This window comes from Candidatus Phyllobacterium onerii, assembly GCF_028331445.1.
Classification (GTDB): Bacteria; Pseudomonadota; Alphaproteobacteria; order Rhizobiales; family Rhizobiaceae; genus Phyllobacterium; species Phyllobacterium onerii.
This window is the reverse complement of the sequence record NZ_JAQMHX010000022.1, coordinates 1-45,546: the sequence shown is the minus strand read 5'-3', so window position 1 is coordinate 45,546 and position 45,546 is coordinate 1. Positions and strand designations below refer to the sequence as shown.

General features: G+C 56.0%; 43 protein-coding genes and 6 pseudogenes. 21 read left to right on the top strand and 28 right to left on the bottom strand.

What is annotated here, in order from left to right; translation table 11 throughout:
* From PHA01_RS27355 to PHA01_RS27335, 5 genes are all read left to right on the top strand, one after another.
* A partial coding sequence (locus PHA01_RS27355; protein WP_271899422.1) for an SDR family NAD(P)-dependent oxidoreductase occupies positions 1-362 on the top strand: 362 nt, incomplete at its 5' end.
* Between the two features lie 209 nt (positions 363-571).
* The gene (locus PHA01_RS27350) at positions 572-1,468 is read left to right on the top strand and encodes a DUF72 domain-containing protein (RefSeq protein WP_271899425.1); all 897 of its coding nucleotides are present in this window, start codon (positions 572-574) and stop codon (positions 1,466-1,468) included.
* 450 nt (positions 1,469-1,918) lie between these two features.
* Positions 1,919-2,224, top strand: a complete 306-nt coding sequence (locus tag PHA01_RS27345; RefSeq protein ID WP_271899421.1) for a hypothetical protein — start codon at positions 1,919-1,921, stop codon at positions 2,222-2,224.
* 218 nt (positions 2,225-2,442) lie between these two features.
* Positions 2,443-2,652, top strand: coding sequence for a DUF3606 domain-containing protein (locus PHA01_RS27340; RefSeq protein WP_271899420.1), 210 nt, complete (start codon positions 2,443-2,445; stop codon positions 2,650-2,652).
* 198 nt (positions 2,653-2,850) lie between these two features.
* On the top strand, positions 2,851-3,786 hold the full coding sequence (locus PHA01_RS27335) for a transposase (protein ID WP_271899419.1): 936 nt from the start codon (positions 2,851-2,853) through the stop codon (positions 3,784-3,786).
* Positions 3,787-4,131: 345 nt separating this feature from the next.
* Here PHA01_RS27335 and nadE read toward each other — a convergent pair whose 3' ends face one another.
* From nadE to PHA01_RS27320, 3 genes and pseudogenes are all read right to left on the bottom strand, one after another.
* Positions 4,132-4,953: an ammonia-dependent NAD(+) synthetase gene (gene nadE / locus PHA01_RS27330; RefSeq protein ID WP_271899424.1), complete on the bottom strand. Its 822-nt coding sequence runs from the start codon at positions 4,951-4,953 to the stop codon at positions 4,132-4,134.
* 150 nt (positions 4,954-5,103) lie between these two features.
* Positions 5,104-5,433, bottom strand: a pseudogene (locus tag PHA01_RS27325) (GFA family protein); the annotation flags it as partial.
* A 175-nt stretch (positions 5,434-5,608) separates the two neighbouring features.
* Positions 5,609-6,769 carry a cystathionine beta-lyase gene (locus tag PHA01_RS27320; RefSeq protein WP_271899418.1) on the bottom strand — a complete coding sequence of 387 codons (1,161 nt, stop codon included), beginning with the start codon at positions 6,767-6,769 and terminating at the stop codon, positions 5,609-5,611.
* A gap of 246 nt (positions 6,770-7,015) precedes the next feature.
* Between PHA01_RS27320 and PHA01_RS29290 the strand changes: the two genes are divergently transcribed.
* Positions 7,016-7,354, top strand: a complete 339-nt coding sequence (locus tag PHA01_RS29290) for a DUF6766 family protein (protein WP_334312058.1) — start codon at positions 7,016-7,018, stop codon at positions 7,352-7,354.
* Positions 7,355-7,660: 306 nt separating this feature from the next.
* Here PHA01_RS29290 and PHA01_RS27310 read toward each other — a convergent pair whose 3' ends face one another.
* The 3 genes from PHA01_RS27310 to PHA01_RS27300 form a co-directional block, all read right to left on the bottom strand.
* The gene (locus PHA01_RS27310) at positions 7,661-8,263 is read right to left on the bottom strand and encodes a general stress protein (protein ID WP_271899417.1); all 603 of its coding nucleotides are present in this window, start codon (positions 8,261-8,263) and stop codon (positions 7,661-7,663) included.
* A gap of 457 nt (positions 8,264-8,720) precedes the next feature.
* The gene (locus tag PHA01_RS27305) at positions 8,721-9,764 is read right to left on the bottom strand and encodes an ATP-dependent DNA ligase (protein ID WP_271899416.1); all 1,044 of its coding nucleotides are present in this window, start codon (positions 9,762-9,764) and stop codon (positions 8,721-8,723) included.
* Between the two features lie 33 nt (positions 9,765-9,797).
* Entirely contained in the window at positions 9,798-10,400 is a 603-nt protein-coding gene (locus PHA01_RS27300; RefSeq protein WP_271899415.1) for a flavodoxin family protein, read from the bottom strand.
* Positions 10,401-11,889: 1,489 nt separating this feature from the next.
* On the opposite strand from PHA01_RS27300, the gene PHA01_RS27295 reads away from it, so the two are divergent.
* Entirely contained in the window at positions 11,890-12,222 is a 333-nt protein-coding gene (locus tag PHA01_RS27295; RefSeq protein ID WP_271899423.1) for a hypothetical protein, read from the top strand.
* A 520-nt stretch (positions 12,223-12,742) separates the two neighbouring features.
* On the opposite strand, the gene PHA01_RS27290 is transcribed toward PHA01_RS27295, so the two are convergent.
* On the bottom strand, positions 12,743-13,489 hold the full coding sequence (locus PHA01_RS27290) for a DUF1236 domain-containing protein (protein ID WP_271899414.1): 747 nt from the start codon (positions 13,487-13,489) through the stop codon (positions 12,743-12,745).
* 65 nt (positions 13,490-13,554) lie between these two features.
* A complete protein-coding gene (locus PHA01_RS27285) occupies positions 13,555-13,950 on the bottom strand; it encodes a DUF1236 domain-containing protein (protein WP_271899413.1) in 396 nt (131 codons plus the stop codon).
* Positions 13,951-14,213: 263 nt separating this feature from the next.
* Between PHA01_RS27285 and PHA01_RS27280 the strand changes: the two genes are divergently transcribed.
* From PHA01_RS27280 to PHA01_RS27240, 9 genes are all read left to right on the top strand, one after another.
* The gene (locus tag PHA01_RS27280) at positions 14,214-14,501 is read left to right on the top strand and encodes a DUF1236 domain-containing protein (RefSeq protein ID WP_224514101.1); all 288 of its coding nucleotides are present in this window, start codon (positions 14,214-14,216) and stop codon (positions 14,499-14,501) included.
* 67 nt (positions 14,502-14,568) lie between these two features.
* Positions 14,569-14,847 (top strand): hypothetical protein, encoded by a 279-nt coding sequence (locus PHA01_RS27275; protein WP_271899412.1) that lies wholly within the window; start codon positions 14,569-14,571, stop codon positions 14,845-14,847.
* An 85-nt stretch (positions 14,848-14,932) separates the two neighbouring features.
* A complete protein-coding gene (locus PHA01_RS27270; RefSeq protein WP_271899411.1) occupies positions 14,933-15,571 on the top strand; it encodes a hypothetical protein in 639 nt (212 codons plus the stop codon).
* 51 nt (positions 15,572-15,622) lie between these two features.
* On the top strand, positions 15,623-15,877 hold the full coding sequence (locus PHA01_RS27265; protein ID WP_271899410.1) for a DUF982 domain-containing protein: 255 nt from the start codon (positions 15,623-15,625) through the stop codon (positions 15,875-15,877).
* Positions 15,878-16,237: 360 nt separating this feature from the next.
* Complete coding sequence (locus PHA01_RS27260) at positions 16,238-16,486, top strand: hypothetical protein (protein ID WP_271899409.1); 249 nt, start codon at positions 16,238-16,240, stop codon at positions 16,484-16,486.
* 630 nt (positions 16,487-17,116) lie between these two features.
* Positions 17,117-17,572 (top strand): ATP-dependent DNA ligase, encoded by a 456-nt coding sequence (locus PHA01_RS27255; RefSeq protein WP_271899408.1) that lies wholly within the window; start codon positions 17,117-17,119, stop codon positions 17,570-17,572.
* 73 nt (positions 17,573-17,645) lie between these two features.
* Complete coding sequence (locus PHA01_RS27250; RefSeq protein WP_271899407.1) at positions 17,646-18,404, top strand: ATP dependent DNA ligase; 759 nt, start codon at positions 17,646-17,648, stop codon at positions 18,402-18,404.
* Positions 18,405-19,012: 608 nt separating this feature from the next.
* The gene (locus PHA01_RS27245) at positions 19,013-21,133 is read left to right on the top strand and encodes a bifunctional diguanylate cyclase/phosphodiesterase (RefSeq protein ID WP_271899406.1); all 2,121 of its coding nucleotides are present in this window, start codon (positions 19,013-19,015) and stop codon (positions 21,131-21,133) included.
* A 68-nt stretch (positions 21,134-21,201) separates the two neighbouring features.
* Positions 21,202-21,714 carry an isoprenylcysteine carboxylmethyltransferase family protein gene (locus PHA01_RS27240; protein WP_271899405.1) on the top strand — a complete coding sequence of 171 codons (513 nt, stop codon included), beginning with the start codon at positions 21,202-21,204 and terminating at the stop codon, positions 21,712-21,714.
* Positions 21,715-21,861: 147 nt separating this feature from the next.
* Here PHA01_RS27240 and PHA01_RS27235 read toward each other — a convergent pair whose 3' ends face one another.
* The 5 genes from PHA01_RS27235 to PHA01_RS27215 form a co-directional block, all read right to left on the bottom strand.
* Complete coding sequence (locus PHA01_RS27235; RefSeq protein ID WP_271899404.1) at positions 21,862-22,656, bottom strand: ABC transporter permease; 795 nt, start codon at positions 22,654-22,656, stop codon at positions 21,862-21,864.
* A complete protein-coding gene (locus PHA01_RS27230) occupies positions 22,653-23,834 on the bottom strand; it encodes an ABC transporter permease (protein WP_271899403.1) in 1,182 nt (393 codons plus the stop codon). Before PHA01_RS27230 ends, PHA01_RS27235 begins: the two co-directional genes overlap by 4 nt.
* Entirely contained in the window at positions 23,831-24,898 is a 1,068-nt protein-coding gene (locus PHA01_RS27225; RefSeq protein ID WP_271899402.1) for an ABC transporter ATP-binding protein, read from the bottom strand. Before PHA01_RS27225 ends, PHA01_RS27230 begins: the two co-directional genes overlap by 4 nt.
* 123 nt (positions 24,899-25,021) lie before the next feature.
* Positions 25,022-26,062 (bottom strand): ABC transporter substrate-binding protein, encoded by a 1,041-nt coding sequence (locus tag PHA01_RS27220; protein WP_271899401.1) that lies wholly within the window; start codon positions 26,060-26,062, stop codon positions 25,022-25,024.
* A gap of 101 nt (positions 26,063-26,163) precedes the next feature.
* Positions 26,164-26,712, bottom strand: a complete 549-nt coding sequence (locus PHA01_RS27215; RefSeq protein WP_271899400.1) for a cupin domain-containing protein — start codon at positions 26,710-26,712, stop codon at positions 26,164-26,166.
* 170 nt (positions 26,713-26,882) lie between these two features.
* Between PHA01_RS27215 and hisD the strand changes: the two genes are divergently transcribed.
* The gene (gene hisD, locus PHA01_RS27210) at positions 26,883-28,166 is read left to right on the top strand and encodes a histidinol dehydrogenase (RefSeq protein ID WP_271899399.1); all 1,284 of its coding nucleotides are present in this window, start codon (positions 26,883-26,885) and stop codon (positions 28,164-28,166) included.
* Positions 28,167-28,503: 337 nt separating this feature from the next.
* Here hisD and PHA01_RS27205 read toward each other — a convergent pair.
* The 12 genes and pseudogenes from PHA01_RS27205 to PHA01_RS27150 all read right to left on the bottom strand — a co-directional run.
* Positions 28,504-29,245 (bottom strand): annotated as a pseudogene (locus tag PHA01_RS27205) (molybdopterin-dependent oxidoreductase); the annotation flags it as partial.
* Positions 29,246-29,332: 87 nt separating this feature from the next.
* A pseudogene (locus tag PHA01_RS27200) lies at positions 29,333-29,615 on the bottom strand (chaperone NapD).
* Complete coding sequence (gene napF / locus PHA01_RS27195) at positions 29,608-30,123, bottom strand: ferredoxin-type protein NapF (protein WP_271899398.1); 516 nt, start codon at positions 30,121-30,123, stop codon at positions 29,608-29,610. The pseudogene PHA01_RS27200 and the gene napF overlap by 8 nt, the downstream one beginning before the upstream one ends.
* A 142-nt stretch (positions 30,124-30,265) precedes the next feature.
* Positions 30,266-31,786, bottom strand: a complete 1,521-nt coding sequence (locus tag PHA01_RS27190; protein WP_271899397.1) for a DUF1254 domain-containing protein — start codon at positions 31,784-31,786, stop codon at positions 30,266-30,268.
* Positions 31,787-31,849: 63 nt separating this feature from the next.
* Entirely contained in the window at positions 31,850-33,280 is a 1,431-nt protein-coding gene (locus PHA01_RS27185; protein WP_271899396.1) for a DUF1254 domain-containing protein, read from the bottom strand.
* A gap of 90 nt (positions 33,281-33,370) precedes the next feature.
* On the bottom strand, positions 33,371-34,177 hold the full coding sequence (locus PHA01_RS27180) for a transporter (protein WP_271899395.1): 807 nt from the start codon (positions 34,175-34,177) through the stop codon (positions 33,371-33,373).
* 254 nt (positions 34,178-34,431) lie between these two features.
* Positions 34,432-34,773, bottom strand: a complete 342-nt coding sequence (locus PHA01_RS27175; protein ID WP_271899394.1) for a hypothetical protein — start codon at positions 34,771-34,773, stop codon at positions 34,432-34,434.
* Positions 34,774-34,873: 100 nt separating this feature from the next.
* Positions 34,874-35,978: pseudogene (locus PHA01_RS27170) on the bottom strand (alpha/beta hydrolase); the annotation flags it as partial.
* A gap of 47 nt (positions 35,979-36,025) precedes the next feature.
* A complete protein-coding gene (locus PHA01_RS27165) occupies positions 36,026-36,238 on the bottom strand; it encodes a hypothetical protein (protein ID WP_271899393.1) in 213 nt (70 codons plus the stop codon).
* Positions 36,235-37,041 (bottom strand): DUF2092 domain-containing protein, encoded by an 807-nt coding sequence (locus tag PHA01_RS27160; protein ID WP_271899392.1) that lies wholly within the window; start codon positions 37,039-37,041, stop codon positions 36,235-36,237. Before PHA01_RS27160 ends, PHA01_RS27165 begins: the two co-directional genes overlap by 4 nt.
* A 176-nt stretch (positions 37,042-37,217) precedes the next feature.
* A pseudogene (locus tag PHA01_RS27155) lies at positions 37,218-37,354 on the bottom strand (IS5/IS1182 family transposase); the annotation flags it as partial.
* Between the two features lie 189 nt (positions 37,355-37,543).
* The gene (locus PHA01_RS27150; protein ID WP_271899391.1) at positions 37,544-39,337 is read right to left on the bottom strand and encodes an adenylate cyclase; all 1,794 of its coding nucleotides are present in this window, start codon (positions 39,335-39,337) and stop codon (positions 37,544-37,546) included.
* On the opposite strand from PHA01_RS27150, the gene PHA01_RS27145 reads away from it, so the two are divergent.
* Entirely contained in the window at positions 39,312-39,776 is a 465-nt protein-coding gene (locus PHA01_RS27145; protein ID WP_271899390.1) for a hypothetical protein, read from the top strand. The two genes, PHA01_RS27150 and PHA01_RS27145, sit on opposite strands and share 26 nt — an antisense overlap.
* A 139-nt stretch (positions 39,777-39,915) precedes the next feature.
* Here the strand turns inward: PHA01_RS27145 and PHA01_RS27140 are convergent.
* Positions 39,916-40,703 (bottom strand): annotated as a pseudogene (locus PHA01_RS27140) (hypothetical protein).
* A 242-nt stretch (positions 40,704-40,945) separates the two neighbouring features.
* Positions 40,946-41,191: a hypothetical protein gene (locus PHA01_RS27135; protein ID WP_271899389.1), complete on the bottom strand. Its 246-nt coding sequence runs from the start codon at positions 41,189-41,191 to the stop codon at positions 40,946-40,948.
* A 1,592-nt stretch (positions 41,192-42,783) separates the two neighbouring features.
* Between PHA01_RS27135 and PHA01_RS27125 the strand changes: the two genes are divergently transcribed.
* Together PHA01_RS27125 and PHA01_RS27120 are read left to right on the top strand one after the other, a co-directional pair.
* Positions 42,784-43,083, top strand: a complete 300-nt coding sequence (locus PHA01_RS27125; RefSeq protein ID WP_271899388.1) for a DUF982 domain-containing protein — start codon at positions 42,784-42,786, stop codon at positions 43,081-43,083.
* Positions 43,084-43,450: 367 nt separating this feature from the next.
* The gene (locus PHA01_RS27120; protein WP_271899387.1) at positions 43,451-43,987 is read left to right on the top strand and encodes a cupin; all 537 of its coding nucleotides are present in this window, start codon (positions 43,451-43,453) and stop codon (positions 43,985-43,987) included.
* A 219-nt stretch (positions 43,988-44,206) separates the two neighbouring features.
* Here the strand turns inward: PHA01_RS27120 and PHA01_RS27115 are convergent, their stop codons facing one another.
* Entirely contained in the window at positions 44,207-45,118 is a 912-nt protein-coding gene (locus PHA01_RS27115) for a DUF6328 family protein (RefSeq protein ID WP_271899386.1), read from the bottom strand.
* Between the two features lie 198 nt (positions 45,119-45,316).
* Here PHA01_RS27115 and PHA01_RS27110 point away from each other — a divergent pair.
* Positions 45,317-45,546: hypothetical protein (locus tag PHA01_RS27110; protein WP_271899385.1), on the top strand; the 230-nt coding region annotated here is incomplete at its 3' end.

The following is a 45,546-nucleotide window of genomic DNA, read 5'->3' as shown; positions in this document are numbered from 1 at the left end:
TCATACCAGGCACCTATCAGGCAGTTTATAACGGTACCAAGGCCTTCCTGAACAGTTTTTCCTTCGCCCTGCGTGAAGAGCTTGAGGACACCGGCGTGACGGTCAGCTGCCTTATGCCGGGTGCCACGGACACCCGCTTCTTCGAGCGCGCGCATATGCTTGACACGGCAATAGGCCAGTCCAAGAAGGATGACCCTGCTGATGTCGCGCGGGCCGGATTCGACGCCATGATGGGCAACGAGGGAGACGTCGTCAGTGGCTGGAAGAACAAGCTCCAGTCGGCAATTGCGAACATCACACCGTCTGGAATGCTGGCCGGGCAGCATGCCAAAATAGCAGCACCAGGATCGGCGAAGGAATGATCAACATTGCATGTCATCACAACGACCGATCTTGAGACTGCAGCGATGGGTCGTCGGACAACGTCCGCCAGCTTGCATTGTCCGGGCGGCTACCTGTTTTGGCGTAAGCAGATTTGGTTCGCTAAGGGCGCGTTACGTCTCTCAGCTCGCATTCTGGATTGTGGATTAAAGTTAGTCTGCAGTGGTTACGCGCAGGAGAAATTGCTGCCGTGAGCGATCGTTCCCCCGAAGAGATCCAACAACGACGCGAGCGGCGAGCCGAGCGCAGGCAAAGGCAACGACTGACAAATCTACAACGCGCGGCAAAGATGCACGCAGTTCGTATTTCGAAGGAAGACGTGCTTGAGCCGGTGGCCCCGTCTAATCGTCTGCGGGATGGCGTCCATGTTGGGTGTTCCGGCTGGTACTATTGGCATTGGAAGGGCAAATTTTATCCAGATGACGTGCCATCAAGTCAATGGTTTTCGATTTACGAAAAAAGTTTTGGAACCGTGGAGCTCAATGCACCATTTTATGCCTGGCCAACGGTTGCGACAGTCAGGACTTGGCTGCGCCAGGCGACTGGCGACTTCGTCTACACGATCAAAGTATGCGAACTGATCACTCATGTTAAGCGTTTTGACGGTACCGAACCCTTGATACGCGATTTCGGATACATCGCAGATTTGCTTGGGGAACGAATGGGCTGTTTTCTGTTTCAGCTACCTCCAAGCGTTCGCTACGACCCGGCATTTCTTAAAACCATCTTGCAGCAACTGAATCCACGTCACCGCAACGTCGTTGAATTTCGTCACAAAAGCTGGTGGAACGAGGAAGTCTATGCGGCTTTTCGTGCGGCCGGAGCGATCTTCTGCTCCTGCAGCGGACCGCGACTTCCAGAGGAACTGGTCAAAACCGCCGACGATATCTACGTCCGATTCCACGGAACCACGAATTGGTACCGTCATGACTACAGCGACGACGAATTAGCGAATTGGGCTGCGCGAATCCGCAAGAGCCGCGCCAAAAATGTTTGGGTCTATTTCAACAATGACCGTGACGGTCATGCGATCAAAAACGCAAAAGCGCTTATAGAACTCCTGAAAAGCGATGGTTTGCGCACATAGGGAATGTGAAGAAAAATGGCGAAACGGTGCGGGGATTGCAGCGATCACTATGGGGGTCTTGGGTGGTTCGCGCAGATGTTCATGAAGTAATAGGGCGTCGTTATTCATGGGGCCGTTCCTGGCCAAAGCGTCAATGGCTGTTCGGCGCTGCCAGGCTGGCTGGGTATTTGATCCGGAATCGTCGGCGCACGGTTTCTCGTCGCGGTCGGCGCATGTTTCGAGCGCGTCGAGAGGTGCTCGACTCCCGGCAATGCCCTAGAGTTCACCAGTTACGCGAAGGCGGCCTATTCGGCAGCAGTACTGTCGGCAAAGGTTAACTGAAGGCGGAACCTGTGGAGCGGCAAGTGAGTTAAATCGGGAGCGCGGTCGGGTTGATAGGACGAAGGGTACTGGGGCCGGGAAACCGGGATCCCGGCATTTGTGGATTGAGACGATCATCGAAGGCAGGAAATGCATTTGGTCAAGATATATCTTCCCCTGAATGATCCGGATGGCCGCGCTCTTCCTTCCGAAACGCACGACCGGGTGAAACAGAAGCTGACGGCCAAATTCGGCGGCGTCACCACGTTTTCCAACGCGCCCGCTGAAGGATTGTGGGCGCACGGGGGAAAATTGGAGTTCGACCAGATCATCGTCTTCGAGGTCATGACCAAAAGGCTTTCTCATGACTGGTGGAAAGACTACCGAAAAACTCTCGAATCCGTTTTTCAGCAACACCAGATCATCATCAGCACCCATACGGTCGACATTCTTTGACGGCAATGCAATCTGGCGGGTCTGCGGGAGGCTCGTGTTGCGTGCAAGGGGCCGCGGGCTGTTACGTGCACCAGCGTACAAGTGCGGAACAATCTCTTGCTATGAAAGTTTGAGCCGAGTCGGGAGCTTAGTTCCCTCACGGAGGCACGTCGCGCAAACTCTGATATTCCTTGTTCTGCGGCGAACCTCACCTGGTCAATCTATGGATGGAGGAAGTCATGGCTGATGATAAGACAAAACGTACGACCGACTGGGAAACAGTCGCCGCTGGCAAGAAGTACGAAGTCCAATATCTTATGAAGCCCCTGCATCTGCGGCGCGACGATGCCGAGCAACTGATCGCGAAGTACAATGGCGACGGGGAAAAAATAAAGGCCGAGCTGTCGAAGCGAAAAACGCGTCAGACTTATGCGCACCTCTTGTCTTAGGCTTTTGGGCAGGATCTTCTGCGATAAGCGAGGTGCTGACTGGCACTTCAGTATGCCAGTCAGCGGCGGGGATGGATCGAAGCACCTCAGGTCGTACAGGGACCGGAAATTAGTGTGATCGCCCCGTCTTTTCTATCGGCCTGAACGGATACAGGGGCGTGAGGCCCGCATGACAAGACCAGGTGAGGGAAAAGACAGATGAATGCTATCATTGGAATCGACGTGTCGAAAGACAAGTTTGACGTCTTCTGCTTGACGGGAGAGGAGCACCGTCAGTTCACCAACGACAACAGTGGCCTCGATAATTTCCAAGGCTGGATTGCGGAGAAGGAGATTCTCCTCATCGTATTCGAAGCCTCGGGAATCTATCACCGTCAACTTGAAGCGAGCCTTGCTGCTGCGGCCGTGCGGTATGTCAAAGTCAATCCGTGGCAGGCGCGCAGGTTTGCCGAGGCGACTGGCAGAGTGGCAAAGACCGACAAGGTGGATGCGGAGGTTTTGGCCAGAATGGGAGCTGTCTTGCAGCTTCAACCTCAAGCACCCAAAGCCGAATACCTCAATGTTCTCCGGGAGATGACGACAGCAAGGCGTGGACTGATCAAAGACCGGGTGACGGTCAAAACACGGCTGCAAACAACTACGCAAGCGCTTCTGAAGCGTCATCTCAAGGAACGGTTGATTCAGGTTGAAAAGCATCTGAAGCAACTCGATCAGGCAATCATGGAAATGATCGCTCAGGATGATGAGCTTTTGGCGCGTTTGGAGATCCTCACCAGCATTCCTGGCATATCGGACATCACAGCCTTTTCGATGCTGATCGAGATGCCCGAACTCGGTTCAATGTCCGGAAAGCAAGCCGCATGCCTCGCAGGTTTGGCACCGATCTCAAGGCAGTCAGGACGATGGCAGGGTAAGGAACGCATTCGGGGCGGGCGTCCATTCCTGCGCCGAGCGATGTACATGCCCGCGCTCTGCACGATCCGGCATGACCTGACTCACAAGGCTAAATATCAGCAGTTGATCAAAGCAGGCAAACCCGCAAAAGTGGCTCTCACAGCCATCATGCGCAAGCTTGTAACCATCGCCAACGCTCTGCTGCGTGACGGGAGAAAATGGTCCGAAAATAGGGCTTGATCAACACGGATACTAGTTGGAATATCGGCTAGCTGTTTGCCCTCAAACTGGTATGGCGGATGCACGGTCCTTTCACGCTTTTCGCCCTTGACTGGGAAGTGTTCGTGGCGGCAGTCGTTGTCGTTTTAGCGCTTCTCTGCATTCGTTTCGCCTTTACCTCTTAGCCTACAGACGACGCGCAATGCACATGCTGGCTGACTTGCTCGCCCGCAACGCTTCAGGCCGCTGAATGGTTGGAGGACGGAACCCACACGGTGAAATGTGCCTTTCCATTTTGCATTGCGCTCGTACCATTGAACATTTGTCTCATTCAGTGATCCGTTCCGGAAATGATTTGTCCAGCATTCATGAGACGGTGCTTACAGGCAGGGCGCGTTTGTGTTGCGTGGCTTTATAGGCGCGAACAATGATGTCCCTGGCATTCTCCACGATCAGCTTCCCTTCCAGGAAGTCATCGATCTGGTCGTAGGTGACCCCATACGCATCTTCATCTGGACGCTGTGGCACGAGAGACTCAAGGTCGGCTGTCGGGACCTTGGTAACCAGGTGATCCGGAGCGCCCAGCGTTGCAGCCATGGCGCGAATGCGCCGTTTGATCAATCCTGACAGCGGCAGGATGTCGGCCGCTCCGTCGCCATGCTTGGTGAAGAAGCCCATGACTGCCTCTGCCGCATGATCCGTGCCAATGACGAGGCCGTGGTGAGCCCCAGCAATTGCGTACTGGGCGATCATGCGTTCTCTGGCCTTTATGTTGCCGAGTACGAAATCCTCATGGGCCTCGTCGCGGAACGCGAGATCCCCCCGCTTCAGTGCCATCATCATCGCGTCGACGGCCGGCTTGATGTTGATCGTAAGAACACGGTCCGGTGAAATGGCCGTCAGGGCCATCGATGCCGCATCCTCATCTGCCTGCACGCCGTAGGGCAGACGCACTGCAATGAACTGGGCGTCGTATCCGTTTTCGCGCAGTTGCTCCACGGCACTTTGGGCAAGCATGCCTGCAAGGAGAGAATCGACGCCTCCGCTGATACCAAGGACATAGGTCATTGATCCGGACGATCGCAAATATTCGGCCAGAAACCCAATTCGGTCCTGGGTCTGCGAAACCGGATCGAAGTCTTGGCTCACTCCGAGTGATCGAATGATTTCTTGTTGCCCGGTGCTCATGTTGACTGTCTCCCTTCCTTTCGATCGTTCTCCGCTAGTCTTTCTGGTGTTGGGATTGCCAAATTCGGCGTCTCGGATACGTGTATATTCATCAAACCGCGGGAGATTGTCAGAAAATTCGACCCAGGAAAGTTTCTCTCGCCAATAGCCGTGAGCCGCCGGCTTGAACCCCTCCGGGTTATCGAAGAAGCCGATCGTCAGATATATCTCGTCCTTGATACCCTCATCAAAATATCCGATTGACGATCCGCAGTTCCCGCAAAACGTCCGGGTAACGCCAGATGTCTTCGAGAACCTCTTCATCTCACCCTTGGTTATGCGGAATTGCTGCGGTCTATATCCTACCCAAACAGTAAGCGGGCCGCCGATCGCTTGCCTGCAATCGGCATCATGATCGTAATTGATCCAAAACGGTTCGCCTTCGCATTCCGCTTGTACCCTGCCGCAAAAACAGCTGGCTGTCTCTAGCCTGTCAACCATCTGGTTCCTCCACTGCACGTGCAACAGAGATGGCGGGACTTTGTTCCTTGCAACGCATCAAGGTTCCGAATCTTAGTCTAACGATGAGGAACACACCGGGGCCATGACTTGGTTGCCAGCCAAGGAATTGCGCGCGCTTCCATGCTTGGTCCTGACCGAAGTAAAACCTCAATCGTCACAACGGAACCATAATCCGCAGTGATTGGTGAAGATCAGCAATAAGATCGTCGGGTTCTTCCAGACCGATATTCAACCTGACGATTCGCCCGCTGAAATCTTCCCCGCCGTTTGCAAGATAGGGATAAGTCATCGCCAGCGAGGTGACCCCTCCCCAACTGTAGCCGGCTTTGAACAGCGCCAGTCGATCAACGAAGTCGTCAACGTCCTTCGGACCAAATGTTTTCTTGAACACGATTGAAAAGACACTCGCGGACCCGGTGAAATCGCGTTTCCAGAAGACATGACCCGGCGACGACGGGAGCGCCGGATGAAGCACATTCTGGATCGCCGATTGTTCGGCAAGCCAATTTGCAACCTGCAGTGTCGAACGTTCCAGCCTTTCCAGACGCACGCCGAGCGTTTGCAGACCGCGCAAAGCCAGGCTGGCGTCATCGGGCGAAACCGCCATGCCCAACAGATCCCAGGCAGTACCCACTGACTCATACAAGGCATCGTCTTTCACGGACACGGTGCCCAAAAGAAGATCGCTGTGCCCTCCTACATACTTGGTCAGGGCCTGCATGCTGATATCCACACCATGCGCGAAGGCGTCGAAGAGAACCCCGGCAGAATATGTGTTGTCGAGGGCAACCGGAACACCACGCGCATGAGCGACCCCAACTATGGAGGGAACGTCCTGGACTTCCATCGTGATCGAACCCGGGCTTTCCGTCCACACGAGCGCTGTGTTGTGTCTTATCAACGCGCCGATCCCATCACCAACCAGAGGATCATAGGGCTCAACCTCTATGCCCAGACGCTGCAGTAGCTTTTGGGCCAATTCCCTGTTGGGGCCATAGGCGCTGGCCGGTACCAGGGCATGGCTGCCGGTCTTGCAGAGGGCGAGATAGATCAAGGCGATTGCGGCCTGACCTCCTGGGACCACAAAAGTGCGGTAAGCACCCTCCAGTTCAGCAATCCGTGCACCCAATTCCAGCACGGTAGGCGTTCCATAAAGTCCGTAATTGTAACCGGCCTCGATCTGACGCCAGTTATTGTGCGCTGCTCCCACATTGTCAAAGATCACGGTCGAACCCCGATAGGTCGGGGTGACAAGAGACTGGTACCCGCCGATTGGCTTCTGTTCCGGGTTCAAGAGCCTGGTACGCCAATGCATTCGGAATCCTTCAGAAAATGATATTGCTGTGAACCACCAATGCCAAATCATTCTTGGTCAGAAATGTTCCGAAGCGGAGCTATGTTCCAAGCTGCCCGGCGCAGGTGCCCAACAAAAGAGAGCATTCTCCCATGCGTTTCCTCCAAGACAACGGTGCTCTATTGCTCGCCTTCTTCGCCAGTATGATCGGTATGGCTTACTCAGGGTGGGGCTAGGAAAACCAGGAACAGGCATAATCTCCCTGCCATCGGGTTTGTTGCATACATCACCAGCGAAAATTTCTTCTCGGCGTTGTTTGAAAACTGGGAAAGTGAGTGGCTGATGGCGACTCATGTGGTCCTCGCCGCGTATCTTTTTGCAACGAGGATCGCGGAGTCGCGCGACCCCGATGATAAATCCACGAACGAGGAGCCCCCGTCGCGATCCCGCAGCTGGCTTTACGAACATTCGCTCGGACTGGCGTTAGGTTTGCTTTTCGTTTTGTCTTTTTTGGGCCATTTGTTTGCGAGCCGTTCTGCGTACAATTCCGATGCAGCCGCCCATGGTGAGACTATGCAATCCGCGTTTGCTATTTTGGCGGTTTGAATCCTTCCAAAACTGGCAATCGGAGTTTTTTTCGACGGCGACGCTCGTCGTGTTCTCCAGTTCTCCATCTTTCTGCGCTATCGCGGATCGCCTCAGTCTTGGCCGGCACCACCGGGAGGCAGCCGAGGAACCATTCGGCATATTGAGAATATGTCGCGCAAAGGGACATCGCCATAAGCGCTGGACGACAATCTCGACTTTTTTCTTCTGGCTTTACAACGCGAGGATCTCGCTGAGATGAAGGACGTTGTTTCACTGGTGAAAATAGCCACCCGGGAACCCTCGCCCGAGTGGCCAAGCTGAAGTCTATGGCATCATCTGAGTGGTCTGACGCAAACGATCGCGTTCTTTGAGCACATCTTCTTCTGTGTATGCGGGCAGGGATCCATCGAACCTCTCCCACCCGGCTTCACGATACGAGGCGCGGCGTGTGTCAAGATCGACCGGCGCGTTGGCCTTAAGGATGGCCTGAGCAACTTCGGCCTCACTGTCGTCAACTCGTGCCGAAACCAGTGTGCTTCCGCGGCGAACGCCCTCCGCATAAACGTGCGCATCTTTTTCGTCGACGCCTTCATTTGTCAAAGAACCTATAATGCCGCCTGCAGCGCCACCGGCGGCTGCGCCAGCTACCGCACCTGCCGCGGTGGCGGCGAGCCAACCTGCGGCCACCACGGGACCGATGCCCGGTACGGCGAGCATCCCAAGTCCGGCAAGAAGCCCTCCGGTGCCCCCCACCGCAGCACCGATTCCAGCACCGGTCGCAGCACCCTCCCCGGCGTTGTCGTCGCGCTCGTCGCCGTCGCGACCGACAATACTAATGCGGTCTGAAGCAATGCCGGCATCTTCGAGTGCGCGAACCACGGCTCGGGCATCGGCATGATTGTCGTACAGTCCTGTGATTGTTTGCATTTGCTATCTCCCTTGATTTTCTTACCCAACTATGGGAAGTAGATAACCGTTGGATCAGGTGAAGGTTCCAGCCAACCCGTTGGCGCAATTGCCGTTTTGTCAAGAACGGCGGACTGCATTGGATAGCTCTTAGTCGAATGCACAAGGAGCAAGATCGCTGACACCATTAATCGAACTACGACAGATCTCGTCTGGCCATTTAATCGGCGGCCCCTATCTTAACGGCGGAACTGGTACTGGTCCTGGCTCAGGATGGGGGATAGGCGGATCGTCCGGCAGCGGTGGGGTCGGTTCTGGCTCTGGGGTAGGTATTGGATCACCCATATCAAGGTCTCCTCCTGATGGATACAAACTGCTACAAGCGGCTTGTCAGCCACGCTCCAGGTTCCACTGTCGAATACCTGTTCACCCCGAGGGAGCTTGAGCCACCATAATTCAATGAATCTGGTTCGCTAGACTAGACAAGTTGTTCAACGGTGCATTGATCCGGCCGCTTGTCGGGTCGCCAGCGTATGAGTTTGGTGCCATGGCGAAAGCGATTGCCTGTGATATGGTCGAACCGCACCTCGACGACGAGCTCCGGACGCAGCGGCTCCCACTCACTACTTCGTTTGGTGCTCCAGCGGCTGATGCCACCAGGCGCCATCCCGGTAAAGCCGGGCGGCTCACGCAGTAGCTCCAGCCGCTTGGTTAAAGCCCGGCGTTCGTCGTCCCGAATTGTGGAGGTGAAGCCGACATGATTGAGTTTTCCAACTTTGTCATAAAGGCCAAGAAGCAGAGACCCGACCTCGCGAGACTGGCTTTCATAGCGAAAGCCTCCGACAACACAGTCGGCGGTGCGTAGCCGCTTCACCTTGACCATGACCCGCTGACCCGCCTCGTAGGTTCCCTCAAGCCGTTTCGCTATGACGCCGTCGGAGCCCCCATGGCCAGCTTCGGACAACCATTTCAAGGCTTGCTTCACCTGTCTTGTTGTCGGGGAAAGGACTATATTTTCAAGCGACGCGTCCTTTTCAACCCGACCCAAAAGCTGTTCCAGCAGCTTCCGGCGTTGAGACAGGGGTTGATCCAAAACAGACTTGCCGTCTTCAGAAGCCAGCAAGTCAAACAGCACGAGCTTGGCAGGGGTTTCGTGCGCCAGTTTTCGTATCCGGCTCTCGGCAGGATGAAGTCGCAACTGCAAAGCGTCAAACGCAGGCTGACCGTCAATCTCAACGACAAGCTCACCATCGACGACAAATCTTTCAGATGGCCAATTTCGTAGACAGGTGATCATCTCAGGAAAATAACGCCCCAGGGGCTTGCCGGATTTTGCTCTGAGATCGATCTGGCTGCCTTCCTTGAAAACCAGGCAGCGAAAGCCGTCCCATTTGGGTTCGTATTGCCAATTGACACCTTCAGGCAACTCTTGGGCGGAACGCGCTTCCATGGGCGGCGTATCGAGGGGTAACGCGAAGAGGCAAGCTTTCCCGCTTCCGGATGTCTTTGGGCTCTTCCCCATCTATGAACCTCGGCGTCTTTGAACCAGACCTGGCTATTCACCCGGATAAGGTTGGTTCTTTAACAGGTCAGCAAGATGAGCGGTGTTGCGCGCCAGCATGGCAATCGCATCAGCGACTTGTTTCGGAACCTCTTTCAAGTCAATAAAATCGGTACTGCCCATCGCCTCGCCCACCCAATAGGCAACGGCATTGGGGGCAATGGAAAACCCGACATCGTTCAAGGCCTGGTACAACTCTGCTGAGACATGGTGCGCTCCATCTTCATTACCGACGACTGCAATCGCCGCAACCTTCCCATAAGACGGCATCCTTCCCTTATCATCCGTTTCTTCCAAGAAAGCGTCCATCCGCTCAAGTGCCCGTTTGCAAACACTTGACGGCTGTCCCAACCAGATGGGAGTGCCAAGGATCAAAATATCCGCATCGATGATCTGTTGTCTCAAGTCGGGCCAATCATCGCCGTCACCTTCATCGGACGTTACACCGGGTTTGATGTTCAGTTCAGCCAACCGAACGCTCGACGTGTTGATATCGAGTGCCTTGAAAGCTTCAACGACCAGATCGAGCATCCGTTGGGTAGAAGATTCGCCGCTTGCCTTCAGCGTACAATTTATCGCTAGAACATTCAGGGGCATGTCGTTCCTAATGAGCGTTGCGTGTTCGTCGGACTTAGGACCAAGGAACTGTTGCGCTCGGGAAAAGTTCCACGTGACCGCAATGCGACATCTTGTGCCGACGCCAGTTTTCGCGGTCGATAGGCCTTTGATTGCTCCCTCCTTGGAGCGCGCAATCTCTCTGATGCTGGTTACCTCGCGCCCAACGACGAACCTGTCCTTTCATTGCAAATCATGCACGATTGGTTGCGTGGACATTCACGGCCGACACGGGCCCCGCCTGTCATGCCCGCAGAAGCCCAGCGCCGGGTTCGTTGGATGTCACCAGCATTCTTGTGAGAACTGCAGCGACAATTGCCATCGCAAGTGTATTCATATTCCCATGAAACAATTTTTAGCGAGCTTTTTTCGGAACATTATCAACTTTGCCAGGTTCACGGCTTGTTGGAGAGTGTGACGCTCTTCCGCACGGGATCCGGTGCCGTTACGGTTACCGCGGCGTCGGATCCCACCCCTTGCTAAACCAGAACATTGCAGGTCTCCACTGCCCAGACCCCCAATGCTATCGCACCGACCTGTTCTTACTTTAGCGCTGCGTCATGCCAGCCTGCTATTAATGGTGGTTGGGTAGGATCGCTAAAAGTGGCTTGGTCCGTACATCCACGGAAACGCGCCTTTGAATTTTCATCATTTGTCATGAAACAAGCCTCGAGGTGTCCAGCCTCAACTTTGGCGGTGCAGATTGCCTGGCCAAGACGTTGCGGCTTTCCTACCAGCATTTTGAAACAGGTTCGAGCCCTTGTTCCCGCTCGAAAGGAACAGATCGTTTGCGATCGGGTTGTGTGATAGAGCTCAAGAATGGAAGGAATGGCTATGAGTCCCACGGACAAAGCTTCAGGCACGGGTACCCTGTTTGAGAACGATACCCAAACGCTCGTATCCGACGCACTTGGTCATGCCGGTGACGCATCAAGCGGCGGAGCGCGATTGGCCCACCGGAGGCACTATTGAAGTTTGAAAATGCTTCGTCCATCTCGCTGAGGCTGGAAAATGGTGACGCCTCCGAATAAGTTTGGTAGGACCCGGATCTGATGGGACCGTCAAATTCACGGTTAGAGATTCGTGAGAAGTATAGCATCGTGAAGCGAAGCAGGAATATTCAAGCCCGCATTAGCAAAAGCACGGGACACTCGGACGCTGCCAATCTACAGATCGGGCGGCTTTGCCTCGCCCCGCGTCGGTCGCTCGTCGCCACAGCAGTCGTCTTTCGACATTGGGCTCCGGCCACCTCCCAGGGCACCGATCGTTTGGCCGAAGACACCTCGCCCGCTGATCGCAGGGCCGTATGTCAAACGCCTTATGGGTTCTTCACATTGCAAATGACAGCGGCACCGACAAACCTTGGTCATTTTCGCAGCTTGCAACGCACGTGGTCGAGCCCAAAGCGTCCCCTTGTGATGAGTTCCGAATCGACCGGGTTATTAGCCAACGCCGTCTACCGGAGGTTTTTTTGACCGTTTCGGGTGCCTGCCAGCTCATCGTTTCCACCATTGCATTTTTATTCGCCGCAGTTTCTGCAAAAAGCTGGGCGCTTTCTCCCACATCGGCAAAGCTGGTTGTCACCCTTGTCCTTTATTCTTTGGGAAATCTCATCATGCTGCGATTGGTCCGCGACTTTGGAATGGCGTCGGCGTTTAGTTTATCAGCTGTCATTCAACTTATCGCGGTGAATGTCATCGCGTTGACCGTTTTCGGCGAACGTCTTTCAACGGTCCAGACGGCAGGTATTGTTCTCGCGATCCTGGCAGTCGGCTTGATTACGCTCGGCCCCACGGGAAAATAACTTTGGCCACTGGTTATGGCCAAAATATTTTATTCGAGGTAGGGCGCATGGTGATCTGTGCCGATCATTCCTTCAAAGAAGAATACCGGTTGATGGACCGCAAACCGCTCCATGAGATGCTGGGGGCGCTGATAGACAAAATCCCATCGAAGGTGGGAAATAATTCTGGCGGAGGGTGCTCCCGCCGAGTCCTTTCTACTCAGGGGCAGCAATCATGAGAACTTCACAAACTTTGCTGAGTTTGAGCGCCTCTATCCAGGCCACTCCCGCCTTGCCATGACCCCTTTCGCGCCGATCGTGGGTTATGAAGGTGGACGAGAACACCTGAGGGCGCTTCTAGGTCTTGGCATTTCGCGCTTTGTTCAGGTGCACGACCCGATACAGGAGGCTTACACGAGAATCGCGGCACGGACCGGCCAGCTTGTGAATTGATGTCGGCTGGTTATTCCAACTTGCCACATTGAAAGGTCTTTGAACATCGAAGGGTGGCCCACGGCCACCCCTTTGTACGGCTTAGATCTTAGGCAATTATGACAACGATTTCCAGCGAGTCTGGATCGACAATAACGATCCTGCCGTCGGCCAGCAGAAAATAGCGATAGCCTTCATATCTGGGGACAAGCTTGACAATGCGCGGCGGCAGCGGCTGCAGCTCGACGGTTCGCGGAACGGCCACGCCAACGTTCACTTCAAAGTTCACGTCGCGAACCGGTTTAGCTTTCGTTTCGGTTATGACCTGCCTGATCTGCGTCTTCTGCTCGGCCGTCACATTGACGCTGCCTGTCGTTTCGTTCGAAGTCTGGCTCGAGGACTTGGCCGTATCATCGCCAGACGCTGGCTTACTGGTCTTGGCTGTGCCTTCCGTCGTGGTCGTGCCAGTCTGCTCCGGCGTCTGTTTCTTGCTGGCAGCGCCCTGTTGTTCCGTGCCCTGATCTGCCGGAGCCTGTGCCTTGTCCTGGGTGGTCTGCTCGCCTTGTTTCTTCAACTTGGTGCCGGTTGAACCTTCAACCTTTTGTCCAGTGCTGGTGCTCGTGTCCTGGTCGGCTGGAGCTTGCGCCTGTCCCTCCGTTTGCTGGCTCTTCTTCATTGGAGTGCCGGTCTGACCTTCGGTCTGGGACTTCGTTGTTGCGTCCTGTTCCTGGGTCTCTGTCTGGCCCTCGGTCTGCTGGCCGGGTTTCTTTTTCAGCATTTCAGTTTGCGCAAGCCCTGCTCCCGGCGCAACGCCAAGCGCAAGGACGAGAACACTTTTCAAAATGATGTTCTTCATGGGATTAACTCCTCCAGTTTAACGAAAGTGGAAGACCGCCTGGGCGCTCTTCCATTTGTCTTTTGCTAGTGCACAACGTGAACCACGGTCCTGTTGGAAGGATCGACGATCACACGTTGATGGTTGACCACGGCGTAGGCGTATTTCGGATTATCCGGGATACGCATTATCTTGACTCTGTTAGGCAATGGCTCGCCGACAACCACTTTCTGTTTAACAACCACCTCACTCTCGGGGATTGGCTGCTGTTCTACATATGAAACGACTCTCCTCGGCGGCGGGGCGAGCACGGTGCCAACAACTGCACCGGCAACGCCGCCGACAGCAGCGCCGACGGGGCCGCCAACGATTGCTCCAGTCACAGCGCCACCGGCAGCGCCGTTAACGGTGCCTTCCTGCGCAGGGGCAGCGGTTGCAAAACCAAGCACCAGTGCCCCGGCTATGATCAGTTTCTTGTACATAATCATTTCCTTTCGTCCTTTGTCTGGCTTTGCTGTCCGTTGCCCTTGGCTCGTCCTGCGTGGACGGCAAAGCTGAAGGGCAAACGTCATCGCAGGTGCGCCGTTCCGAACTTGGGCTTCAGTCCGATTTCAGGATCGGTCGAAAGTCTGATGCATACACGGCAAAGGTCTGAAATCCTTTGGTAAAGGACCGCCGGCGGAACAAAGCTCAAGGCCACAAGTTGTGGCAGCCGAAGGGAACGATTCCACAAGGGAGAGTCATCATGAAACGGATCTTGCTAGCCACGGCCGTGATGTTTGCGGTGTCTGGTGGCGTCTTCGCGCAGGATGCAGTGGTTATCGATGTGCCACAGCCGGCGCGCGACTATGTTATCGCACATCCGACCGACCCGGTGGTCGTCGAGGGCGATGTTGCAATTGGCACTGCAGTGCCGGAGGACGTCAAGCTGGTGCCGATCCCCGACAGTCCGGACTACGGCTATATCTACATAGATAAGCAACCGGTCATCGTATCGATGAAGGACCGGAAGGTCGTCTACATGTCGAAGTGATGTCCCTGAAATGGAATGTCATCGGCATCACTGTCCGCGCGCCACAAACTGAACGGAGCGCTGGGTCATGGTAAAGAAGGACGAGTTGAGAGTCCTCCACGCGTTTGAATTGCCCGTCGTTAAGGGCAACCGAACCCATATTGTCATCGTAAGCTCTGATCAACTAGGCGGCGTTTATCTTCGTTTGATGCAGAGAGCGACCGATCCGCGCCATGACATGTTCCGGGTAAATGTTGTAATCAATGGCATCGAATGTGAAACTGAACAGATCACCAGAGATGCAGCCAGGAGCTTGGCAAAGACGCTGGCTGACCTGACGATTATCAGTCCCTCGGATGACGACTGAGCCGTTAGCCCTGGTTTTGCCGGCAGCGTGCCATCAGGGACCAGTTCTCGACAGACTGCTTGTTGAAAACTTATAGGAGGCCACGATGCTTACCCATATCAAGAGGCTTCCCCCTCTTTGCAGCGCGGTCGTGGCGTTGGGCCTCGTCACAGTGCCCTATAAATTGACACTCGAAAATCACTCCCTCGAGCTTCATACACAGTCTGCATGGGCAAAAGATGGCGGCAAAGGCGCAGGCGGCGGTGGTGCCAACAACGGCAATGGCGGCGGCAATAGCGGCAACAACGGCAACAGCGGGAATGCCGGTGGCAATAGCGGGAATGCCGGAGGTAAGGGCGGTAATAGTGGGAATGGCGGCGACAAGGGCAGCGCTAATGCAGGAGGCAACAGTGGCAATAGTGGAGATGGTGGCAACAGCGGCAACAACGGCGGTCGCAAGGGCGACAGCAGCGGAGACAGTGGTACCAGCGGAGACAACGGCAGCGACAGCACAAACACCCGTGCTGGCAACAGCGGCAATGTTCAGAGCGGGAAAATCGGCCCATCCACCCCCGCCGAAAGCGTAGCGATCGACGGTTCCGCGATGGAAGTTCGACACTGGAACGGAATGAGTGAACGTATCAAGGATGGTCGCTACGTGATGAAAGACGCGAAAGGGCGTACGATCATCAATCGCACCGCGACAGTATCCGATGAATCAAGACTGCGATCGTTTGACCGCTGAACCTTAGGCAAAACGAGAAGGAACATCGATCAAGGTTGCGCGTTTGTCGACATGTCCAAGCTTCCCTTCCCTTATGTGACCATTGCCGCCGATGAAGCTGGCAACACGAAAAACATCGCTTCGGTCGGCGAGGCCGCATTATGGCTGATTGAACATTGGTCTCAAAGGGGCAGCGACAAATTCGAGGCGGCAAAACGGGCCTGCCTGGACGCTCTGGATGGCAAGATGACGTGCACGGATTGCAGGGAGGCCTTCATTGAAGCTGCTAAAGAGGCGGGTATCTACATTACACATCAGCGGCTTTAGGGCTTTTGACTATTGTTGATTAGGCCTTTGGTCCGATTTGACGTCACGGACTCCATGTTAACTTTACATCCCCGACACGTCCCGGTCGGGATTGGCCATTCAGGGTGGCCAACAGCCCGATCAGCTGACTTTACCCTTCCAGCTGATCGGGTTCTTCCGCCTCTTCGGAGAAACCAGGAACTGTTGCTCGCGGAACGCCCCGCAACACAGGGTCGCTGCAAAATGTCCGCCAGCAGACATAGCATTGACGCATCCGCCAATCAGTTTTTTAATGTTATTGTCGCTGGACCTAGTCGTGGCAAACCTGCGATTGAGAGACGAACGTGCTTTCGCCTAACGTGTCGTGGCGGGAGGTTCGTCATGGTTCGGGTCCTTAAAACATTTTATTATACAAGCGATGACTGGAAGGTCATGCAGGGCGCGCTGCTGAAAGCGTCCGGAAAGCTTCAGCGCAATCGAGATCACGAAGACACGGATCGTCTCGCGCGAAGAGTGATGACGCTGTTTGACCGCGGCCTTCGCGACGTGGAGGTTATTGCTTCAGCAGCAGCCTATCAGGAAGCCTTGGTGGCCCGTATTGCGACCGTATCGGGAAAACATCATGGCTAGCATGCCGCAACGTCTGGATCAGAGTTGGATTGCAAGACTTGCGGTACGATCTATTTGGAAATCTCCAAAGAAGTTCAAAGTCACACGCCGATTTATTGCAACACATGCGCAGAGCTCCTTAGCCGTTGGGATGAACTCGAACTCGATTTTAACCAACAAGGCGGACAGCACGGCATTTTTGAGATGCATGATGGCCAGGCCATTCGAAAGGAGTGATCCTATGCGAATACATTTTGAGGACGACCCTGAAAATGATCGGGCTACAATGCCTGATCGCCATCACCTTCTGATCGTATGTATCGGTCTCGCCCTTGCCGCTCTAATTGCCTCGATAGCTTATTTGGAGCTCTCAGATCCAATGTTTTTGTAATCCAAAAGCTCCTTACTCAAGGACGTGTAGGTCTATATCTACTCATAGGCTTTGGTCCGATCTCGAGACGTCTGCCAAATGCTATCATTCAGGTTGCTGACACCACCCGTCGGCAAGGGGTCTGCCATGGCCCTGCAGCTCGGTCAGCTGGACCTAAAGCGTCCTTGACCGGGCCCCTTAAAGGAGAAGAGCCACACCACCAACGAGCAAACCGATCAAGCCGGTGAGAAGCGCCAACCACAGCTTGCGCGCTTGATCCCATGCCAACGCGTATTGAACCTCAACTGACGACCCTCGCCACAAAGGTGCCTAACGGGGGTGGCTCCGCCCACGAGGTCAAATGGGACGGCTATCGTCTTGCGGTACACGCCGAGCCTAACGAAATTCGTATCATTACTCGATGTGGCCACGATCGGACACGCTATTTCCCTGCGATCGACGATGCAGTAAGAGCTCTCGGTCCCGCGAGGTTCATTCTTGATGGTGAAGCTGTCGTGCTCGATGACAAGGGCGTGCCGAACTTTGGCCTGCTGCAACAGGATCTGGGCGGCCGGCGTGCAATCCGCGCGGCTCACAAGGCTGTGCTCTTTGCCTTTGATCTGCTCTATTTCGATGGCCACGACCTAAGCGGCCTTGAGCTGTCGTCGCGGCGACGTCTGCTCGAAACGTTCCTGGAAGGCGAGACAGGGGCGATACCGTCTGTCGGAAGAGATTGAGACTGATGACGCAGCGGCTTTGCTGCGTTCGGCCTGCTCCACGGGCTTGAGGGGATATTGCCAGACAGCACCTATGGGTGGGTCTGGCCGGCCGATCGACTGGCTGAAAATCAAATGCTCCAACAGCGAAAGCTTCGTTGTCATCGGCTATGAACCGTCCCTTCTGGTTCGCGGCAGCATCGCAAGCTTGCTGCTTGCTGCGCGCAAGAACGACGGCTTGGTTTATGTCGGCCATGTCGGCACCGGCTTTTCCACAAAGCTTGCACGAGACTTGAGGGTTCCACCGGACGGCATGCGCGTCGCCGTTCCGGCAGCAAGCGGCATTAACGGGAAAAAATACGTTTTCGTGGAGCCAACATTGGTCGCCGAGATATCCTGTGGTTCCTGGACGCGTGATGGAAAACTGCACCATCCATCCTTTAAGGGGGCTAAGGGGAGTTCCACACGATGGACGGGAACCAATCACTTTAATCGGAGTTTGGGCAACGTTGTCCGGCAGGCATTGATAACCACCCTGGCAACAGAGGCTCGTCGTAATCTAACCCACCCCTTCGGGAAACTCCGCGGCGAGCCTCACCTTTTGTTAACCATAGAGGCGCACGCTTTGGGTGCTGACCATAGTGCCACTGGGTCGGCACCCGGCCTGCTTTCGTATTGCGTATCCGGCAGGTCGGGACATCCGGCTTACCCCATTATCGCGCCAACCGAAAATGCGACGGACGCGCTCTACCCTAACCACCCGAGCCGTGCCCATAGATTTGGATGGGCTCCGGCTCGGGGAGGTGTCGGGATTGTTGCCGTGGGTATGGCTGATGCGATCCTGCATAGCTGAGGCGGGACGCCGCCGCCGCTTGCGCACTTGTCCCGTTCGAGTCGTCGGCATAGTTGAGCGGAGCTGGCGACGATCATGGCGGTAGGGTACGATATTAGTCGACCTCGAGCGTCGCTCGGTCGTGGAAATCCTGAAGACTGGAGTGCATCGAATACTGCGCAATGGCTCAATACCGTTCTGGCGCTTGCCCCGGGGTCTTACGCCGTGACATCGATGCTTCTCAGCGCACGCATGCTGGCGTGCAAACATGCCGAACACCACAGAAAGACCCCCTTAAGAGCAAAGTGACACTCGCGCTACGGATCAGAACCTCCAGGCGGAACAGAATGGCGGAGAGCATGGCAGCTGGCCCATCGGCCGGTGCTTGATCGACGATACCTTCGCCACTCACCTATGCAGTTAGCGTCATCGCCGATCTCGCGCTGGCTATCGTCTCCGCCTCTTTTCGACTAAGTACCTTGATGTAACGGCCGAAATGCGAGCTCTCTTTAATGACTGATACTGCCTCGACGTCACCAAAGTTTCTGTTCAGGGCGACTTTGCCAATTTTTGGCATTGCCATGGCTGTTTGCGTTGCAATTTTCGCGCTGCTCGCATGGTCAAGTCGGATGACTGATCAGATTGCTGTTGAGCGGCAGGAACGGCTGCTCGCCTTGGTACTATCGCAGGCGCAGTTCTCGATCGCTCACGATCAGGAAAGCGCGACCGTCTGGGATGAGGCGGTACGCCAGGTCAAAATTCCCGACAATGGGGAGTGGCTGAGCAACAATCTTGGCGGCTGGATGACCACCTATTTTGGTCATGATGCGGTCTATGTTCTCGACGGAAAAGACAATGTTCTGTACGCCTTTGCTGATGGCAAGCAGATCGATCGTTCCGTGTATGACATTGCCAGATCGAGCGTCGCCCCGCTTGCGTCGAAGCTTCGCGAACTGTTGCGCAATCCCGATCCCGACGGATTTGGTGACCGGGTATTGAGCGCAGGCGCCTCGGAAATCGTCACACTTGGCAGCCGGCCGGCAATCGTCAGCGTCAAACCGATCGTCTCCGATAGCGGCAACGTTTTACAGACGGTTGATGAAACCTACCTGCACGTGTCCGTTCGCTATCTGGACAAGAGCTTCATCGCAGACCTTGAACGAGACTATCTTTTTGATGGCCTGCGATACGCCTTACAAGACACATTGCAAGCGGGCGAATACAATTATCCACTTCGGTCCACTGCCGGGATTACCATTGGATATTTTATCTGGCAGCCCTATCGCCCCGGTTCCACGGTCATGACGCAAATTGGCCCGGCATTTGTCGGCATTGTGCTGTTGATGTTGGGCATCATGGCGGTCCTCCTGGCGGTCCTACGCCTGAGATCCGCCAGGCTGCGCGACAGCGAAGAGCGGATGAACTTTCTCGCACTGCATGATTCCATGACCGGTCTGCCCAACCGGGCACATTTCAACGATAAGCTCGATGAGGCACTGTCAACCATCAGGAATGCCTCGGTGGCAGTACTGTATCTCGATCTCGATAGATTCAAGCAGGTCAACGACACGCTCGGACATCCGGTGGGTGATGAGCTCATCCGGCAGTTCACGAAGCGCCTCAAAGACATCATCGACCAGAAGACTTTCATGGCCCGGGTCGGCGGTGATGAATTCACGATCATTGTTCCCAACTTCGGACCACTTTCGGCGCTCGAAGCGCTGTGCGAGCAAATAATAACCGTTGTCCGGTATCCATTCGATATCGATGGAAACCATATCTTCATCGGCGTAAGCATAGGCGTCGCCACCGCGCCACTGGACGGTACTGAGGGCGACGAGCTTGTCAGAAAGGCCGATATAGCGCTCTATCACGCAAAGACCGCCGGTCGAAGCCGGTTTGCAATGTTTGGTAAAGAGATGGACGCCATGTTGCAACAGCGCCGTGCTCTGGAACGCGAGTTGCGCAAGGCCGTGAAGTCGGAAACCCAGATAAGCGTTGAGTATCAACCGCTTTATTCGGCCGAGGAACAGCATATCACCGGGGTTGAGGCTCTCCTGCGTTGGCAACATCCGGAACGCGGCTGGATTTCGCCGGAAGTGTTCATACCCATAGCGGAAGAAGCGGGCCTGATCGAAGCGTTGGGCGAACGTGTCCTGCGGCAGGCTTGCGCGGAATCGCGATCATGGCCAATCCAGACCCTCGCCGTAAACGTGTCGGCAGTCGAATTGAGAAATCCGGCCTATGCGATGAAAGTTGCGAAACTGCTATCGGCAATCGGAATGGATCCTCGCCGGCTCGAATTGGAGATTACGGAAAGTACTCTTACCGACAGCGCCGGACATTGTGAACACAACATCAGGGCGCTTCGCGCATTGGGTGTGACCATCGCGCTTGATGATTTTGGAACGGGCTTTTCGTCACTTGGACGACTGCAGCAGCTTGAAGTCGATCGCATTAAGATTGATCGAAGCTTTGTTCAGGGCTTCGGCCGCTCGGCCAATGACGAAGACATTGTCAAAGCCATTGTGAATCTTGCCCATGCAAAAGGTCTTCGTACCACAGCGGAAGGCGTGGAAACAACCGAGCAAAGTGACTACCTGCGCCAGATCGGCTGCGATGATCTTCAAGGCTTTCTTCTGTCCCGTCCTATGTCCGCGCTGGGTATCGAACGCCTGCTGCGCGTCTCTGGTTCACTTGATCCGCTTTTTCCAACCGCGCACGACAAAAGTGGTGGGAATCCATTATAGAACACAGCTGACAGATGCGATGATTCGACGGTCAGAACGAACAGGTTCTTAACGAGCAAGAGGCTGCGATGCTTATTTTGTTTATCACTCTTACTGTTACGTTTCGGGTGGCAACGCTCCTCATTTCGATCAGCAATGAGCGGAAGCTGAAAGCTGCCGGCGCCACGGAGATTGGCAAGACCAACTCAAACATCCTGGCTGTCGCGCATGTTGCGTTTTATCTGTGTGCGATTACCGAATACGGGTTCTCTGACCACAGTATAGACACCGTCACTTGGGTTGGACTGGCCATCTATCTTGTTGGTGCACTATTCCTGATAGTGGTGATTGCGAGCCTTGGTCCACAATGGACAGTCAGACTCATCATCGCTCGAAATCACGTGCTGGTTACGTCCCTGCTGTTCCGTCTTGTCAGGCATCCGAATTATTACCTGAACATCCTTCCGGAGCTCATCGGATTTGCGCTCACGCTCCATGCATTCTGGACGCTTGCCCTAGGCATGCCTCTCTATCTGATCCCGCTTTCGGTTCGAATTGGTCAGGAGGAAAAAGCCATGCGTGTCCACTTCCCCCAGTATTGATGCACGTTCGTATTCCGACGACTTTTTCAGGGAGCCGTTTCCAGCACCGTCTGGTTTTCCAGCTTATGCACAGAAACGGGCTGTTAAGCTTCGTTTGAAATGCCCATCATTGCTGATTGGCAGCAAGACGTTTGGCCATCATGTGTCCTATCTCACCTCCTTCGCCCGTTTGGTACCTCGCGAAAAGTTCACAACGATCGCAATCAACACCGTGCCGACAATGAAAACGAAGGCCGCGGCGGCGATCGCCGGGCTGATGTTTTCCCGTATCGTGGAGAACATTTGCCGTGCGAGCGTCCGCTGGTTTGGCCCCGCCACGAACAGCGTCAGCACGACTTCGTCCAACGACGTCGCAAAGGCGAAAACAGCCCCAGATACGATACCGGGGAGCGCCAGCGGCAAGGTAACTTGTTGCAGCACCGTCACGGGTGCTGCGCCGAGACTGGCTGCCGCCTGCTCCAGCCGGCGATCAATCCCCTGCAATACCGCCAGGACGTTGACAACGACAAAGGGCACCGCCACCACAGTGTGGGCTATGATCACCCCAAGATAGGTGTTGGTCAAAGCATATCGAGCAAACATGAGCTGCATGCCGACGCCGAGCACCACCGCCGGCACCACCATCGGCAAGAGAAAAATCGTCTTGATGGTCGTAAGGACAAGCGAAAGCTGCTTGTCGCGCAGTCCGACGGCACCAACGGTTCCCAGCAATGTCGCAAGCACCGTGGTGCCGCAACCGATGATGAGGCTGTTGATGATGGACCGCTGCCACACACCGGCGGTGAACAGCTCAACGAACCAGCGGGTTGAGTAGGCTGGAATGGGATAGTTGAGGAAGACACTGTCGGTGAAAGCGAGCGGCAGGATCGCAATCAGCGGTGCGATCAGAAAGAAGACGGTCGCAGAACCGAAAATCAGTTTCGAAAAACGCAACAGGCTCACGGACTCGTTTCCCGTTCTGACGAAAGTCTGAGATATATCGCATAAAGGATCATCGTGGCCGCCAGGAGGACCAGTCCGAGCGCCCCTGCCATGCCCCAGTTGGCTGCGCCCGTGGCGTAGTAGGCGATCACCGAACTGATCATCTGATCCTTCGCGCCACCGATCAGGGCCGGCGTGATGTAGTAACCGAGCGCGCTCATGAATACCAGGAGCGAACCAGAAACGACGCCGCGCAGCCCGAGCGGCAGCAAGACATTCAAGAATGCCCTGACGGGATGAGCGCCCAACGACGCCGCGGCCGGCATCAGGTTTTTGGGGATACCGATCAGCACACTGAAGATCGGAAGCACCATGAAGGGAAGCAGGACATGGGTCATGGCGATGATGACGCCGGCTCGGTTGAAGATCAGCGGTATCGGACTTGACGTTACGCCCGATTGCATCAAGACCGAATTGATCAGCCCCCTGTCCTGCAACAAGATGAACCATGCCGCGGTTCGCACCAGCAATGACGTCCAGAGCGGGAGCAGCACCGCACCCAGCAACAATTGCCGCTTCCAGCCATCGACCGAGGCAGCGATCATGGCAAAGGGAAAACCGATCAAAACGCACGCCCCTGTCACCGTCAAAGCCATCACAAATGTCCGCAGCATGATGGCCTTGTTCGCCGAAGCATCAGCCGGAAGGGAGGCAATTGCACCGGAGGCGTCCCGTTGCAGGTCAACTGCTGCCAAAAGATTGCGGTCTGTGATTGTCGAAGATGCTGCCACGCTGACGGCCTGCCAGTAGGAAATGTCACCCCATCGCTTGTCCAGTGCAACAAGATCAATGCTTCCGGCCGTGTCCAAAGCAGCCTTACGCGTTTTGGGCATCAAGGTGCGAAAGCCGGATTTGGCACTGTTCAGCCGCCGGACAAGATCCCCGAACAACTGGTCGTCGCTGATCTGGCGCAGGTCGGCAACGAAAGCAGCTTGCATTTCGACGGTTGGGGGGCTGGTGCGATTCCAGCTCGAAACCGATCTCGCGGTGGCGGGGAGCGTGCGTGCCGCCACCGGGTCGGACACAGCGGACTTCATCATCGTGACGAGCGGCAACGCAAAAAAAACAATAAGGAACAGCAACAGCGGCGCGACAAGCGCCAGGGAAATCACCTGTTTGCTGAGCCTTGGCGCATTCATGGACTGACCACCCAGCAATCGGACGACAGGAAGGAAAGTTGCACCTCATCACCAATCGAAAGCGTGGGCTGGCTGCGGTCCGTCTTGACGATCAGCGACTGGCCGTCGCTTCGTGCAATCAGCCGCAAATGATCCCCGTGATAGACGATATCGGAGACGGCGGCGGTGATGTTGTTGCCCGCAGCCTCGCGGCGTCCCACCTTTATCCGCTCGGGTCTTATCGACAGGCAAACACTGCTGTTTGGGCCAAGGTCCGTGGCTGTTTCAACGAAAACCTGCTGGCCGGCGGGCAACCCGACACGGGCCGTGCCACCTTCCATGCTTTTTACCGTACCCCAAACCAGATTTGTCTCGCCAATGAACTCCGCGACGAATTGCGTGCTCGGATGGTCGTAGATATCCGAGGGTTTGCCAATCTGTTCTATTTTTCCGCGGTTGAAAATCGCGATGCGATCCGACATCGTCAACGCCTCCGATTGATCGTGCGTCACAAAGACGATCGTCAGCTTGAGCCGCCGATGCAGATCCCTGATGTCCAATTGCATTTGTTCGCGCAGTTGCTTGTCCAGTGCGCCGAGCGGCTCGTCCATCAAGACCACTTCTGGCTCGAAGATCAGGGCACGTGCCAATGCAACCCGTTGCTGCTGTCCGCCCGACAGCTGTGACGGACGCCGCTCGGCAAGTGAACCAAGCTGCACCATATCGAGCGCCTTTCCCACGCGCTCCTTCACCTCCGCACGCGGGAGGCTGCGCATTTTCAAGGGGAAGGCGACGTTCTGGGAAACCGTCATGTGCGGGAAGAGCGCATAATTCTGGAAGACGACACCCATATTGCGTCTGTGCGGCGGCAAACTGTCAATTCGGTTGCCGCCCGCCCAGATCGCGCCGCTTGTCGGATTCTCGAAACCCGCAAGCATCATAAGTATCGTCGTTTTGCCCGAACCGGAGGGACCAAGCAGGCTGATGAACTCCCCCTTGCCAATCTCAAGATTCAGTCCCTCGACCACGGTGAGGAGCCCGAAGGATTTGCTGACCTCCTCCAAGCGAATGAATGGATTGTTCAACGTCGATCACCTCGGCTCTCGGCAAGCAATGCGCAATGGCGACGGCTCCGACAAACCGCGGGCCTGTCCGTCACAACAGTGAAGGCAGGACCGCGTATCTCTCAGCGCTCATGCAGGACAAAGTCATTGCGCGAGCCAGGCATTGAACCGCTGCGTCAGGGCCTCGGAATTGTCGGTCCAGAAATCAACATCCAGGGAAATCGCTCCCTTGAGGTTGTCCGGCGACGTCGGAAGCTCGGTCTGGAATTTTGCCGGCACGAGTTTCCCCGCCTCAATGTTGGGAAGTCCGTAGGCGATGTATTCGGGCAATTTAGACTGGTTGTCCGCCTTGCTTGCATAGGCTATGAAGTCCATCGCCGTGTCCTTGTTGGGACTGTCCTTCAGCACCACCCAACTGTCGATAGCATAGATGCTGCCCGGAAACACAAAGCCGAAGTGCTTGCCTTCGGACCGGTTCAAACCGCTGATACGACCGTTATAAGCAGTCGTCATGACCACCTCTCCCGAGGAGAGCAACTGAAGCGGCTGCGCTCCGGCCTCCCACCAGACAATGTTCGGCTTCAGCTCATCGAGTTTTTTGAAGGCTCTATCGACGCCTTCCGGGGTAGCAAGGACGGAGTAAACTTCATCGGCAGCCACCCCGTCCGCCATCAAGGCGAATTCAAGCGCGTATTTCGCTCCTTTGCGCAAGCCTCGCTTGCCGGGAATCTTCTTCGTGTCCCAAAAGTCGGCCCAAGAGGCCGGCGCTTGTTTCAACTTGTCGCCATCGTAGGAAATTCCAGTTGACCAAACGATGGCGCCAACGCCGCAATCGCTGACGGCAGCGGGTAAGAACTTGGACTTGCCGCCCAACTTGTCCCAGTCGACCTTTTCGTAAATGCCGTCCGCGCAACCAAGCGCAAGTTCCTCGGCCTCAACCTGGACAGCATCCCAGTTTGGAACGCCCGCTTTCACCTTGGCCTGAAGCACGCCGTATCCGCCGTCCCAACTCTCATCGAGCAGCGGCTTTCCAGCCTGCTTTGCGAAAGGCTCGAAATAGATTTTGCGCTGGGCGTCCTGGTAGTTACCACCCCAAGACACGACTGTCAGATCACGGGCTTCAGCGGTCGCTGTTCCGGTGGTCGCCAACGCGCATACAATCAACGTTGCGTTCAGAATTTTCATTGTCATTCCCCTTGTTTTTCTATGACCAAACTAAGAAACCACAGTTTGACTCGATTGAAAGCCTGATAAAGCGCCGCGGTGATTAAAATCACCATTCCAAGTCAATATGTCGGCGGGGTTATCGCGCTCAAGATTTCGCTTTTCTGCTCGCCGACGTTGCGGAAGCGATGGGGGAGCCGGCTGTCGAAATAGTACCCATCGCCCTTGTTCAGGATCTTTTTCTGGCCGCCAACGGTCACTTCCACTGCACCTTTGATCACCATTCCCGCTTCCTGCGCGGCATGCGCGAAGGCTTCTCCGGTGTCAGCGCCGACCGCGTAGGTCTCGTGCAGCATTAGAAGTTGCCGGTTAGGATGGTTGAGCCCGATGACACGGTAGGAGATGGTGTCGACCTTGCCGATCTCCACCAATTCCTCCCCTCCGTAGAACGGTGTGTATGGCAGGCTCGACTGAAGATCGCTGAAGAACCCGGGGAGCGTTGTTCCGAGAGCGTCCAGCACCGCGCTCAACGTGTCGATTGACGGACTCATCCTGTCCCGCTCGATCAGGGAAATGGTGGAATGGGAGATTCCGGACCTCACTGCCAGCTCTCGCACGCCCAAATCGCGCCTGCGCCGCATCTCTTTCAATTTGACGCCGATTTTTGGCATTGGATTTTCCCAAGATTGGAGTGCCTCATCGAAACAGCCTGTCACCGCACGACGTACACAACGCGCCGCCTTGGTGAATATACTGAACAGATGCTCCGCCAGCAATTGCAGTAAAGCGGCGGGTGCCCGATTGTGACGACATTCCTCCAACAAGCAACCCGGAGATCCAAATGGCAAACCGCTCCCGCCAATTCGGTGACAGGATAAATCATCTCAAGCAGCCAAACGTTGTCTCGATTTCGGATACTGCTGCAATTGAGGCCGTGGTCAAGGACATCATTGCGAATGTGCGGGCACGCGGAGACGATGCCGTCGGAGAATATGCACGCACCTATGACCGGTCCGATCTAGTCACATTCGAGGTGAGTCACGAGGATCGCCTGGAAGCCGTTGCCAATCTCGATCCCCAGACCAGGAAAGACACTGAGTTTGCCATTGAGCGCGTCAAGGCGTTCGCCGAAGCGCAACTGCGATCCCTACTTCCGCTCGAATTCGACGCCCTTCCGGGACTGCACCTCGGACACCGCGTCATTCCGATTGAGGTTGTTGGAGCCTATGTGCCCGGGGGCCGATATCCGATCCTATCTGCACCCGTCATGACTATCGTGCCGGCAAAGGTTGCCGGCTGCGATCATGTCATCGCCTGCCTGCCGCCCAACGCCCATCCGGCCATGATTGCCGGCTGCCATTTGTCGGGCGCCGACAGGATCTTCAAAGTGGGCGGTGCGCAGGCCATTGCCGCCATGGCGTTCGGCACCGAAACCATTCCCGCCGTCGACAAGATCGTTGGACCCGGCAACGCCTACGTCAATGAGGCCAAGCGGCAGGTGTTCGGCCAGGTAGGCATCGACCAATTGGCAGGCCCCAGCGAAATTTATATCGTTGCCGACGAAACAGGCGACGCGGAGATGATCGCCACCGACCTTCTGGCGCAAGCCGAACACGATGTCAGGACCCGGGTTGGCCTTATCACAACCGATCAAAAACTCGCCGAGGCTGCACTGGAGGCGGTGGAACGCCAGCTGGCAACACTGCCCACGGCCGACGTCGCCGGCGTCGCCTGGCGTGACTACGGTGAGATCACCGTTTGTGCCGATGAAGCCGCAATGATCGCGTATTCGGACCACATCGCGGCCGAACACCTTGAGGTTCACACACGCGATGCCCATTCCACGGCAGGAAAATTGCGCAACTATGGCTCTCTCTTCATCGGGGAACTTGCCAGCGTTGTGTACTCTGACAAGTGCTGCGGGACGAATCACACGCTTCCGACCATGGCCGCAGGACGTTACACCGGAGGTCTCTGGGTAGGTTCCTACGTCAAAGTGTGCACCCACCAATGGCTCGACGCGCGCGGTGTGGCCGCGGTCGCTCCCCCCTCGGTACGGCAAAGTCGCACAGAGGGTATGGAGGGCCATCGCCGGGCCGCGGCGCTTCGACTGAGCCGGCAATAATGGCTTCCGTCTAATGATCGCGCATCGAGTCGCCACAGCTCATTAGCCGAGCAGGCCTTTGCAACGTCAAACTCCTGCAAAGATCGACCAGGGACATTCGGTCCTTCGACTGGACGGAATCAGGTTTGTGTTCGAACGCAGTACCCGTGTCCGCAACGGCCGCGATCACACGAACTTCCGCTTCGGGTTAGCTCCCGACACGTAGCGGTTTTAGCAATTCGGTGACTTCTCATGCCTTTGTCGCTCCGGTGAAAAATCCCTCCAATTCCGCAAATCCCATAGCCTGCTCCGAGAAGCAGAAAGTGCCTGCTGACCGCATTTCCCGCGCCGCATTCACGAACATGCCGAAGGATTCAAACAATCCCTTTTGGATGTAGAAACCGAACGCTTGGGCTTCGTTGTTGCTATACGCGGGGCTGAGCTCGCTTGTCGGGAAGCGGTCGACGGTCCCGTTGCTGAACAACACCTCGTAAAGGGTCTTGCCGCGATAGTCTGGATTGGCATCAAGGATTTCTGCAGGCCAGACCTCGTCCGTCATGAAACGCTTGGAAAATTCGGCCATTTGCCACAGGTCCGAGCGCGCATCGCCGGGTGCCTGCACAAGTTGGTGCCAGACATGCGTGCGCCGCTCGGCATTGCCGTATGCCCCTTCCTTTTCCACCCACATGGCAGCTGGCAGGATCAGGTCAGCGCTCATCGCCGTAATGGTTGGATAGGCATCGGAAACCACGATGAAATTGTCGGGATTGCGGTAGCCTTGATAGGTTTCATTGCTGGTGTTCGGCGCCGCCTGCACGTTGTTGTTGACCTGGACCCAATAGAAGTTGAGCTTGCCGTCCTTCAGCATGCGGTCCTGCTCGACAGCGTGATAGGCCCGGCTTATCCGGGATGATGCCGTGCGGCACATGCCAGATCTCCTCGGCGTGCTTGCGGTGTTCGGGATTGGTGACCACCATGTCCGCAGGCAAGCGGTGGGCGAATGTGCCCACCTCGCGTGCGGTACCGCAGGCCGATGGCTGGCCAGTCAATGAGAATGGGCTGTTACCGGGCTCTGAGATTTTTCCAGTCAACAGATGTACACCGCCCGGCACTGGCTGCGCGAAGGCAGATAGTGGGATGCCGGCCGTGGCCGCCGCGACCGCAGCCGCATGCGCGCCCTGAGAACCTCACGCCGCGTCAGTTCGGTCATTGCTTCCGGCCTCCTCCGTTTCGCCATGCTCGAAAACCATGTTCGCCGCGATCACCCCATCGAGGGTGGATATCCCCGACAGGCAGTCTCCGAGAATACCCGTACTCGTGCCTTCGATTACGACGACGATCTTGTTGCCCTGATGCATGGACCTCGACATTCGCCATGTCGTCGAGTTGTGCCAGTACGGCGTCCTGCATTGCCGGCAGCACCATGATGACGGCGCTCGAAATGTGATAGGTGCCCGCTATATCACGCATGTGCCGCCCCCTGCGCCAAATCCCGGACCTTGATGGCGGTGACGGGACAGACGCTGATGCATGCGCCGCAACCGTTACAGGATCCTTCGTCGAGAACAGGCAGGAAAGGTCCCCCAGCCTGAGGACGGAAATGGATCGCCTGCTCGGGGCAGGCGTCGCGACATGACTGACACTCGATCGGGTTTTGGGCCCGACAGCTGTCAGTGATCAGGGCCACGTGCGGGAAACGACGCGATGATTTGCCGTGAAAGACCTGCTCGGGACAGGCCTCGGCGCATTCGCCGCAGAAGGTGCATTCGCCAAGCGAAAAATTGAGTGTGGGCAAATCTTCGACAAGGCTGATGATATGAGTGGGACACTGTTCCAGACAGCTGCCGCAGCCGCTGCAGGCCAGCAGACCATCGTCTGTCGCTCCGGGCGGAAGGATGCGCCGAAATTTGGGTGCCTGTCGCCCACCAAGGAAAGCCCGTCTTGAAACCCAATGCTGCTCAAATGTGGCTGCCGACATTTAAGTTCCAGACGAAACATGGGCAACTTTGGACGTCCATCCCGAGCCTTCGAGGAGGCCTTTATCACACACTTTGTTGTTGCCGCACAGGCTGGCGACGTCGACGAGCCTATGACGGACAGGCCGCTGCCGTTAGCGCTCCCTACCTGACGATTTCGAACTCGCCCGGCTTCCAGGACTTATCGAACCATGACTCCAGAGGGCCATAGAGGCGAAGAAGAACATTCCAGCCCTTGCCGGGAACTGTCTGGACCCAGTTGCCCGCATGGCCTTCCGGTGCTGTCGGGCCGAACCATACGTCGACTGAAGAGTCCGCATTGATCACGATGTCTTTCTTGTCGCTGCCAATGCTGGGAAATTGCTGATCAGTCTGCAGCATCGAACGCGTCTGGTTGTCATACGCAACGAACGACCAGAATTCCTTTGCCGGAATGTTTGGCGGCAGATGCACCTTATAGGTTTTACCGCCATCGAACGGTTTGCCGTCCTTATCGGTCGTGGCACCGGCGTATTGCGAACCGATGCCGACGCGCTTTATCGCCATGGCCGGCGTGATACCCGTCGCGTAGTAGTGGAACAGGACACGGGCATCCAGATAACGAACGCCGGGCTGCAGAAGAAACTCGTAGCTGCCACCGACAAAGCCGGTGAACCAGGCACTGTCCGGATAATAATAGGCGTCCTTCATACGGGTCTTGAAGGTGATGGTGCGCGCCGTCGCATTGCCGACGGCCACGGCTTCAGTGAGGATCTTCTTCATCCGCTCGTCGGGCGCAAACGGTTTGCCTTTTTCAATGCCGATGGCAGCGAGCTGTCCCAGTACTTCGGGGTGATAGGCCTCGTTCGGCTCGGATTGGACGATGTTGTTCACTTCCTCGTAGAAATGGAAATCATTGGCATGGATGGTGTTGTATTCCTTGCCCGAGCTATTGATGATCTTCATTGCTGGCGGGTTGGCAGCGTCCGAAAGAAGATAGACCTTGGCGAACTTTCTGGTGTTTTCGACCGCGGTTGCGGTGCTGCCATTTTCGAGGAATCCGCGCCAGAAGAACAGGTTTCCGTAGGTCGACGTCCGCAAAACGAAATAGCCTTCGGGGACCTCGCCTTGGTAACCCGGCGGCAAAAGCAGGTATTTCCCTCCCTTGCCCTTGTCAGGGCCAGCATTGCCGACATCGCCGACATATTCGAACCAGTGATTGTCGATCATGCCGAGAATGTTGGGCGGCGTCTCGATGACCAGCGGGCCGGCCTTGGTGTCCAGCCACATGAGATTGTAGATGCTTTCGGTGTTGCCGGTCAGGAACAGTGAACGCGAATCCATCAGGTTTTCGAAGATCAAAATGGTCTGGTTGTTGTCGGCGCCCTGGCTGACCAATCCAACTCTCAGGGCTTCGACCGATGCGCCGGGCATGGCATTGAGAAAGGCATCGACGCCGCGCATGAAGTCGAGATTGTCGTAGATCTTCTCCGAAGTGGCGTCATCCGGGAAGCCATCGAAAAAGTTCAGTTTGCCAAGTCTGGTGTCCAAACTCTCCGGCGTGATGATGGAATCCGGTATCGGCGTCGTCATTTTCATCTTCGGCGCCGTATCGGCGGAAGTGGTGCCCAAGCCCATCAGCACCATTGCGGCGGTCGCGCAAAGCAGCCTCGTCATGCGTATCATAGTTCTCTCCTAATTGACGGCGCCTCTTCGGGCACCACACATCAGTACGGTCGGGGATAATTATTACGCCACATTGATACCGGGCGGCTGCCATGTCCCTTCACCCGCCGGCAGTATGGAAGGGGCTTCGCTTTTCGGCCAGTACAGGCGCATCACGATGTAGGCGGTACCGTTGGGCGCAGGCAGCCAATTTGCCTCCTTGTCTGCGCCGGGGCTGTCTTTCTGGATATAGAGAGTGAGGGAACCATCCTCGTTCTTCTTCATACCCGGCAGCATCGGCGAGTTGATGAGGTAGCGATTGATCGGGTTCTTGATCAAAAGCTGGCTCTTGCCGTCATACATCGTCACCGACCAAAAGGAGTTCACCGGCGGGAGTTGCCCGGGGGAAAAGGTGATGGTGTAGTTGTGCTTGCTGGCGTCGAGTGTTTCGCCTGTCGCATTCGTACGGGTAAAGGGATACATGGCTTCCACGGCATCGTTGCCATACATACCCGCCTTGGCAGCGGCGGCACGCTTTAGCCAATCTCCCTTGTAAAAGCTGCGGTCGCCAAAGAATGAACCAATACTCCAGCCGTTGATGGTTTTCATTCCGCTCGCCGCAAACTTGGCGACCTTGTCATCACCCTCTTTCATCCCAAGGCCGATTTCCACTTTGTGAGCAATCGGAAGGTCCTTGAAATGGAATGATTTATCCGGGCCCACACCAATACGGGCGAGCTTGGCACGGATGGCCTTGTCCTCTTGCGTGGGCGGCACGAACGCAAGCGCGGCATCGAGATAGTCGAAGAAGTTGTCTTTGATGCCCTGCGTTGTCGCCGGCAGGAAGTCAATCTTCGGGGCGGCCGGGGGTGCAGGTTGCTTCACGAAGGCCGACAGCGGCTGCACATTGTAGCCGGCCTGCACCTTTTCCACGTTCGCCAGGTCTTCGACGTTGATTAGCTGCGTTCGAAAATTGGCGAATACGAACGGGGTGGTCGAGGCAAAGACCTGGCTGATGCCGGTGGGCTTCTCGCCGTTCCAGTCGGGTCCGACCACGAGATAGGAACCCGGATCGTTTCCCGTAGCGCGGCTGCCAATATAGCCAAAGTTATAGGTATTGCCGTCGATCAACTGCACCGAATAATAACGTTCCTTCTCCACCGCCGGCACAGAGATCACCATCGGCTCGGCACGCAGATCCAGCCACAGAATGGAGTATGGCGTGTCGCTGTTCGGCGTGACGATGGCTGTATCTTCATAGGTCGCCACATGATGCATATTGTCGATCTGGTTGAACGGTGCCTTGAACTGGCTGGATTTCGGATCGACGGCAAACTCATGCATGACCGCATAATTCATCACCAGCGGCAGGCCGTAGATGAAGCCTTCCTCGGCGATGTCCTTGGCCTCGATGATGTCGGGATAGCTCTGCGCCATTAAGAGGCTTGGCCTTGCAATCGCGGCTCCCGCGGCGATCGCCGCTGCGGTGCGAAGCAGATCTCGTTTTGTCAACATTTGCCGTACCCCTTTGTCACAGGATGGATCATTGAATTCGTGCATTTCAAAACGGTCTTCTTTCACACCGGCAGGCGGCGCTGGTCTTTCTCATTTCGGAAACAGGAACGTAACGGCCAAGCGTGCACCGAAGCCGTCAGGGCCGTTGTCCGGGCTCTCGGCCCAATAGCGGACACCTGCCATGAGCTGAACTGGTTGCTTGTTGACCTTCACCAGTTTGGCGACAGTGAAGTTGATGGGAACGGACCATTGTTCGGCCTCCCAATTATAGGTGCTCTCGGTGTTCAGCGCGAAGGTCCAGGCTTTCGGTGTTGTGTAGGAAATGAAGGGTTGCAGGAACGTCGAGTTCACGTCCTGACGATCGTCATCACCCGCGAACGACCAGATGTGGTTCACCAGAGCACCATAGGTCCAAGGACCGGATTGCTTGAGGGCCACGGCGGTCGGGCCCGCGCCCCACTTCCCGCCTCCAAGCAAGTCGTCCGTCGCGGTCGGCAAAAGAAAGACGGGACCGACGCCCCAAATGATACCACGCGAGGTGGGCTTCTTGGGCGAGAAGAACAGGCTCTGCGTCGTATCCCCAAGCCCGAATTGATCGCCGGACGGTCCTGCGATGTCGTTTTGCCAGACAATCGGCACGATGGTGCGAGAGATGAGGTTCCAGTCCTCGTTCAAGGTGAACGGAATGACGGGTTGAACATTAATGGTGTATTTGCTGCCATCGTCCGGGCCGTAGCCGCCATCATAGTTGCCCTGGAATGGTACGCTGATGAGCGACGCGATGGGATTGGAGAGTTTCTTGGCGAGGTCCGCTGCACTCTCTTGCGCCTGCGCCGAAAAAGTAAGCGCATAAAAGGATACCGAAGCGGATAGAAATCCCCAGCGCAAGATCGTCATAAACATCCCCTGTCCTCATTACACAACTGCCTTTACGGCTGTTCCAACCCATTGCAGGTAGCGGCGATAGAAAAAAGTACGTAACTGTTAAACCGACCATCAGTGCTGCCGCAGCCATGCACAACACTTGCGATCCTTGGTGCAGTGAAACCTATCGGAGCGCCACTCCTGCGGGGAGTATCTTACTGTAACCTACGTCGGTGATTACCCGTTGCGCGGCGCATCTTGAGACGCTGCACCACCAACGCGAACAACTACTCCTGACCGCAATAGCGCGCTGTTGCCGTTCCGATTGTCTGAAACTTTCCGTTGCTGGTTACTGTCGTTGCGCAGATCGTCGTTCCTGGATTCCACCAATACGTCGTCGGGCCCTGCTGCTGGGTAAACGCGTAGCCGCGCAACCGCAGCTGGTTTCGAGCTCCGGCGGCGGGAGCATTTACCAGATCGGCGAGGTCAACCGGTGCTCCCCCCGTGGTCGTTCCGGTCGCGTCCATGGCGACCGGAACAGACGAGGCTGGGACAGCGTCGTCACCCGTCGACTGACACGCAGCAAGCGCTATCATGATAAATAGTGATGTGGAAACGGCAGTTCGCATTTGCTTGACTCCCCCTCAAAATCGTTGCTCAGCCCATGCTTGGGATGAGAATAGTTGCCGGCAACCTGAAGACGCAGAAGCTGTCAGCGATGACAACGCCCCGCCGGAACGTCAATCGCACATGGTTGGCTGAAGCGCATTGGGCTTGCAACGGTTACGCGCCGCCGTTTGCCCTCCCAACCGAGCGATGTGATTGGCATAATTGTCCCGGGTGTTCTGGTCGACGACGGCAATTGGCGCGGAAAGGATCAACCCGGCTGCACTCCCCGCTGCCGCCGCCGTTCCGGTCGTGGCGGCGAGAAGTTTGTCGCCGAGCCCGACCCTGCTGTCGGTCAAGGTCTGGCCTTGCGAGATGCGCGCACCAATGAGCTGCGCGATTTGTGGAGATTGGGCGAACTTGCTGTGGTGAAGCCTGTCTCCGGCCTTGATTTTTGTGAGGTCAATCACCGCGATCTTGTTCGCGGCCAATTCCTCCTTGTAGGGCGATTGTTCCGGATCGATGGAGCCTATTCTCGGGATGTCGCCCCACACTCGCCGGGACAGCGCCAAGGCGCGGTCATCGCGGGAAACGAAAAGGGTGAACTGCGGGCGATCCGGCCCCATGTCTGCGATCTGGGAACGGAACACATCGACATCGACGTCGGCATCGGCAAGCATGACGTTCTTGAATTTCGCTGGCAGTCTGCCGTTACCATAGGCCAGCAGGCTGCCGCGCGAAGGCCAGGTAACCAGAACCGGCGTATTGGGTATGCCGGAATCTTGCATGATTTGTGCGAAACGATAGACGGCATCCTCAAAGCGGTTGTTGAAACCGTGAATAAAAACAATGACGCTGCGATCGGGGTTTTTCTTCACTGTAGCGTTCAGCCATGATTTGGCTCCGTCCAACGTCAATGCGTCCGCTTTCAGAACCGCAAAGTCCGTTAGCGGATTGGAGGGAAGCCTCTTCGGCCAGGAGACTTCACCGATTTTGCGCACTTTGCCTGGCGGGATCGAAACCGTTATGTCGGCGAAGGACGGTGTCAGCCCGCGCTCGCCACTGAACATTTGCCCGGGAACGCTGGAACGGCTTCGCGTTGTTGTGACCAGCATCTCAACCTTCTCGAAGATGACGACGTGTCTGCCAAAGGTGACAACACGTTCTTCGGTCTCCCGGCACAGCCTGTAGTAATACCGGCGATCGCCAGTATCACAATCCAACGCATGCCCTTTGAAAAAAAGGCGGTGCCAGGAGAACGGTATCTTTCCCCGGCTAACAATAATAGACCCCCACAGCGCATCGCCTGACTGTGCGTCGTGCCACGCCGGCTACGCTGACGGGCGTGAGGGGACGGCCGATCCGGGCCTCGGCCATGCCGACAAAGCTGTAGAGGCTTGGAACCGAGAACTCCGATCTTGCTTCCAATGCGAACAATCCAGCGATCCCGGCCACAAGCGCGATTCTAAGTTTCCTTGACGCGTTCATTTCGTGCCTCCGGGGGTGAAGTGATTGGGAAGTTCGTCAATATTCGGCAGCTTCTCCAGATCCACCTTCTCGGCTTTCGATTTGTTTTTGAAACTGAAGTCGTCGGCAACGACGTCGATGCCGGTTTTCCAGTCACTGATCTGGATGCTGTATTGGGGTCCCTGGTCCACCTGACTTGCGGTGATCACATATCTGCAAGGATAGGGATTTTTGCCTTGGGCGATCCAGATCTGCCAGTCGACTTCCTTTGCCCGAAATGCAAGGTGGTCGCATTCCGTGCCGGCGATCACGCCGCTGCCAAGGTCCTTGACATTGACCACATCGCGCATCAGCTCCGCATAGACATTTGGCAGGATCAGATCGGCGGCTGGAAGCGGCCTGTGCAGTGTATCTCTTAGCTGGTCGACCAGGTTTTCGACGGTGCCCGGCACGTCGACCTCGGTATAGAGATTGGCATCCTTGCCCAGCACGGTCAGCGTCTTGCCGTCAAACACCATCTCGACATCGGCGAAACCGCCATGGCGGGTGGCACGAATTTTGTCGGGCCGCCCCAACTCGATCTTGCCCGAGCTTGCAAGCAGCAATTTCTGATGGTCCTTGGTGACGACTTCAAGGTTGGTGTCGTAGTTGAACGAAATTGCTTTCTGTGCAGCCAGATAGTCCGACATCGCCTTGAGCAACGTCTTGGCATCTGCTTCGGCTGCCGTCGCGCCCGTTGGCATTCCCGCAGCAATTGTCAGGGCGAGCGCGGCCGACGAGATGGACGCTGCAAAGGTCCGCATCGCATATTGAGCAATTATCATCCTGGGCCTCCCCCTCAGTTGTTGTGAAATCTGGTGGACTGGCTTCAGACCCGACCGTCTCGACAAGCCTCCCGATTGGTCTGGAAAATGTACGCGCCACAAAGGGATTACACCCGTAACATCTCGTATGTTACAGGTATCAATAGCCCTGCGAAGCCAGAGTCAGGACTGACTAATCAGAGCCAGAAGATGACGACCGCTGCTATGCATATGCTTAAGAAAAGGTGTGGGCGCAGCGGTGGTATCGAGTGTGAAGACGACGCCAGTCTTTGAGTTTTCCGAACATGTTTCGATCTTTGTGACGTTGCTTGTAGAGCACACCATCTCTTTAAGCGTCCGCTCATGGCGCATTTGAGCCTTGGTCTAAATCTAGATAGCGGGAAGTTGCCGTTCGTGGCCTGTTCCGACAGGGATGGCGCTTGGGCAGTTGATGCCGGCCCCACAGGTCCTGATCCTGGCTCGGGTCCAGAACTGGGCGGACTCCGAAATTTGGAGACCGCCGCTACCGTGAAGGAAGATCGGATGTGGGAAGCGGCGGCGAGGTGGTTTCTGCCGTCTCGGCCCGCACTGGCATGCCTGCCTTGCGCAGACCGGCAATGACGCGCAACTGATCCTCAGGTTGAAAGTTGCGGTTTGTGAGTTCCGCGGTAATGTTGGGGAGAAATGCGGGACGCATTTTCATGAACAAGGTTCCCTCGCGCGTGGCGTCCACCATCATCCCGCGCTCCGCATAGATCACCGCCGCGACAATGTGAAAAAGCGGAAATTTCTGCAGGTTCGCCTGTCTGATATCGACGACCGCCGTATCGTAGTCCCCCAGCATATAGGAAGCCAGCGCCCTGTTGCCGCGATAGTAGCCCGCCCCGCCGGGGTTGAGCGCCAGCGCCTGATCCAGCACCGCTGCGCCGCGTTGCCATTGTCCACCCATGGCCAAGCGCACACCGTACTCACCCATTAGTTCCGTGTCGTTGGGATTGGTCGCCAGCGCCTGCTCACCTACACGAAGCGCTTCCGTCAGCTGCCGGTTGAAGAACAACGCCGTCATCAAGGCCTGCAGCGCACGCGTGTTGCCCGGATCGAGTTCTACAGCACGCCGAGCCGCATGGAGCGACCGTTCCAATGAAGTTGAAGATTCAGACGTCGGGTTGTAGCCAAATCGGTCCTCGTCGAGATACAAGATCGACAGCATTGCCCACGCCGTTGCATAGGACGGGAAGCGAGCAACTGCGCTTTCAAGACACATGCGAACCTTACCGTGCTTTTCCACACTCAATTCGGCACGGTAACCATAAAACTGCAGCGTACAATCGTAAGCGCCACGGTCGTCAGGCGGGGGACTGGAGGCGACCGCTTTTGAAATAATGCCATACGGCTGGGCCACAGCGGTTGCCACCCGATTTGCAACGTCGGTTTGAATGGCAAACAGCCCGCGCGAGCGAACGTCATCGTCGTAGGTCTGGGACCAAAGAATTGCGCCGGTTTTTGTATCAAGCAAGCGTGCGGTCACCCGCACGCGATCACCGGAGACACGCACTGCACCGGCAAGCAGATAGTTGGCCCCGAGTTCCTTGCGGACACGCGAAGGGTCAACTTCCGGCGGGAAGGCTTCTGACGTTTCGCGGCCGAAGACCTTGATCTCCTTGAAGCGGGGAAGAGCGGTCAAGAGTTCCTCGGTGAGGCCGAGCGCATAGAGATTGGCCTCCGGTCCCTCACTGAAATTGGCGAAGGGTGCGATCACCAGCGTGGGCCCATCGGGGCCAGCTGCGGTGGTTGACGATGCAGGAGGGCCCGCCATCCAATAGCCCAAGGTCGCAACAAGGATGGCGAGCAAACTCAACAGAATGGGCCATTTCATGCGCCAAGGATATTTTGATGACCGCACCGAACTGCGGTGGGCAGCTTCCTCCGCTATCGGCCCATTCCAGCTGAAGAACGGAACATATTTGCCTTTTGGAATGTCGATCCGGACGGGGTCGTTCTGGCCAGCAACCAAATAATATCGCTCGAGCGTTCTCCGCAACCGCCCAGCCTCGATCCGAACGACGGGATCATCCTGGTTGAATCGCTCGTCGCGCTTGAATACCTCTATCGCTATAGAATAGCCTTTGATGCGCTCGGAACGTCCAGACAGAGTTTCTTCCACGACATATCGCAAGAATGAATGCGCGTGACCGGTGTCTGGAAATTCCGGACTGGCCATGATGCGATCAAGTTGGGCGCGGATATCCTCGGGAGCGGGTGGCTGCCGCACAATCTGCTCGGGCCGATCTATGCCAGCCTTCGTGGAGCCTTGCATGGTGATTTCATCCCCCGATGAAAAGAATCAACCGGCATTTTTGCCCGTATATTACTGTAAGCTACTCCCCAAACCGCTTTCCGTCCATGATGATGCGGCGAGCAACGCATTATTGCATACATCGTGGCAACCGTTTGCCGCGATGGAAGGGGGTTCTGACATGGACAAGAGCGTGGCTGCCGCTCAACGCAGCTTTCCCGAACGATGTCGGTCGATCGAACGACTGGCTGCGCTGAGTGATGATTTCCGAGATTTATGCACCGACTTGGCGGATGCGCAGGCGGCACTGCAGCGCTGGGAAATATCGCCTGAACCAATCCGCGAGCAGCGCTGCGCGGAATACGCGGAAATGGTCCACTGCCTGTCAGGCGAGATCGAAACGGCGCTCGACAAAGCCGATGTCATCCCGTTCGATATCCGAAGGCAAAAACCAACATAAAGGTCAAGCGAGGTTCCCTCACGCACGAGATTTTTTACACTGGTTCCTACAATCTCGACGGCGCTTGCCCACTTGTTCGTGGCAACGCGCCACTGGCGGTGATCATCTCGCTCCGAAAACTATTTGAGACGATGCAGGTTTAGAAATGCATGACTACACCCAGTATGGGCCCCTGCTGGACGACATCGAAAACAAATCCGTCACTGGCGTAGTCAACACCCAGCGCCCGGTACCCCAAAACCGCCGATACCGTCTTGTTGAACTCGTAGCCGATACCGCCGGCGACGTCCCAGTCGACATCCGCGCCGCCGCCGCCGACAAGGCCCCAGCCGGTCAGATATACTTTGTCGGTAAGTGAATACTTGCCCCGCAGACCCGCAAGCCCGTCGACCCAGGTCGCACTGTCGCTGCGTTGGCGGCCATCGAGACTGCCGCCACTGAACGAGATATCGGTGTTGACATACCCTACCCTTGCGCCAGCGACGACATCGAGCGTGCCTCTGGCACTTTCCAGGATCGAGTAGCCTGCCCCACCAAGGCCGCGAAAGTCGCTGAAGACACGTCGACGTCGTCGGCGAGAATGCCCCGTGGTGTTGCCGAGCCGCTCGATAACTTCGTGTAGATGACATCACCGAAAATGCTGTAACGGCCGTAGCGTGCCTCGCCAATCGCCATGGCGGCAAAATCGAGATCGTCCAGGATATCGCCAAAGTCAGCATCGATATGCACGGACGGCAAGCCAAACTGTGCCGTATTGCCCGATAGTCCCGCCGCCCAGAAATATGGACTGAAGGCAAAGGTCCAGCCATCCTTTTCGGCCGTGTTAACTTCGGAAGCCATCACCGAGACGACATCAGCCGCCCGCGCCGGAAGGGCGACGAGGAATCCGGCAGCCAGCAATGATAAAAACCCCACGTAAGTCTTCATAAAATGGTCCCCTAACCTTCTTGCTGTTGTCGTTGTTCTGTCTTCGAGACGTCCCGCTGGTATCACTCTTTTGCGGCGATCGGAGATGGCACATTCTCGCCGCAGCGATCATCGTTTTCCCTCCATGTCGCGACGGCGACCGCCGCCGTTGGATGCCGACGATCCCGCCGCTCTCACTTCAGAGAGGGGTTCCTAATTGGACTCAGCCCATCGATCGCCGCAGCCGCTGGCTACACCGTGCCTTACCGAGCTTCACTCCCGAGCAGGACTTTTACCCCGGTCATCGGCGGGTTCATCGTATGGGCGCCGGGCGGCAGCCCACGTCCGGATAGGCGGCCCAGCGGGGCTTTCATCGTGCTGCTCGCCTCCGCCGTCGACGTTTCTGTCTCGGATAACCCCGCACCACGCTGTTTGGTGCTCGATTGCGCCGATACGAAAAAAGTGCGCGCAGGGCCGAACAGCTCTCCAGGTGTTCCATGCTCGAGCATGGTGAGCGCCCTTTGACAGCTTGACATCTTGCCAGTCGTTCAATGCTGCATCAGCAGCGGACGTGATCTTGATTAATATGATCCACCAGCGCGAGCGCTATTTTGTAAGCGGATCGTCAACGTGAGCTCAATCTTGATCGGTAGCAAGAACCCAATCTTCATCGCCTAGGGTGACTGTCATGGTCGCGCATCACATAACGGCGACATGCTCTTGAGTTAACCCGTGAGTTGGCAAATGTGGTTTCGCGGGCAAAGCAGCCGCGGATGGAACAAACAACACAAATGTGGGTTGGGTGGACGGGGTCACGTAAAGGAGGAAAATTATGCCAAACACTCAAGACAATCGCGGTGGATCCGACAATCGCAAGTCATCGCAGCACGGATCCAAAGAAACTTCCGGACAGCAGAAGCAGTCCGATAGTTCCAAAGGCCAACAGGGCGCGCGCTCAACTCAGGGCGGGACGCCGGAGCAGCACGCGAAAGCCGGCCAGCAAAGCCACAAAAACAAATGACGTGAGAGGATCAGTCCCGCCGTGGACGGCGGGGCTGATCTTTGAACCATAAAAAATTTAGCGATAACCGCTCGGTGCTTCGCCGCTGCATTGGTTCAGGTCGCTTGACGCGATCAGTCGAAGCAACAGCAAAATTCCACCTCTTCGCTTGAAGACAATCCGTAAGTTGAAGTCGATAAATCTAAATTCGTCGACAGATGAAGGCTGGAATCCGTCGGTGGAAACGAAACTATGCCGGTTCAACTGCGCTGGCGAAATAACCATACTCTCGGAAACACTCGCAGTTGCGTCGCGCTTGGAAAAAGGTCGGTCCATTGAGTACAGCTCCATCGGGGGCGAACTGCGAGCCATGGCAGGGACAATCCCAGTTTTGCTCGGTCGAATTCCAGTGAACAAGACAAGCCGAGATGCGTGCAGAAGGCGGAATGCGCGTGGATTTGGCCGCTTGATCACGGCAAACTGCGAGCTTGCTCAGAAGATCCCGCAGCATAGGAGGGCCGTCAGGATGACGAAAAGGGAAATAAGTCACTGAAGCCGGGGGGCAAAGCCGAGCGTGCCAAAAAATGCGGAAATGGCCTGTCGCCAACCGCTCGTCAATTGCGACGACGTAGGATAAGGTTGCACAAAGGCCCATAGTCGAAGTTGATATGGAGCCAAGTTGATCTTGGTTGCGAGAGGTCAGGTTTATCTGACGATCTTTGAGTTATGAGCTAGTGAGATGACCATGCTCCGCGCCCCATGGTGCAGAAAAAATACGCAAAAAGTCTTGAAACATCAAATGGGCATTACTATAATTTAGCGCATCCAAACAACCTGAACTACTACCCGCGAAAACGCTGGCGGGCGCATTTTGTTATTCCTGAGTGAGCGGCAAAACATGGAAGGACTGACTCTAAAAGCTCTGTCAATCGTGGGGCTCGACCGAGGCTCATAAAGCAGATCGAGCTCCGATGGCTCGAGGCGCCCCCAATCCGAGTCGATCTCCGAAATCCTTCGCAGAGGCTACATGCGTCGCCGTGTAACGTGAGCAGAGCCTGAGAAGGTAACTCAAACTCTTGGTTCAACACGCTGGAGGACTTGATGAACTCTTATTTCGACAGCCCTATTTTCGTAACGGACGGATCGAGGATAGTCCGCGAGATTGCAACGCTCGCTGACGCCATCGAATTCCTTGATAGCTGGCCAGACGCACAACGCGATATCATCTATGAAACAGCCTGGCGTACCTGCTGCGAAGTGTTCGATGGCCACAAACCGTTGAGTGTAGCCCATGCGGCCTTCGACGGCTTTGCGCGTAAAGCAAAGATACTGGAAGATTCTGCTTCGGTCATGCCTTGGATCATGAATGCGAAATCTGGCGGCGGACTTATGACAGCCTAGTAGCCTGGGGTCCAAGCGGCAATTTGGAAAGGCGGTTATTTTCATACGGGTTGCAGTCATTATGGTGGGTCATATGTGGATTTATTCGGCCAGTATCTCGGAACCATTCCAGGCGAAGCCGCATTTCCGGTGACGGCTTGCCGTCGCCGCTTTTGTCGGGGTGAATGCTCCAGTCCAGAGCGGAAATACCGACGATAGCGACGAGCACGCCGCAGAGGTTGACGTAGCCCGGGTCGAGCGCGCAAAAGCCTCATCCCGGGAAGACCCGGAAGGCAAACGCGAGCGGCAGGTCGCAAATACGATCAAATCGACCCAGTCGAGTGTTGCCCAGTTTGGTTTCCGGACCTAACGACGAGGAGGAAACCGATTGAAACCTGAGATCCTGCACCTTGATCGCAATGGCTGGATACCTAACAACCCGCGTTTGCCCGTGCTCATCTATCGTGGCGCCATTTCGGCGAGCGGCGATGAGGGAGCGGCGGCATTCGAAGAGCTTTTCGAACATAATGGCTGGCCGGCGCAGTGGCGAAACGGCGTTTACTCCTTCCACCACTATCATACCACCGCCCATGAGGTGCTGGGCTTTGCCGGTGGCACGGCACGCCTTATGATTGGCGGGGAAGCAGGCCACGAGTTAAAAGTCCAGCCCGGCGATATAGCTGTACTGCCCGCCGGTACAGGTCACTGTCTCCTCGAAGCCAGCGTTGGGTTCCTGGTGGTGGGTGCATATCCCCCGAAACAAAAGGCTGACCTATGCCGTGAACATCCAACGCCAGATATGGTGGCGCGCATAGCACAGGTTCCTTTTCCCCCATGCGATCCGGTCGAGGGAGCGGATGGCGATCTGGTTAAATTGTGGGGTCTTGGGAACACGGCGGTCAACGCGACGCCCAAAGAAACGTAACAGGAGCAAACCGCGTACTTGGCCCTTAGCGCAGGTCAGATTGCGTCGCACTCGTCCGACGCAGGTGCGACCGCTACCCACACCATTGGAGCGCTCAAGTTGCTGGTTCGCGTGTGATCCATGCCGGCGTCTTGGCTGAGCTCATTCCCGAAAGGGTGATTGCACAATGGATACGCCATGAGCGGACATTTTGTGTCTGCGGAGCAGTGCTGACGCGAGCTATAATTTATCGTCTCTGCCTCGAACATCCCGCCGAATATGTTCCCACCATGGCCAGACATGCCAAAATCCGAGCAGCACCAAAGCGGTGGCAGCGGCCGTAGCATTTGCAAAGTTGGGATTTTTCGTAACCTTCCCGATCACAACGTGAATATCAGCCGCGAGGCCAAGCGCCAGAAAGACTGTAGCGACAAGCACGAAGCGGGTCGCTACATCATAGAACTCTGCTACATCGGCACCGCCGTAAACGATGCGGTGGTAAGCTGCGGGCGTTACCAAAAGCATGGTCGCAAGCGCAACCAAACCCAGTGCAAGGCAATGAAGCGCCTTTGCTGGCGCCGCGAGTTCGGCAAACCCGTTGGTCAGCACAATTGCCAGCTGGAATCCCAGCAATGCCTGGGCACCGGGCAATACCACCCGCGCCTCTGTTAATACATAATCGATTTTGGCAGCAGTCGGCGTCTTTTCGTCAGAAGTAGCCATGGTCGCATCTCCATTGCCGTCGCGAAGCAGTATTGGTCCGTACCACATCCCCAGTGCCACGAGGCAGCCTATCATGCCAGCTACGATGCCGACTGATATTCCAGCCCCGCGAGTCATGGCGACGCCAAGATCCAAGCCGAGTGCAAGGGCAAATGGAGCAAGCGTCAACAGGAAAACCCGTGTGACAAAGTCATTAAAAGTCGGTGTTGCTTCTCCTTGCTCCACAATGCGATGGCGCGCGCTCGGTGTAATCAACAGCGCGATAACGACGACCATTAGGCAAAGCACGATGACTTCGACCCCCTGTTCGAGGAAGCTGAGCTCCGAAAAAGCATTTTGAAATGGCGCTTGGAACTGAAAGCCGAGCAGGATTTGCGCTCCCAACATCAGCATGCGCAATTCGTCCAGAGCCGTTTTCGTTTTATCCACCAGAGACACCACTACCTCTTTTTGCGAGCAAGGGCTGAGCTATCTCTTTATATAACCTTCGCCATATATTTTACCGAAGTTCATTAGCGCGCCCCTGAGCCATCTCTGTAATCGAGAAACCGCCACTAAACGCGAAAGTTCCCTCCGCAAGGCGCCAAGCTCGGGTTTTTCATTCGCAACCTTCAGGAGAGAAGGAGCGTGCCGTTCACTAAGAACTCCACCGTCTCGATCGAGCAGCTCGTAAGGTACGCCGTTGCCCGCCTTGCTGGCCGCTTGATATTTGATGCTGCATTCTATCATCGACGGAGGTGGTCAAAGCTAAAGGTAAGCATAGGTGGCGGGCGGGCGGACCCCGCCGCGCCCCGCAAAAACAGCGGGGGGGCCAAAAAAAAATTTTTGTATAATGCCCAGGTCGTTTTTGTTGGAAC

Coding starts and splice junctions, on each gene's coding strand:
- PHA01_RS27240 (WP_271899405.1), top strand. CDS start 21,202: ATGCTTATTTTGTTTATCACTCTTACTGTTACGTTTCGGGTGGCAACG.
- PHA01_RS27320 (WP_271899418.1), bottom strand. CDS start 6,769: ATGCATTGGCGTACCAGGCTCTTGAACCCGGAACAGAAGCCAATCGGC.
- napF (WP_271899398.1), bottom strand. CDS start 30,123: ATGTCGGCAGCCACATTTGAGCAGCATTGGGTTTCAAGACGGGCTTTC.
- PHA01_RS27215 (WP_271899400.1), bottom strand. CDS start 26,712: ATGCCAAAAATCGGCGTCAAATTGAAAGAGATGCGGCGCAGGCGCGAT.
- PHA01_RS27275 (WP_271899412.1), top strand. CDS start 14,569: ATGGTAAAGAAGGACGAGTTGAGAGTCCTCCACGCGTTTGAATTGCCC.
- PHA01_RS27340 (WP_271899420.1), top strand. CDS start 2,443: ATGGCTGATGATAAGACAAAACGTACGACCGACTGGGAAACAGTCGCC.
- PHA01_RS27285 (WP_271899413.1), bottom strand. CDS start 13,950: ATGTACAAGAAACTGATCATAGCCGGGGCACTGGTGCTTGGTTTTGCA.
- PHA01_RS27125 (WP_271899388.1), top strand. CDS start 42,784: ATGAACTCTTATTTCGACAGCCCTATTTTCGTAACGGACGGATCGAGG.
- PHA01_RS27230 (WP_271899403.1), bottom strand. CDS start 23,834: ATGAATGCGCCAAGGCTCAGCAAACAGGTGATTTCCCTGGCGCTTGTC.
- PHA01_RS27280 (WP_224514101.1), top strand. CDS start 14,214: ATGAAACGGATCTTGCTAGCCACGGCCGTGATGTTTGCGGTGTCTGGT.
- PHA01_RS27220 (WP_271899401.1), bottom strand. CDS start 26,062: ATGAAAATTCTGAACGCAACGTTGATTGTATGCGCGTTGGCGACCACC.
- PHA01_RS27145 (WP_271899390.1), top strand. CDS start 39,312: ATGCCAGCCTTCGTGGAGCCTTGCATGGTGATTTCATCCCCCGATGAA.
- PHA01_RS27245 (WP_271899406.1), top strand. CDS start 19,013: ATGACTGATCAGATTGCTGTTGAGCGGCAGGAACGGCTGCTCGCCTTG.
- PHA01_RS27335 (WP_271899419.1), top strand. CDS start 2,851: ATGAATGCTATCATTGGAATCGACGTGTCGAAAGACAAGTTTGACGTC.
- PHA01_RS27300 (WP_271899415.1), bottom strand. CDS start 10,400: ATGCCCCTGAATGTTCTAGCGATAAATTGTACGCTGAAGGCAAGCGGC.
- nadE (WP_271899424.1), bottom strand. CDS start 4,953: ATGAGCACCGGGCAACAAGAAATCATTCGATCACTCGGAGTGAGCCAA.
- PHA01_RS27175 (WP_271899394.1), bottom strand. CDS start 34,773: ATGCGAACTGCCGTTTCCACATCACTATTTATCATGATAGCGCTTGCT.
- PHA01_RS27305 (WP_271899416.1), bottom strand. CDS start 9,764: ATGGGGAAGAGCCCAAAGACATCCGGAAGCGGGAAAGCTTGCCTCTTC.
- hisD (WP_271899399.1), top strand. CDS start 26,883: ATGGCAAACCGCTCCCGCCAATTCGGTGACAGGATAAATCATCTCAAG.
- PHA01_RS27180 (WP_271899395.1), bottom strand. CDS start 34,177: ATGACGATCTTGCGCTGGGGATTTCTATCCGCTTCGGTATCCTTTTAT.
- PHA01_RS27150 (WP_271899391.1), bottom strand. CDS start 39,337: ATGCAAGGCTCCACGAAGGCTGGCATAGATCGGCCCGAGCAGATTGTG.
- PHA01_RS27310 (WP_271899417.1), bottom strand. CDS start 8,263: ATGCAAACAATCACAGGACTGTACGACAATCATGCCGATGCCCGAGCC.
- PHA01_RS27260 (WP_271899409.1), top strand. CDS start 16,238: ATGGTTCGGGTCCTTAAAACATTTTATTATACAAGCGATGACTGGAAG.
- PHA01_RS27185 (WP_271899396.1), bottom strand. CDS start 33,280: ATGTTGACAAAACGAGATCTGCTTCGCACCGCAGCGGCGATCGCCGCG.
- PHA01_RS27135 (WP_271899389.1), bottom strand. CDS start 41,191: ATGCTCGAGCATGGAACACCTGGAGAGCTGTTCGGCCCTGCGCGCACT.
- PHA01_RS27165 (WP_271899393.1), bottom strand. CDS start 36,238: ATGAACGCGTCAAGGAAACTTAGAATCGCGCTTGTGGCCGGGATCGCT.
- PHA01_RS27290 (WP_271899414.1), bottom strand. CDS start 13,489: ATGAAGAACATCATTTTGAAAAGTGTTCTCGTCCTTGCGCTTGGCGTT.
- PHA01_RS27250 (WP_271899407.1), top strand. CDS start 17,646: ATGGGTGGGTCTGGCCGGCCGATCGACTGGCTGAAAATCAAATGCTCC.
- PHA01_RS27265 (WP_271899410.1), top strand. CDS start 15,623: ATGTCCAAGCTTCCCTTCCCTTATGTGACCATTGCCGCCGATGAAGCT.
- PHA01_RS27160 (WP_271899392.1), bottom strand. CDS start 37,041: ATGATAATTGCTCAATATGCGATGCGGACCTTTGCAGCGTCCATCTCG.
- PHA01_RS27345 (WP_271899421.1), top strand. CDS start 1,919: ATGCATTTGGTCAAGATATATCTTCCCCTGAATGATCCGGATGGCCGC.
- PHA01_RS27190 (WP_271899397.1), bottom strand. CDS start 31,786: ATGATACGCATGACGAGGCTGCTTTGCGCGACCGCCGCAATGGTGCTG.
- PHA01_RS27255 (WP_271899408.1), top strand. CDS start 17,117: ATGCCAACGCGTATTGAACCTCAACTGACGACCCTCGCCACAAAGGTG.
- PHA01_RS27270 (WP_271899411.1), top strand. CDS start 14,933: ATGCTTACCCATATCAAGAGGCTTCCCCCTCTTTGCAGCGCGGTCGTG.